A 55,278-nucleotide genomic window follows, 5' to 3' on the forward strand; every position below is an offset into this window, starting at 1 on the left:
AATGTTTTCCCCGGTGTGGGAATTCCCACAGCCGAGCCTGGTCCGACTGGCATATCCTTGTTTGCAACATCCAGGCCCGCCGGCTCGTGTTCAAGCAGGCGAAGGGAAAGGGAACGGTCATGAAATTCTTGGCTCCCTTCACAAAACTTGCTGCGGCGTTTCGCAAATTCGCCGCGCGGCGCTACCGGCCGGAGCTTTATTATATGCGTGGCCCGGGGCCAGCCACCGCCCGCCGTGCGGGCACGCACGCCGAGCGAAAGGCTCTGTTATCGGCAACGGACCAGTTGAGCCGTTTACCCGATGGCGTCCTTGGCGACATCGGCATCTCTCGTGACGAAATCATGTGCGCTTTGCGAAGCCGCGCCACCCGCCCTGCGGAGGCCTTTGCCCACGCCCGCTCTCCCCGAAGAGAGAATGACGCCATTCCGGGCGAGAGTCCAGAAGCTGCGGTAGTGGGTCATTTTGAAATTGCGGAGCAGGGCGTAAGGGGTGACAGCCTGGCTCTGTGATTGTGGCCCCGTGCGTAAACCAGTGTGTGCCGGACTCGGCCGGCTTGAGTTCATTCCGCCAATGATGCCTACCTTGGTCGCCAAGCCGCCCCAAGGCGATGACTGGATGCATGAATCGGTAATTCCGCTGTGTAGAAGCCCAAAGGTGCCCCGCAATGAGTCAATAAGTCTGGCACCGTACTTGCCTGGTCAGGTATGGGGTGGGGTGGAGGCCCGTCGCTTCGCAAATGTAGCGGCGGGTCTTCTGCATACGGGTCGCGCCCCGCCTACGCGCTGCCGTCCGTCTCGCTTTCCTCGTCGATCGCCCGGACCGGCAGATAGGCGTTGGTTTCCAGCCATTCGCGCGGGCGACATTGTTGACGAACTAAATCAGATTACCGTGGCCGTGGGGCACGCGGCCATCGCCGCCACCGCCATCCACAACAAGAATCGCAGAGCGGCGGCGAGAACATTTGTAGGCGCAACGCCGGACTACAGTTCCTCCGGGGTCTCCCAAGCGTGTGTCCGCAACCACTGCGGTGCGTCGGCCCATCGGCTTCTCGGCGATCGGCAGCGCCTGGTCACATGTTGCGGAAGCCGCTCATAGATCATGTTCAGCTATGCGAAGCTAAAAGCAATCGATCTAGTGGTCGTGGCGAAAACTGCACTCACCATTACCGAGCCTCTCGTATCAAGTTCAAGTAAGTCGGGTCAAAATCCGCCAACTCGTGAAGGCGATCGATATCGAGAACGGTCACCATTTTGCGATCCCATCTGATCAGCCCAGATGCGCGCAACTCCTGGATCATCCGGTTAACGTGTACGACTGATAAACCAACGATATCGGCAATGTCGGACTGCGTAACGGGTAGTTGGAAGCTTTGGCCACGGACAAGCCCCACAGTTTCCAGACGTGCGTAGAGCTCGCAGATCAAGTGAGCAAGGTGAGTATTGGACGGCCGGCGGCCAAGGCAGGTGACCCAGTTCCGCTCTATGGCGGCATCTATCACAGTAGAGAGCCACAGCAGACGACCGAGATGTGGCGACGCAGCGATTATGGCTTGGAGACTGGTATGGGGCACGAACGCAGCGATGCAATCCCCAAGCGACACGACGCTGTGGTCCATGACCTTTAGCAGCATCGAGTGCAGGTCAACGAAGTCGCCCGCTATATGAACTGCCGTAAGTTGGCGCTTGCCCTCGGAGACGTATTGCTGGCGGGCCGCAAAGCCGTTCAGGACAAGACAGCTTTCGGTTGGACGGGAGCTCTCCACCACAAGTTTCTCGCCAGCAGCAAACGTCCGGATTCGGAACGGCAGCTGCTCCAATAACCTCTTCTCTTCCTCGCTGATGTGGTCTCGGCGCTCGAGAGCCAGGATCAGCGCTGTGAAAGTGCCAGTCATAATATGCCGGGGGCACCGACGCCCCAGGGAGGTGGTTGGTCGCGTTGTGGCACAGCCTTCTCCTTCTGGTGCTTATGGTCGCTCATCGGGCGAGGAAACACCGATGATCAGACCAACCCCTATTTTAAGCGATTGCGGTTTGCTGGCCAATCCCCTTTGTCGGTCCGGGGCTCCGTTTCGTCCCACGCGCCGCGCCCATCAGGTCCGAATGTGCGGAACGGAGGTAACCCTCACGGACAGCTAAATGCTTGATGAGGGCGTGTCGTCTCGCTCGCGAAGACGACCGCCAATAAGATTCGAAGCTGTCGTCCCGACCCGCACGATGCCGGAAAATTAGCATTTGTTAGTCTGCACGTAAGTAATTCCAAAACCGCGACGCCAATGTGGAACCGACCTTCTTTCGACGGGTTAGCGTGGGCTTATCAGACCGACCAAGCTTATTCGAACTCGGAGATAAACATGCCAACAGAGCGGAGCGAGTTTGTGACCCTCATCCCTGCCTTGCGGGCCTTCGCCCGCACGCTCTCTAGGGATGCCTACGATGCCGACGACCTGGTCCAGGAGACGCTGATGAAAGGTATCGCAAACATCAACCGCTTCCAGCCCGGGACCAATATGAAATCCTGGCTTTTCACCATAATGCGCAACACTTTCTATACGCGCATCAAAATGGCGAATCGCGAGGGACCCGGTCTGCTCGATTGCGCTTCGAGCCGGCCCGCGATCGCGGCGAGCCAGGAATGGTCGCTACGCAGCCAGGAGATGGCGCGGGCCATCGAAGCTTTGCCCGACGATCAGCGCCAGGTTGTTGTTTTGATAGGCGTTCTCGGGACCAGTTACGACGATGCGGCAAGCATATGCGGCTGCGCCATCGGAACGATCAAGAGCCGCTTGAGCCGCGCGCGCCACCGGCTCCTAGGAACGTTTGGCGAAAAGGGTTCGGGCGGTGCCGTAACCACCTCGGCCATCTCCGCCGCCGCCCTCCAGTTCGACGAGGCGCGCGTTTAGGAGTGACCCTTTCGATGCAGTCACCAGCAAGCCGAGGCAAATCATTCGCAGCGCTGGTCCCCCAGTAACTCGCCGCAATAATTTCCCCCAGTAACTCGCCGTAATAATTAAGGATAAAACTGATGAGCGACGCATTTCCCCACTCCCGCCAGGACGAAAACTTGGCTTACACGACCGCCAGTGATGACGCTCACACGATCTTGCTGAACAAAGTTAGCTGGGGCGCCATTTTCGCCGGGGTGGTCGTCGCTCTCGTGGTCCAAGTCCTGCTGACTTTGCTGGGTGCGGGTATCGGCATCGCCACGCTCGATCCCGGGACCGGTGACAATCCCGAAGCGTCGACCTTCTCGATTGTAGCCGGTATCTGGTATGTCCTGTCCGGCATTGTTGCTGCGTTTGTTGGCGGCTACATCGCTGCTCGGATGTCCGGCAAGACGCTCCCGACCACGGGCGCCTTCCATGGTCTGACAACGTGGGCACTCACAACCTTGCTGGTCTTATATTTCCTCACCAGCACCGTCGGCATGATTGTTGGCGGAGCTTTCAATGGCATCGCACGTGCCGTCGGCGGCTTGAGCGAGACTGTTGCGCAGACTGCGGCCCCGATCGTCGCAGAGGCCAATCCTCTCGAAGCTATTGAAGCTCAGGTGCGCTCGACCGGAACAGATCCAGAAGCCCTTAACAATGCGGCCATTAACGCGATGCGCGCTCTCATCATGGGCAACGAGGCGGATGCGAACGCAGCGCGTCAAAACGCGGCACAAGCACTGGCGACGGCGCGCGGCATCCCTCTCGAACAAGCCACGCAGCAGGTGACGCAGATGGAACAACAATATCACCAAGCCGTCGAGCAGGCGAAGCAACAAGCGGCGGAAGCCGCAGATATCGCTGCTTCGGTCGTATCGTCCGGCGCACTCCTGGCATTCGCTTCCCTTGTGCTTGGCGCGATTGCGGGCTGGTTTGGTGGCCGTTCCGGGGTGGTTCACCCAGTCTTTGCAGACCGCCTCATACCCACGCGGCACGGTTTGACATGACTCTCACCGCCCCGGACAAAGTCCCTTTCGGCAGGCGAACTGCGGCAAGGGTTACGCCGACTTACCTCGACCAGCAATAGTGCTCCAGAACCTACGGTGCCGGCGCGCGTCGGGCCGGCCCGGGCCTTATCAGAACAGGGAGCATGTTGGCCTCCCATGGTTGGCCCCGGCCCAAAAACGGACGCTTTTCTGCTTTACGGCTGCTCCGTCCCAATTTAGCGGTCGCTGATTATACGCCGGACACCGCCGGGCAATTCTTCGCCGTCATCGCCCCATTGTAGAAATCGGGATGGTGCGCCGACGGGGATCATGCCTTCCCAACGGGCCGAAAGGCTCAGCCCACGTTATCCGTGCTGTTCGGATCGATCTTCGTCAGTCGCTCTCTGGCATCGATCACGCGCCTTTGCTCGGCCCTTATTCGGCCGCACAACGCGAGATTCAGGGCGACGCCACCGTCCTCGTCCAGCAACTCATTCGCGCGCTTCAGAGAGTTCTCGGCTCGTTTTACACCCTGTCTGGCCTTGGCCACTTCGAGGCGATAAAATTCAAACATTTTTCCCGCGTCCTCTGCGGTTGCGGTCCCTTCGATAGTATTTAACCGGCGTCGATCCCGTTTGTTCCGGCCGCGCCGGTGGGTATTTCCCGCTTATAAAAGAGTAGGGGCTTGCCGCGCGAGAACGTTGCGCACGTTCGACACCTGCCATTGGCCATTGCGCGCTGTGCGAACGCCGCGGTTGTTTAGAGCGATTGCCAGTCCACGTAGGCTAGTGATGCCGGACTGCTGGATGGAGGCGATGATCGGCAGCACGGTTTGGGCAAATCTGTCAGCCTCCCGGATCGAGATCTTCCGACCTCTCGCTGCAGCTTCCGCTGTGTTGGTCGGATTGCCGAGCTTCATTCCAGTGGTCTTGCGAGAGGCGAGGGCGGCCTTGGTCCGTTCCGAGATCAACCGCCGTTCTTTCTCTGCCAACGCGGCGTAAAGGTGCAGCATGAATGGATCGGCGTCGGCGCCAAGTTCGGCGACGATAAACGGGACCCGCTGAACCATCAGGCCGGCAATGAAGGCAACATCGCGCGACAGGCGGTCAAGCTTCGCCACAACGACTGGGCATTTAACCTGCCGGGCAAGGGCGAGGGCAGCGGTCAGTTGCGGACGTCGATCAAGTGCATCCGCGCCCTTTCCGGTTTCGATCTCGGTGAACTCCTGGAGGATGATCATTCCCTCGGCCTCGGCAAAGCGGGCGACCGCGACGCGCTGGGCCTCGATGCCCAACCCAGAACGTCCTTGCCGCTGTGTCGAGACTCGATAGTAGGCGACCGCGCGCGGCATGTTGCTAATCCCCGGGGTGTTCAAACTGCAAACCACCGTTTGCAGTGTGCTCGCCGGCCTTGGATAGCAAGCTAACCGTCGGATCTGGCTCGTTATTTATTCACTATCGCGGGGTGTGTCACAGGATTCTCAAGCAAAACCCGCTGGCGTGAGCTGACCGGTTCCCATTGGACCGGCTCAGGTTCGATTGCGATGGCGCGTCTTGCTCGAAGAGTTTGCGAATCCGGCGGAGAGATGATGATGCGAGTGATCTTACGCACTGGCTCACCGCTGTGTTCGTTCACGATCGTTTCCTTCCAGCCCATGCGGGTCTTGGCCCAGAAGATTGCCGCGGTAACGGATTGAGGGCCTTCGCCTGTGGCTTTGCGAAAGAGGCTTTGCGCCACAGCCGAATTGGCCTTGGTGTGGCCGATCTTCAACTCATGGCGGTAATGCTTGCGCAGGGTCTTGGGATCAACCCCGATCATGGCTGCAATCCCGGACGATACGGTGACTTCAACGGCCGCCAATTCACAGGCTCCAGTCCCAACCAGATTTATGTGGCTCGAGCAGCAAGGAACGCCAGCTGATATGATTTCATCCGTTTCGGATCAGTCGACCCCTCGGTCATCTTTTATGCTAGCGTTCCGGTGCGTTCGAAGGGCCGAGGCGGATTAACCGGCGAAGCGCAGCGCCTCATGAAGGACTGACGACATTGGAGTGAGGGTATGGTCGAGACGCGCGATTTCGACATCTTATCGCCGGGCTTCCACGCAAACCCCTTCCCCACGGTTGACCGCATGCGCACCGAAGGACCAGTGGTTTCCATGAGGCTGCCGATTATCGGCCGCACCTGGCTCGCCGTGACACACGACGCCTGCGCAACCTTGTTGAAGGATCACGAGAGCTTCGCGCGCGACCCTGCCAACGCGGGGAGCAGGACACAGGCGCGGATACTGAGAATTCTGCCGAGGTCGCTCGGTCTTCTGGCGCTGAATATGCTCGGCCATGACGACCCGGAGCACCGGCGCCTGCGTGGCCTCGTCGACCAGGCGTTCCAGCGCCGAACCGTTGAGGCCATGAAGCCGATGATCACGCAAATAGCCGATCGGCTTCTCGACAAGCTGGAGGGAAGGCCGGAGGTCGATCTGATGGCCGAGTTCTGTCGCGATCTTCCGCTTTCGGTCATCTGTGCGCTGCTCGGCCTGCCGGAGCAGGAACACGATCGATTCAAGAACTGGCTGGGTGGGCTGAAGGACACGGCCAATATCGGCGCCGTGCTCCGCGCCATTCCCGGTGTGATCCGTGCAGTCCGCTATCTTCGCCGCGTGTCACGGCAGGGAGGCGGAGCGCTGCCCGATGGATTGATCGTGGCGCTGCGCGATGCTGAAACCGATGGGCAGAAGCTCAGCGAGGATGAACTCGTCTCGATGATCTTTCTGCTTTTCGGCGCGGGGCAGGAAACCACGACCCATTTGATCTCCGGCGGGCTCTTTTCATTGTTGTCTCACGAGGACCAACGCCGCAGGCTGCAGAGCGACCCTAGCCTGATGCCCACCTGCGTCGAGGAGTGCCTGCGCTATGTATCGCCAGTGCAAATGACCAAGCCGCGCTTCGCGACCCGCGACATGGTTTGGCAGGGACGGCAATTCCGCCGCGGCGAGATGTTCGCCGGTTTCCTGACGGCGGCAAACAGCGATCCCGCCAAGTTTGAGGATCCGCACCGTTTCGACATCACGCGCCACCCAAACGCGCACCTCTCCTTCGGCACAGGCGTGCATTTCTGCCTCGGTTTCCAACTCGCTCGGGCGGAGGCCGCGATCGCGTTCGAACGTATCATCGCGCGCTTTCCGGCTATGCGCCTCGGCAGCGAAGGAGAGAAGATCGAGTGGCGCAAGCGCCTTGGCATTCGCGCCTTAGCGCAGTTGCGTGTACAACTGGTGACGTGAATAGGGTGCCGGGCGCAGAGTTTCTTGCACCTCGCTGATGCACTCCAAACACAAAGTCAGGAGGAGCTCTCGTTTTCAGTTGATTGTGACCTGGAGCTGGGTTTTGCTTGGCTTCGAAAGCCCGATCGGAGTCATGACGGCATCTTCGATATACGAGAATCCGTCGGTGTATCCCGATAGAACTGCAGTTGCGACTCGCAGCGCGGCATGAATGGCTGCATACGGTCGGCAGTGAAAAGGAACGCCGTCCACTCCTCGCCTGGGTCCAATCTAGAGGGCGGGTTATTTCATGCGAACCTGTGCCACGCTGTCCCTGTAGTCCGCTTTCGGGTCGCCCATCCCGAGGAAAAGTTTCACCCCGGCGACGATGCTGGAAGCATCTTTCCAGATTTCGGCGTCCGCAGGATCAAACCTGAGCAAGCACAGCTTCGGATCTTCCTTGCCTTCTTCGAACCATGCGGCGACGAAGCGATTCCACAACCGGTCGATGACTGCCCGATCATCGTCGATCCTCAGTGTGCCTTCAACGGTGGCGAACAAGTCGTGTCCCTTGGCGGAGTAGACCAGTGTCGCTTCCTTTGCAGATGCAACGGCCTCGGCCAAGTCGGTGTCCTTCGCTGTGAAGAAGTAGATTACGTTGCGGTCACCATCGAACTGCGCTGTCATCGGTCGAGGGTGGACGCTCGGGACGCCGATCATTGCCGTCATGTCGGAACGGATCGAATCCCAAAACTTGCTTTTGAATTCCTGATCGTTGTCGGGCATGGCTTGTCTCCTGTGAGAACGCCAAACGCCGCGTGTCTGCCGTGGTTCCAAGCGCTCGCGGGCAACAGGCAGAACCTGGCCAGCCACAGATCAGGTCGGCGTGACGACGAACATGGCCATTAACACGGTGCCCTTGACGAGCACCCGAAATGCAGCCCCAATCGGATCACATCGTTCATACGGGGATTCGCATGAACCGATTTCTCTTTGTGATGGCCGACTTTCTATCCCGACCGCCCGGCTTCTATGTGCTAATCGCTGCAATGATCGCCTGCACTGCGATGGTTCCGTTTGGGCTCACAAACGTAATCACTTATGCGCTCTCAGTGGCTGCGATAGTGATTACCGGCGTCGTGCTGATTCAGGGCTATCGCGACACTGCTGCCATCCATGCGAAGCTCGACGAGATCATTGTCGCATTGAAGGAAACGAGGAACAATGTCGTCGGGCTCGAGCACGCCCAGCCCGAGGAGATCAAAGCCCATTTGGCGCGGCTTGAACTGGAAGCGGCGGCGGCTGATCAAGAAGCTAAGCACGAGGGAGTCTCTGGCGCCTAATTACGCCAGCGGCTTGGCGAGATCGCGTCCAGCGGCTCGCCTGCGTTTCAAAATTCAACCCCAGGCGCTTGCCAAAACGGCCAGCTTCCGGCCACGGCCCGCCTAAGAACGACATGGCAGGGAACCGATTTAACAAGCTCTGAGTTTCAATTGTTAACCCAAGGTGAAAGTCTTAGGGAGCAACACAATGAAAACCATCCATCATCTCCTCGCCGGCACCGGTATGGTGCTGTTTTTCGGCTCAGCGGCGACCGTTCCAGCATTTGCGCAGGCGATTGAGCGCCAGATCTCGGCGGGGCAGCAATGTCGCTTGTGCCCGCCGCTCACCACTGGCGAGGGCCATCCGACAGGCACAGCTAGTAGGGACACCATCGCCGGCAGCGGCAGCGTCGGCGACCACGCCACCGGCAGCGGCAGCGGCACCGGCAGCATCGGCGGCAGCGGCAGCATTGACGGCAGCGCCACCGGCAGCGGCAGCGGCACCGGCAGCATCGGCGGCAGCGGCAGCATTGACGGCAGCGGCAGCGGCAGCATTGACGGCAGCGCCACCGGCAGCATCGGTGGCAGCGGCAGCATTGACGGCAGCGCCACCGGCAGCATTGACGGCAGCGGCAGCATTGACGGCAGCGCCACCGGCAGCATTGACGGCAGCGGCAGCGTCATCGGCAGCGTCGGAGGCAGCGGCAGCGTCGCGCGCTGACAACGGCGGGCAATAGCGGCAATGTTAACGCCGGATTCGGCAACGGTGGCGAAGGTCCTGCCGGCGAGATCGAGATTGCCTTAATCATGACCTGACCGCGATCAGCGCCGCGAACGCATTGCGGGCAGCCTGTCGATGCGGAGCCAGCCGCGCTTCGTGCTCAGCGGGCCAGCTTGCCGGGATGAAGAGGTTGATCGCCGCCTCGACCAACGCACGCGAACCATGCAGATCGCGAACCAGCGCATTGGCCTCAACCTTTCGCCGACCTTGACTGGCGATGTAGTTCTGGACGTAGGGCTTGCGGTGATCGGGGTGACCCGGGTCGCCGAGGTCCTTGCCGCTGCCGGTCTCCAAGTTCTCGATCCAAGGCAGGCCGAGGTCGCCGATCTGCTCGCGTGTCAGACCGATGCGTTCGACGCGGATCGGCGACGGATCGAAGTCGACGCCCTTGACGTTGGCGCAGTCCGTCAGGTTCGACTTGGCATCATGCGCCGTGTCACCACCGTGACACGCTCGATCTGGTAAAGCTGCGCGATCGGTTCGGCCCTGATGCGCCATCGCGAGGCAAATGACGGCCGCTAGAATGAAGGCCCAAGCACTTGGAACATACGGCGGCAGAAAACATTGTTGGCGCAATGGACAAGAACGATGGCGACAATCTTCCTGAATGGTTTGCGAGTGGCTTGCCCGAGGATCCGGTGATCCGTACAGATATTCGGACTAGGATTTCGAGAGAGACGGATGGGAAAAATGGGCTCTCCGGTATGGTGCTCACTAAAGGCGGGCGGGACGACAATCTGGTCGAAAAAAAAGGAAGAAGCCAGCGCCGCCCTCGACAACCAACCGTCCGGGGTTCCGTGGCTCCTAGTCCTGTGTGTGCTCTCAATGTTGGCCAAGCTGGTCAGCCGTCATCACCATGAGCGGATCAGACCATATTCGGCGACAGCCCGCGACAGCGGAATCCGACCTAATTCACTTGGTCGCGGGTCACCCCGCCTGATCTGGCAAAGAGCCGCTAGGCGGTACCCAGCCGGCCTGACCTATACGCCCGACACTGGCCCGAACGCTTACGGCAATGCCAGGGACGGGCGATAACCAAATTTTATGCGCCTGTCTCTGAGCGCTTCGGCACCAAGTCGGCAGCCGTTGCCGATTTGCAGCCTCTGTCCTCAATACACTCTCGCGGCTCAGGCCCATGGAACCTAACGCCTGATTTGAGATTAGGGCCGGATGAGCACACGCGGAAACAGATTCTTGCAACATTGGCTTACCGACAACGTGCCTAGCGCGAGGGCCGACGAACCGCGGAGACGCAGCCTGGAATCAGTCACGGGGATGCTTGATCGCATCGGCTGCGGCTATCTCGTACTGAACCGCGAAAGAAAAGTCATCGAATGGAATGCCGCCGCTCAAACCACGCTGGAGCGCCAGGGCGAGCCGGCTGATACAGCCAGCGAGCTTTCGGTAGCCCTAAAACGGCTGATCGCGAATGTTCCGGCCCATTTTCCTGCCGGGCTCCCTCTCTTGGGTGGTGATCCGCAGCATAGGCGACCGGCCGGTGATACTGAACGAGCAGGGAGTTATCGCTCCTGACGGAACGAGCATTGTGGCACTGCTGGACCGTGAGAACAGATCAGGGCCAAATCCTGAGACACTGCAAAGGATGTTTGGCTTGACGAGCGCGGAAACGCACCTCGCGTTGCGCCTGGCACAGGGCGAGGCGCCTTTAGAGATTGCCCGCAGCTGGCGCTTGAGCCGCACCACAATCCGGTCCCAGCTCGCCTCGCTTTTCGCCAAGACCGAAACAAAACGTCAGGCGGAATTGGTGGCTCTTCTGGGGCGCATTTCGGTCTTGCCATAAGGCCGCCGTTTATAACCGAGCGCCAGGTGTCAGTATCCGACCTGGGTTTAAGGCGACCGACATTTGGGGCGGTTCAATATAGCTTGGCACGTCGCGCGTCGCGCCGGCGGAGACCGCTTCGGGTCCATGAATATCGATCCCGTTTGTTCCGGCCGCGCCGGTGGCTATTTCCCGCTTATAAAAGAGTAGGGGATTGCCGCGCGAGAACGTTGCGCACGTTCGACACCTGCCATTGTCCATTGCGCGCTGTGCGCACGCCTCGATTGTTAAGGGCGATTGCCAGGCCACGTAGGCTGGTGATGCCGGACTGCTGGATGGAGGCGATGATCGGCAGCACGGTTTGGGCAAATCTGTCAGCCTCCCGGATCGATATCTTCCGACCTTTCGCCGCAGCTTCGGCTGTGTTGGTCGGATTGCGGAGCTTCATTCCAGTGGTCTTGCGAGAGGCGAGGGCGGCTTTGGTGCGCTCCGAGATCAGTCGCCGCTCTTTCTCTGCCAAAGCGGCGTAAAGGTGCAACATGAACGGATCGGCATCGGCCAAGTTCGGCGACGATAAACGGGACGCGCTGGACCATCAGGCCGGCTATGAAGGCGACATCTCGCGACAGGCGGTCGAGCTTGGCCACGACGACCGGGCATTTTGTCTGGCGGGCAAGGGCGAGGGCGGCATTCAATTGCGGCCGTCGATCAAGAGCATCCGCGCCCTTTCCGGTTTCGATCTCGGTGAACTCCTGGAGGATGATCATTCCCTCGGCCTCGGCAAAGCGGGCGACGGCGGCACGCTGGGCCTCGATGCCCAAGCCTGAACGTCCTTGCCGCTGTGTCGAGACCCGATAGTAGGCGACCGCGCTCGGCATGTTGCTCTTCCCAGGGTGTGCAAACTGCAAACCACCGTTTGCAGTGTGCTCACACGGCCTTGGATAGCAAGCTAACCGTCTGTTCTGGCTCGTATTTATCCATCATCGCGGGGGCGTGTCACAGGACTCTCAAGCAAAACCCTCTGGCCTGAGCTGACCGGTTCCCACTGGACCGGCTGAGGTTCGATTGCGATGGCGCGTCTTGCTCGAAGAGTTTGCGAATCCGGCGGAGAGATGATGATGCGGGTGATCTTACGCACTGGCTCACCGCTGTGTTCGTTCACGATCGTTTCCTTCCAGCCCATGCGGGTCTTGGCCCAGAAGATCGCCGCGGTAACGGATTGAGGGCCTTCGCCTGTGGCTTTGCGGAACAGACTCCGGGCAACAGCTGAGTTGGCCTTGGTGTGGCCGATCTTCAACTCATGGCGGTAATGCTTGCGCAGGGTCTTGGGATCAACCGCGATCATGGCTGCAATGCCGGGCTCAGGCACGCCATAGCCGGCCAGCGCTTCGACCTGGCGGCGCGAGGCCTCGTCCGGCTTGTGACCGGGCCTAGGCATCTCAGCCTGCCTCCTGGCCGCGCTCCGTGGCAACAGCGGCATAGCTGCGGCCATCGCCCTCCAGGATCGCCATGCTGCCTGTAAACGCCTGCCAGCGCAGCACTGCGACGTCGACATAGGCCGGGTTCAGTTCAATCGCATGACAGGAGCGGCCAATCATCTCGGCTGCGATGATGGTGGTGCCAGAGCCGCAGAAGGGCTCGTACACAGCCTGGCCTGGCGAGGAATTGTTCTCGATGGGTCGCCGCATGCATTCGACGGGCTTTTGCGTGCCGTGGCCCGTGTCGGACTTCCTATGCGGGATGGCCCAGACGGTGGTCTGCTTGCGATCTCCCGCCCAGTGGCCCTTCCTGCCCTTCCTGACCGCATACCAGGCCGGCTCGTGCTGCCAGTGATAATCGCCGCGGCCAATGACCAGACGGGTCTTGTCCCAGATGATCTGGGCCCGGACGGCAAAGCCGCTGGCTTCCAGGCTAGTCACCACCGAAGCCGAGTGAAGGGCCGCGTGCCAGACGTACATCACGTCTCCGGGGAACAGCGCCCATGCCTCGCGCCATTCAGACCGGTCGTCATTCAGGACTGTCCCTTTCGCCAGGCCCTCCGAAGGAATGCCAAGCCGCATGCGCCATGCAGGATCGTAGTTGACCCCGAATGGTGGATCCGACACCAACAGGTGTGGTTTGATGCCGGCGAGCACCTTCTCAACGTCTGCCGCATTAGTGCTGTCGCCGCAAATCAGCCGATGCTTGCCGAGCGTCAGACATCGCCGGGGAGGGTGGTTGGCTGCTCCGGCGGGTCAGGGGTCTCTTCCGGATCGGTCATGCCAGAAGTGCCGGCGCTGGTCAGCGCGGCAATCTCCAGCTCGTCCAAGCCGGTGAGCGACAGATCGAAGCCGAGTTCGCCGAGATCGGCCAGTTCGAGACCCAGCAGTTCAGTGTCCCAGCCGGCATTCAGCGCCAGCTTGTTGTCGGCGATCACCAGGGCCCGCTTCTGCGCTTCGCTCAAGCCAGCGAGCTCGATAACAGGTACCTCATGCAAGCCGAGCTTTCTCGCTGCCAGGAGGCGGCCGTGGCCAGCTATGATACCGTTCTCGCCATCCACCAGGATTGGGTTCGTCCAGCCGAACTCGCGGATCGATGCCGCAATCTGCGCCACCTGGCTATCGGAGTGCGTGCGAGCATTTTTGGCGAAGGGGATCAGAGCCGCGGCATGGCGGTATTCAACGGCGATGGGTGCTTCGTTTCTCATGCCGCAAATATACAAGATCAGCTAACATGCTGTAAGTACGACTTTTTCCGACAATCGAACGCGCAACTTCGCAGCACTACGCCAGTCGTTACGGTTGTTACGCTTGTTACGTTTCCCTAGGCATGGGCAGGGAGATATCTGGCCCAGGCGTCGACGAAATCTGATCTCTGATATCCCCGCGCAGTCGCCGAAGCACCAATTCTCAATACCTTTGGCCGGATATCATATTTGATGAGCCTGGAAGCCAAGTTGCGGTCCGTTAGAGGCTTACCATTGATCTCCATCCACGGAGCTTCAACCATCGAAAGCAGGGCGCTCAGGATGGACTCCGTTGTCAGATGTTGCTCTTGACCGAACACTTCGCGGAGATCTGCGAGAAGACGAACTCCCAAACTGGGAGTGCTCTCCTTTGAGAGCGTAACAAGCGTAACAGCCGTAACGCGCGCACGTTGGGGCCAGCTGCCCCCGGCCTGATCGGCAATGGCAATGAGAGCTTCCCAGACGTCAGCGTCTCGATCCTGAATCTCGCTCGGCATCTTTGGCCAAGCATCGGCGAGCTCATCCACGACCGAGGTTGCCCAGTCCGCCAGCCGATCTCGCAAAAGGTTGCCTTCGCCGCTGTGAACGCGCCGCCTAAAGGGCTCGATCTTCTCATCAGGAGATCGACGGCGCATACGCACGATGACAGAGCGGGATAGGATGGTGTCTGGCAATTCTCCGAGCCCGGCGAGAGCGACGGCGCAGTAGGCCGGGATCTCCTCCGTTTCGACTATCTTGCCCCGCACTACGCACCGGCCGGCAACGGCGCCACGGCGATGACCGGCATTGAGTAAACCGCGGATTTCTTCATTGTCCTTGGCCTTCGGACCAAACACGGTGTCGATCTCGTCGAACAGGATCGTCGGGCGCCCCGCCGGATCGCCTACCTTGCGGAATATATAGGCCGGCGTCACGTTGACTGCTTCAACCGGCCGCGGAACCAGCAGCTCAGAAATCTCTAGCGCTCTCGTTTTGCCGGACCCTGGCTCTGGCGACAGGAACGCGATCCGAGGCGTCGAGTCCCATGCTTCCATCAGATGCGTGTGCGCAATCCACAACACGTGCGCTAGCAATGCTGACTGAGAGGGATAGGCGACGAACCTGCTGAGAAACGCAGCAACATCATCCAGTACGACTGCACCGTCGTCGGAGGCGACGACCTTGAATCCGTTTGGGATGTTTTGCTGATTCATCAGGCGACCCTTCGATTCTCGAATGGGGCAATCACCTTGTTGTCGATGGCCGCGGCGCTGCGCAGCAGCTTTACGATCTCGCGGCCGTGCGCCTGATCTTCCGCCGCGACCCGCCCTGGCGTGACAAGCAATTCCTGCCCAGCCAGATGTGGGTCAACCACCGCAGCACCATCGCAACGTGCCTGCAGCCATTTGAGAGGCGTCCGGTGAAGGCGAAGGCTGCCTCCCATGAAATAGGTGCCGGGCGCCATTGCCTGCCATAGGCCAAGCAGTCCGCAACGTCTGAACATGGTAAGGGGAGTATCGGGCTCATTGAGCAGCCAAGCCACCAGATCGACAATGCTCTCGCCGTCGGCCGCATAGGCCTCGCAAACGAACGCGAGATCGCCATCAGGGTCGAAATTAAAACGCTGACCACCCAACTTACCGATCGGCAACACGGCCGTGGCGCCAGCAAACCCGCCCGCCGACGCCACGTCGATCTGATAGTGTCTGATGTACCTCAGGAAATCGGCAGAGCCGACGGCGGCATCAGCCAGTTCGTAATATTCGAGCCTCGCTCTCAGGAGCACATGCTTGATCATTCCGCGCTCCCCATCGAGAGTGCGAGTTCCGCAATTGCGCGGGCTAGCGCTTCAGAGATAGCGTAGCGGACCATCAGCCGGCGGGCGAGGACCGAGCCATGTGCAACTTCGGCAGGGCCGCGTCCTTCCCGTGGATTGACGATGGCATATTGGGGACACAAAGTATCCAGAACCATTGCCTCACTCCCACGAGCCGATGATCGACGAATGGGTCTCGGCGCGGCGGCGCCGTTCGTAGGCTTGAATGTCGTCGAGAGCGTAGGCGATCTTGCCGCCAAACTTGTGGTAGTGCGGGCCAGTTTTCAGCCAGCGCCAACGCTCAAGGGTCCGCGGACTGATGCGCCAGCGCCGGGCCAACTCCTGCTGGTTGAGGTAGGTGGGGGAAATATCTGCCATGTCGGGCTCCTAAGCCGGCTTTCGTAGGTGCGGCGATGCACCCATCGAGCGTTGTCGATGGCAGCAATTCTCGGTTTTGCGCGGGTTTACAGATATGCTCAGCTATGAAGAAAGGCGTGACAGAATCTGCACCAAGTTGTGTAGCATTTTCAAAGACATGGCAAAGTGTCACGACACTGTCACTTTAATTGCGTGACGCGTACGTTCTATCGCGTGAGAACTAGCAGGTCAGGATTGAGTCGGTAGCCAGTCCAGTTTTGACTTTGGAGGATCGTGTCGGCAGAGACCGAATACCCCGCGCAACTCATGAACTGCTTTTCGAGCGACCGCCTCATGCGCCTAACGCGCTGACGAAGGGTCTGGTCCGTGATAGCGAATTTGGCTGTGATGCTCTGTGTAGAGGTAAACCGGTACGCCGATTTCTCCAATCCGTCCTCGATATCCCTGAGAAATTGTTCAGCTAGGAGCATGAACAGCTCGCACCTTAGGCCCTGGAGAACCGGTCCATCAGCGAACAAGATTCGGTGGCTCTGCTCTTCGATTTCGAAGGCGATCGGTCCCGGCGTTGCCATGCTGGCCACCTGCGACAACGGCGGCCATAGGGTTAGGATCTCCGGCCTTGGAAGCTCTATCTCGGTATATGCCGGCCTAATTGGGTTATGCGTAAAGGAGAGATAGTCGCCGCCGGTTCGGCTTTCAGCAAGTCCTAAGGCGGCCCATTGATGCGGGGGCACAATTACATAGTTGCCGGCACGATCCACCGCTGCCGCGGAGATGGCATCTTCGCCAAGGTGCTGCCAGAGAGCCTCGCGTGCGCTTTTGATGAGCATGGGTTGGCCCCTCGCGTCGGCACTTACGGCTTCCAAACCGCCAAGGTGTGACAGGCTCAGCGGTGCGGGCGTTACCAGCTCTTCGCCAAATAGATCGTAGGGACCGTCTCCGTCCAAGAACCTTCGGCCGAACGAACTCCATTCCCAGCTTTTTGATCGATAGGAATTCATCGCCTCGCGTACGCGGTGGATGTCGCGCCAGACGATCCATGATGCCGCCATGGGCCAGTGTCCAATGGGACAAGTTCATGGGGTCGGAGGTTTCCTCCGCTGGTGTCGAAGCGAAAGGCTCGAGCCCCCATACTAAGGCTAGATTCTCGACTTCGCTGGACGTCACGACTCCATCAGCGGCAAGCCCGATAAGATTAGACCGCAGCGCTTGGACAGCAGGCGAGGGAGTCGCTTCGAAATCGCGTTTTCGATCAGTCTTTCCCCATAACCAAGGGTCGAACTCAGACCGCTTGACGAAGGGAGTGCGGCCAACCAGACCGTCCCAGTAACCGCCATGACGGCCCACGATCTCCTCGCTGAGGAAGGCGTGTTCGGGAAAAATGCGGAGTCCCACGTTTCTTCGGGAATTGCAAAATTCTCGGACGCACCAGAGGGTCTTACTAGGGCACTTAACGATCCGCTGGCGAAGGCAGATCTGAATTCGTCGAGCATCGAATCCGTTACGGCAGCCAACGATGCATGGCTGCGGCCAACGATTTGCTGTGGGATTTCGGCATACGTGAGTTTATCGCGAAGTTCTGTGACCGGTGAATGGCCTAGCCACAGCTCGGAGGCAAAGCGAGCGTACGCCGCGCAAAGCGAAATGCAGCCTTCAGGAATTAAGTCCGGCATCGGAATGGACGTGGTCAAAACTGCGACGTGATGCGCACAGTTACAACTCTTTGCGCGTCGTTCCACAGCAATTCGCCGTCGAGTGGTGTGGCCGGTTTGGACGGTTAAGGCTCCCTTACCAAGAGCCACCGGAATCAAAACAATGTTGTCGGGTCCGAACCCACTGGCAGCGGATAAACTTAGTAGCTTCGAACGGATGAGCGAACTCGCCACCATCCTCGCAGCCGGCCTCATGCGTCTTCGCGCGCGACAGTCAAGCAGACTATCTGCGCCGCGTGAATAGACTTCAGTCGACTTCAGGACCACGGAGAGCGTGTGTCGGGACCACTCGCAAGGGGAGTTCCGATGACAAAATTCTCTACCGAAGACAGCATCAGGGTCGCGGGCAGGGCGCTCGCACCTGATCGATACAAAGATCCGAACGTGCTCGCTCGTGTGGCAGCTTTGAAGACAATGCCTACTCCAGAGTTGAAGGCGCAGTGGCGCGACCTCTTCGACGGGGAGCCCCCGCCCTACAACCGGCGCTTCCTCGAAAGCCGGCTCGCCTATCGCATCCAGGAACTCGCCTTCGGTGGCCTGAAGCCGGAGACGGTCGAACGGCTGAAGGCATTGGGAGAAGCGTTCGACGGCGGCAATATCGCGGTGCGACGCGTCCGCGGTGAGGATCGTCCGATTGCCGGCACCCAGCTGCTTCGTGAATGGCAGGCGTGGAGCAGACGGTCACAGTCCTTGCCGAAGGCTACGAATGGCAGGGCAGGCCATATCAGTCATTGTCTTCGGTCGCTCGCGCAATCACCGGCACCCGCTGGAATGGCTGGCTGTTCTTCGGGCTGAAGAACCATCGCGGCAAGGCGAGGGGGCGGTCATGAACATTGCCGACACAAAGTCCATCGTCCGCAAGCTGCGCTGCGCGGTCTACACGCGCAAGTCCAGCGAGGAGGGGCTCGATATGGAGTTCAACTCGCTCGATGCCCAGCGTGAGGCCTGTGAGGCCTTTGTGGCCAGCCAGAAGGCTCTTGGGTGGGTTCTCGTGCCTGATCGCTACGACGATGGCGGGATCTCCGGAGCCACGCTGGAACGCCCAGCTTTGAAGCGGCTGCTCACCGACATGGATGTCGGCCTGGTTGACGTGGTCGTGGTCTATAAGATCGACCGACTGTCACGCTCGCTCATGGATTTCTCGCGGCTGATCGAGGCCTTCGACGCGAATGACGTCACCTTTGTCTCGGTGACCCAGAGTTTTAACACTACCACCTCGATGGGCAGGCTGACCCTCAACATCCTATTGTCGTTCGCCCAGTTTGAACGCGAGGTCATTGGTGAGCGTATCCGCGACAAGTTCGCCGCGTCGCGCAAGCGCGGCATGTGGATGGGTGGCTGGGCACCGCTCGGCTATGAAATCAAGGACCGCAAGCTGGTCATCAACGAAGCGGAGGCTGCAAACGTCCGCATGGTGTTCGAGCGGTTTATCTCGACCGGCTCGGCAACAACCCTTTCCAGGATTTTGACTGCCGAAGGGATTTTGACCCGCCGCGGCCGGCCATTGGACAAGGGCGTGATCTACAAGCTGCTCAACAACCCGGTCTATGTCGGCGAAGCCGTGCACAAGGGTACCTCCTACGCTGGTGAACACCAGGCCATCATCAGCCGCGGCCTCTGGGACAAGGTGCAGACAATCCTGTCGGAAGGTTCGAGGAAACGCGCAGCCAAGACTCGCGCGCAGACACCGGCGCTGCTGAAGGGTCTGCTGTTCGGGCCGACGGGATGTGCGATGTCGCCGACACATACGCGCAAGGCAGGCAAGCTCTACCGCTACTATGTTAGCCAATCGGTACTGAAGCAGGGTACTGGCGCATGCCCCGTTGGGCGCCTGCCAGCGGCCGAGGTCGAGGCAGCCGTCATTGATCAGTTGCGCATCCTCATCCGTGCTCCCGAGATCATCATCGCCACCTGGAAGGCAGGCCGCGAACACGATGCCAAGATCAGTGAGGGCGAGGTGAGGGCGGCGCTGCTCGAACTCGAACCGCTCTGGAATGAACTTTTCCCCGCCGAACAGGCGCGCATCGTCCAGCTGCTGGTCGAACGCGTGGACGTGACAATGGACAGCCTTTCAATCCGCCTGCGCACCGAGGGATTGGCCGGTGTTGCGGCCGATCTCAACCAGCGTCAGGATGTCAGGAGCGCCGCGTGATGTCCGATGCAGAGGTCACCGGCAACGGAAGCATCATCACCATTGAGGTTCCGCTGACGCTTCGCAAGCGGGGAGGGCGCAAGCTGATCGTCGCGCCGCTTGGCCAGGAGCAATGGGCTTCTGGTCGGCCTCGCGTCGACAACACCCTCGTCAAATCTATCGCCCGCGCCTATCGCTGGCAGCAGATGCTGAAGCAGGGCGCCTACGCAAGCGCCGAGGATATCGCCAAGGCAGAGAAAATCAGTCCCTCCTACATCAATCGTCTCTTGCAACTGACGCTGCTTTCTCCGGCAATCGTCGAGACGGTCCTCGACGGGTACCAACCCGCCACGATGACCACTGCTGATCTACTTCAGCCGGTAGCGGCGCAATGGCACGCACAAAGGGCGCTGCTATGTTAGGTCCGCTTTGCGCCCAATCTCGGCCATTTAGAGTTCAACAACGCTTGCCGAGAGCTGCCGTGGATTTATGCGCTCGCTTTGGCCATCAGCAACCGCACCCGTCATTGACAGCATGAAAATGTCACCAGCGACCGCCAATTTTGTTCGAGGCTACTGCGAGACTGGACGTCATCCGCTAGGTCGGCGGCCATTTGCGCAACGGCGCGCTCGCCGAACCTGGCTGGCCTCTGCGGCGTCGCAGGACCGAGAGCGACCACATTCAGGCTCCCAGACCGTTGTCCGCTGGTGCTGCAACGTCAGGCAGGCAACTTCGCGGCCTCGAGCAGACCTTGAGTGTAGCCGACCGCATGGAGCCGAGCCTGATGCGAGTACCCTGTGATTACCTCTGTTTCGTCACCAGTTAGCCGCGGCACGTGGTCAGTGCGGAGAAAGCCGTCATATCCAATGCGGCGATACGCACGCACGCACTCGGCCATGTCATTTTGGCCAGCGTCGTGAAACGCCTCAGTAAAGTCCGTTGCTGTGCCGATTATGTCCCGGAAGTGGACAAAATAGATCCTCTTGGTGCTGCCCACTTGTTCGATCGCCTTCACGACTTCCTTTTCCATCAAGGCAAAGTTGCCTTGGCAAAAGGTAATGCCGTTTGCTTCGCTCGGATGAAGCTCTAGAAGGCGGAAGAAGCTATCGACGGAATTCATGATGCGGTCGATGCCGCGGACCTGGGGCAGCGGCGGATCGTCAGGATGCATCGCCAACTTTACGCCGGCCGCCTCCGCGACGGGAATGACCCGATCTAAGAAGTACTTCAAAGCCTCCCACAGGCGGTCGCCTGAGACGCGGCCGTAGGGCGTCAGCATCGTCTGATCCTGTTCGGTGAAGTTATAGGCGCTAACGCGCGCGCCCCCTCGGCTCGCCGCGACATGGCGGGTGCGCTGCCAACCCAAACCACACCACCAATCATAGACCAGCACACCCACCCGAAGTCGGCCGAGATTTGTAATGAACTTCTTGAATTCATCGATTTCTTCATCGCGTCCCGGCAGCCCTAGGCGAATCTTGGTCATCGGAGGAACATCCTCCATCACGGCCAGGTTCAGACCAAAGCTCTCCAGCGTGTCACGGTATTTAACGAGCGGACCATAGTCCCATGGATTTTCGCACGTGCTATCCCAGTCGACGGTGGAGCGGCTGGGCAGAATACCCGTGGCATGGTTGACGTTGATCTGCTTCAGCTGGGACCAAAAGTCGGACGGCCGACCTTCAAGGATAATCTCTGCGATCCGCATTTTTAGGCTCCTGGTTGTGTGACCACGTAAGGTATCTGTTGGAGGGATGTCGTGCCGTCCGAATGATGACAGGCGACTTGGAGCGCCGCCGTGTACTTTCCGATCAGTCTTGATGGTTGTCTCTTTGGGCGAGATAGCGGGCAACAGGTTCAACACCATCGAGAATGTCTTCTCTGATGGCAGCGGCTATCGCTGACGCGTCTCCGGCCCTGAACGCGTTGAGAATTTGGGCATGACTAGCGCGAAACTGTGAAGCGCGCGACTGGCCGGCCACAAATAGAATTGGACCGATTCGCAACCACAATCGTTCCAACATCGAGAGTAGTTCAGGCATGTCCGCGGCCGCATATATCGAGAAATGAAACTTTCGGTGCAGACGCATATACTGCAAAGTCGAGCTGTGATCGGTGACGTCCATCCGATCTTCCTCGCTCGCCATTGCTTTGTAGGTTGCCGCGGCGCGATCTACCTGGTCGTAGTTGGCACGAACGGCCGCCGCTTCTCCCGCCATGGTTTCCAGCCGGATGCGGATCTGCAGCAATTCTCGAAACGTACCTTCCGAGATGTGCGGGATGCGATAGCCTCTATTGGGTAGCGTCTCGAGAGCGCCCTCGGTGCAAAGTCGGGAAAGTGCCTCTCGGACCGGCATCGGACTGACGCCCAAGTCCTTCGCGAGTGGCCGCATGCTTACTATCGCGCCCGGCAGGAACTCGCCGGACAACAGTGAGCCGCGAAGTATCCGGTAAGCGCGAAGACTCATCGTGTCGTCGCTGCCATTTACGTCGATCTGGTCCTCGTAAACCGATGCAGCATCTGGCTCGTCGCTCAACTCTCTTAGCTTCTGGCGTTCAGACAATTTCCTGGCTCCTTAGGCGTCATCAGTGTTTGGATTACTACCACGCTGAGATCACACCTGCAATCCCTTTGAGTGATAGCGCGCAAATCGCCTGTGCGATCACACGCTCGAATGCCCTGTAATTCAAGCCGCATTCTTCGGAATTCCGTTGTGTTCCGCCTGTTAAAAGCCGAGAATGGTGTCGTCTCATTGAATCTTGAAGATTTCAGCCTTGACCAGCCGTCATATGACTGTTATCACAGTGACCATCAAGGAGCGCAGACATCATGTGTGCTGTCGGCGTTATAACAGCAAAGAGGAGGATGTGTCCATGAAAGTCGGTATTGCATCGGTTGTCGTCGGTTGTGCGCTCGGCCTGTCCGTCGTTGCGCCCGCGCAGGCAAAGGACGTGTGGCCTGTCTACAAGGTGGAGGGAGATACCCGCACGAAGGTGGATTTTGAGCCGGTGGCCGCGACCACCAAGAAGTGGCACGTGTGCGTGCTCCTGCCGCACGTGAAGGACAGCTACTGGGTGGGCGTTGACTATGGCGTCGTGGAGGAGGCCAAGCGCCTCGGCGCTGCGCTGAGGGTGTACGAAGCCGGCGGCTACGATCAGCTTGCCAAGCAGGTGTCGCAGTACGACGACTGTCTGGCTGCCAAATCGGATGCGATCATCATTGGCGCTATTTCCGAAGTCGGGCTTGCGCAGAAGCTCAAGGAGTCGATGTCGAAGGGAATTCCAACCGTTGCGTTCATCAACCCGGTTCGCGAGACCGAGGTTACCTCGAAGATCTTCGCCGACTACTTCAGCCAGGGCGAGGCCCAGGGCAAGTACATGCTCGAGCTGCTCGGCCCTGCAGGCGGAAAGGTGGCGACATTCCCCGGGGCGCAGGGTTCTGGTTGGGCCGAGACGTTCCAGGCCGGGTTTGAGGCTGGGGTGAAGGACAGTGCGGTCACGATCGTGGGGCCGAAGTTCGGCGACACTGGCGCCGTGACCCAGTTGCGCCTGGTCGAGGACACCCTGCAAGCCGAACCGGATCTTGCGGGTATTTGGGGGCATCCCACCGCGCTGCAGGGTGCCGTGGGCGCTCTGCAAGAGGCGGGCCTCGAAAACGTCAAGACCGTTACCATGGCCGAGAACACCGAAGTCATCCAGTTGGTGAAGGAAGGCTCGCTCGACGGCGTTGCCGTGGAGTCGGCGGTTTTGATGGCGCGGGTTGCCTTTAATAGCGCCATTCGCGCACTGGAAGGCGGCGAGGTCGAGCCGTTCTACCAGCCGGTCCCGGACGTGGTAACGCCGCAGAACGCGGCAACCTATGACTTCTCGATGATCATGGCCCCGGAAGGGTTCCTTCCGGTCTTTACGCTCGAGTAACTGACTGTAGCCGTTCTCAAATTCGAGTCCAGGAGGGTCAAATGGTGTTGCAGGCAAAGCAGATTTGCAAGGCTTACCCCGGCGTTGTTGCCCTACACGAAGTAGACTTCGACCTGGTTCCCGGAGAGGTTCACGTCCTGTTCGGAGAGAATGGTGCAGGGAAGTCGTCTCTGACCGGCATTCTCTCCGGCCTGCGGCCACCAGACGACGGCGTCGTAGTGATTGCGGGTGAAACCATCACGCAGTTTCACCCGCACATCGCGCGACAGCATGGCATCGCTACAGTTTTTCAGGAGTTTAGCCTGGTCCCGTCCCTTAGCGTCCTCGACAACCTTTTTCTCGGGCGTGAGATCACACGCTGGGGGCGTCTCGATCGCAGCGCAATGAAGGCGCGGGCCAGGGAGATATTCCACGACCTCGGCTTCCAGATACCTCTGTCCGAGAAAGTCAGCGCGCTATCGCGCGCGCGCTCCCAAATGGTGGAAATCGCCAAGGCTCTGTTGTTCAAAGCCCGGATACTTATCCTCGATGAACCCACGGCGTCGCTGACCGACAAGGAGGCCGACCACCTTCTGGATGCTGTTCGCCGTCTGCGGGAAGCTGGCGTCGGGATCATTTATGTTTCGCATCGCATTCGAGAAATTCAGTCGATCGCCGACCGCATCACGGTGCTGCGGGCCGGCCGTGTCGTCGCAACGATCAACGCCTCCGAGGCCAGCGAGACGCGACTCGTCGAACTTATGACCGGTCGTCGCATCGACGCGCTGTTCCCGGAACTAGCCCACTCACCTAGAGACGTTCGGCTGGAATTCCGCGATCTCACGTTGGCCAACCAGCTAGTGCGTGGCGCGAACATCGTCGCTCGCGCCGGCGAAGTGGTCGGCATTGCCGGGCTCGTCGGGTGCGGCAAGAGCGAGCTCGGACGGGCCGCGTTCGGCCTGGAACGGGTCGCCAAGGGCACTCTGGTTGTCGACGGAAGGACCGTAAGGCCTCGATCGCCGCGCGCAATGCTCAAGCGTCGGCTGTGCTACTTCCCTTCCGATCGCAACGGTGAGGGCCTGGCGATTGATCAGGACATCGTCGCAAATTGCTCAATGGCAGCTCTCGACCAGCGCCACATCACCAGGTTCGGCTTTTTGAAGCGGGAGGCCGAGGAAGACTCGGTAACGGCCTCGATGCGTCGGCTCGAGTTGCGGCCGTTGGAAATTCGCAAGCCGGTAAGTACGCTGTCTGGCGGCAACCGCCAGAAGGTGCTGCTCGGCCGCGGTCTCATGAGAGACATCGGGATCTTCATTTTCGACGAGCCGACGATCGGGATCGATGTGGGCGCTAAGGTCGAAGTCTACCGATTCATTGCGGATCTCGTCGCCCAAGGGGCTGCGGTCATTGTTATCTCGTCTGAACTCTCGGAGGTCCTCGCGATGTCGAACCGCATCTATGTGATGCACGAAGGACGCGTTGTGAGTGACTTACAGGGCGAAGATTGCACTGAAGAAAATGTCCTGACCGGCTTCTTCGGTAACAGGGTCCAACCAATCACTGCAGAAGCCAGGTGACCATTATGTCAACCCTACCGTTTCCCGTCAGCCCCCGCCGAGGATCTACCGCGCTAGCCATACTTGCGCGTGGAGGCATGGTGCCATGCCTGGTTGTACTCGTTGCGGTATGTATGGTGATCCTCGAGCCGAATTATTTCTCAAGGCTGAATCTTTTCAACATCCTGCGAAACTGCTCGCTGCTGCTGATTACATCAATCGGCCAGATGCTGGTGATGGTTGTGGGTGGTTTCGACATGTCCGTTGGCGCCGTTATGGCGCTTGCGTCGATCGTCTCGGCACTGACCATGAGCTACCTGTCCGCGGCCTTCCCGGAGTTGGGCGTTGTCTATGTCTGCCTGGGCGGAGTGATAGCAGCCCTCGCGGCGGGCATCGTGACAGGAACAATTAACGGCTTGATCGTGGTCAAGCTGCGGGTCAACCCATTCATGGTCACTCTCGCGATGATGTCCATCCTCACCGGCCTCGCGCTTTTCGTAACGCGAGGAGTCCCTGTTGGCGGGCTGCCCAAGGACTTTGTGTCCGTAGTCGGACGAGGAACGTTCGCTGGAGTGCCGCTGATCTTCTGTATCGCCGTCGTGGTTCTCGGGCTGAGCTGGGTCTGGACCCAGCACACTGCCGCCGGACGGCATGTCTACGCAGTTGGCGGCAACCCGGTAGCGGCCAAGGCCTCAGGAATCGTTGGAGGCAAAGTTCAAATCGGCGTCTACGCGGTTTGTGGCCTGCTTGCTGCGCTGACCGGCGTCCTGATGACTGCACGCGTAGGGTGGGGGCAGCCAACGCTCGGCGCTACCGGTGCGATCGAGTCCATCGCAGCAGCGGTCCTTGGGGGCGTCTCACTGCGGGGTGGCATTGGGCATGTGGAGCGTGTTGCAGGGGCCGCGCTGCTGCTTGCGATGCTGTCCAACGCACTCAATCTCGCGAACATCGACAGCAAGTGGCAGACCTTGATCCTGGGTGTGACGGTCATCGTCGGGGTCCTGATCGAGGTCAAGACACGAAACGAAAGGGATGGGGATGCCTGAAGTGCGCTCACTCAACATCACCACGGGACAGCTATTGTTCCGCAGCGGAACGCTGAAGGAAAGGGCGATCTTTGCTTCGATTACACTCCTACTATTCGCAGGGTTCGGACTGTATCAGCCGGCAGTCTATTCCGCCGACAATATCGGCAACATCCTCGTGCAGGCGAGCTACCTTTGCATCTTCGCGGCTGCCCAATCGCTTGTGATCACCACGCGGGGATTTGACATTTCGCTCGGAGCGACGATTTCGACCGTCTCTGTGCTTACTGCACTCGCGATGACTGGCAGCGCTGGGCCCGGAACGGTCGCAGTCGGACTTGGCGCGGCACTGATCGCCGGCGCGGGTATCGGCAGCTTGAACGGCATACTTGTTTCCTACGGCGGCATCAATCCATTCATTGCCACGCTAGGGGTTATGTACATTCTGCTGACGGTCGCCTCGACGATCAGCAATGGCTTCCCCGTCACAGGGCTGCCTGACGAGTTTCTGTCATTGGCATACGTGCGCGTCGCCGGCCTTCCACTTTCATTCATCTGCGCGATTGTTGTCCTCGTCCTTCTGCAGCTCGCACTGTCGAAGACAGTTTTCGGTCGCACGCTGATGATCATCGGGAGCAATCCGCGAGCCGCGAGAGCGGCCGGCATGGCGCATCGGTTTCATCTGTTCGGTGCCTACCTTATCTGCTCGGTACTCGTCGGCTTGGGTGCCTTCCTTCTAACGGCACGAACCAGCTCCGGCGAACCCAATCTCGGGGGCAACATGACCCTGGAGGCCATTGCCGCGGCAGTTCTGGGCGGGATGCGTCTGCGCGGCGGATCCGGCGACATGTTAGCACCGCTTCTTGGAGCCCTGTTTGTCACCATTCTCTCGAATGGGACCAACCTGGCGGGTGCTGGGGGTTACACCCAGCAAATCCTGCTCGGAGCCATCATTATCGCAGCGCTGTCGATCGACAGTCTGCGAAGCCGCCAACTGGATGGGTCCTGAATGAATACATCAAAAGCGCAGTCCGATTGACCGTCGTTCATTTCGAACTAACAGCCATCTGCCGTCTCACATCGCCACGGGGCGCGGCCGCGCACGCGGATGGACTGGCACTCTCTGCAGACACAACAGACCAATAGGAACTTGAAATGCAGACCAAGATCTTTTCCGGCGTAATTCCGGCGCTGATGACCCCCTGTAAGGAGGACCGCAGCCCCGACTTCGACAATCTTGTCCGCAAGGGCAGCGACTTAATCGCAGCGGGGATGTCTGCGGTCGTCTACTGCGGGTCCATGGGTGACTGGCCGCTATTGACTGACACCCAGCGCATGGAGGGTGTTGAGCGCCTTGTGAAGGCAGGCGTACCGTTAATCGTTGGAACGGGAGCGATCAACACCGCGTCGGCAGTAGCGCATGCTGCACATGCCCAAAAGGTCGGCGCACAAGGCCTCATGGTGATTCCGCGGGTCCTGTCGCGCGGCTCTTCGCTGATTGCACAGAAGGCTCACTTCAAAGCTGTCCTGTCGGCCGCGCCGAATTTGCCGGCGGTGATCTACAACAGCCCCTACTACGGCTTCGCCACACGCGCCGACCTGTTCTTCGAGCTGCAGGCCGCGCATCCAAATCTCGTCGGCTTCAAGGAGTTCGGCGGAAGCGAAGACCTGCGCTATGCGGCTGAGAACATTACCAGCCGTGACCGCGGCGTTACGCTGATGGTCGGCGTCGATACTGCAGTCTTCCACGGTTTCGTCAATTGCGGCGCGACCGGTGCCATTACAGGCCTCGGCAATGTGTTGCCGACGGAAGTCATCCATCTATGCAGCCTGTCCCGGGCGGCAGCAGCAGGCGACGTTGACGCGCGCCAGCGCGCGCAGGAACTGGAGCAGGCAATGGCCGTCCTTTCATCGTTCGACGAGGGGTCCGACCTGGTCCTCTACTTCAAGCACATGTTGGTGATGAACGGGGACAAGGAATACACGCTACACTTTAATGCGACTGACGCCCTTACCGACAGCCAGCGCGGTTATGTGGAGGCGCAATTCAAGCTCTTCAACACCTGGTACGCCGAGTGGAGCAAACTCCTCGGCGCGGTGCAGAAATACAAGAGCTGGCGCGATCTGGTGACAAGTTAATCGATGTTCGCGGGAACGATGGACAATTCAATGGATGTCTACGGTCTGTCAAACTCAGGCAGAGTATCGGGACAAGTAGAAAGGGGAGAGAGGTAATGACCGGGAACTACATAGAGGTAAATATCCCGTGGTACGAGACTCGTATCCTGAATTGCTCGTTCTGCGGCAATATGATCGCCGGGGAGTACTGGCACGACGACGAGTTCGCGGAGGATAAATTTTGCGAGCCATCATGCGTCAGTTTGAAACGTCGACTGAAGTACACGACATCAAAGGGGACTGAAAATGCTTCGAATCGGGATTGACGCGGGAGGCACTCACACGGATCTCGTCGCACTGGACGCCAAAACGGGCGAGATATCCATCGTCAAGGTCCCCTCGACACCAGCCCAACCAGCTGATGCACCCATTACGGCGATACGCCAGGTCGACGTAAAGCCACACGAAGTCGAGCGCGTGGTCATCGGCACGACGATTGCGCTCAACGCACGACTGCAAAAGCACGGTTCGACGGTGCTTTATGTCGGCACACAGGGGGTGGAGGATTCGCCAATTATTGCGCGCATCGACCGCAAGGAGGGGTACAACCCAGCTTGGCCCAAGCCTGACTCGGGCGTCAAGCGCCGCCACACCTTTGGCATCGCCGAACGGATTGACCATAAGGGGAACGTGCTGGTTTCCCTTGCGCCGAACGAGTTGCAGCGACTTCGAAAATGGATCGCGAACTGGGTCAAGACCGACCCTGCGCGGGATTGGGCAGTCGCTGTCAATTTGCTGTTCTCATACGTGGATCCCTCGCACGAGAGGGCGATTGGCGACTATCTCGCCCAGCATTTCCCGGAAATGACGGTTTCCCTGTCGCACGAGGTCGCTCCCGTTTGGCGCGAATACGAGCGTGGCACGACCGTCATCACTGATGCCTTCATCAAGAAGTCCATCCGTGAATTTAGCCGGCGCGTGTCGCACGACGTAAAGGCGCTGGGGATCGAGGCTCCCCTCTCGCTGATGAAATCCAACGGTGGACATGTGGAAGCGAAGTCGGCCGAGGCTGCTCCGGTTCAACTGCTCCTGTCGGGCCTAGCGGGAGGTGTGATCGCCGGCCGTCGCTTCGCACGCGATCATGCACAGGGCAACGGTGTGACGCTGGATATGGGCGGCACAAGCACCGACGTCGGTTTGATCGTCGGGGGGGAATTCGGTTCCACTACCGAATATGAGATCGAATGGGGCGTTCCGGTCAGCGCGTTGTTTATCGACTACACGTCGATCGGCGCCGGCGGTGGGTCTATCGCATATATCGATACCGGTGGCCTGCTACGGGTTGGTCCACGCAGCGCGGGCGCCGAGCCTGGCCCGGCCTGCTATGGGCTGGGCGGTACCGAGCCCACCGTGACTGACGCCAATGTCGTACTCGGCCGCCTCGACCCGAACTTCTTCCTTGGCGGCAAGAAGAAACTGAACGCCGATCTTGCCCGTCAAGCCGTGGCGGGGCTCGCGGCGGGGCTCAAGCTGTCAATCGAAGAAACTGGGCTCGCGATCCTCGACACCGCGGCCGCCAATATGGCCGACGCTACGCGGCTTCTTACAGTCGACCGAGGCTTGGACGCCCGGGACTTTTCCCTTGTCGCGTTTGGTGGGGCGGGTCCGCTTCACGCCGTCGACGTTGCTCGCCATCTCGGTATGGCACAAGTCGTTGTGCCGCCGCATCCGGGGTTGGTATCGGCCCTTGGAACGCTGCTGGCTAGCCTCAGGGTCGACCGGGCCCGCACCGTTGCCCACCGAACTGATCGTATAGATATCGACGACCTAGCAACGGAACTGAGAACTGTTGCAAGCGAAGCCCTGGCCGAAATCAAGCGCGATGGGCACACAGGAGAGGCGCTGCTGGCCGGATATCTCGGCATGCGATACCTCGGTCAGAACTTCGGTGAGTTGATCAAGCTGTCGTCCTCCGAGATTAATCAAGCCGTACTCGACCAAGCCGTTCAGGATATGCATCGCCGGCACGAGGAGCTGTTCGGGTACGCGATGCACGATCGTGCGATTGAAATCACGGAAGTGCGCGTCGTGGCGCTGGGCGAGGAGGACGTGTCGGCCAAGCTGGTCGCGCCAACAGGAGGCGATGGGAAGTCGTACGCCACCCGCAAGATCTATTTCGGCGGTATTGGATATTCCGATACGGCGACTTACCGGCGTGACGTTCTCTCTGAGGGAACAAGGATAATCGGGCCGGCGCTAATAGAGGAAATGGACTCGACGACCCTGCTGCACCCTGGCGACGTCGGGGTGGTGCGAGGTGACGGCACTCTGGTCGTGCAGCTGAGTGAAGCTTCGGAAATCTCGTCCTCGCACGCGGCCGGGAAAGGCAGGCTCGCGCCTGAACAGGATCCCACCACCCTGACCGTCGTCAGTAATGCGCTACGAAACATCAGCGATGAGATGGGCAGCACCATGGTGCGCACGGCCTATTCGCCCATTTTCAGCGAGTCGCATGACTTCTCGTGCCTGCTGTTTGACCGGCACCTACGGATGATCGGTCAGGCCGAAATGAACCCGGCGATTATCTGCGCCGGCTTGCTTACCATCCCGCACTGCGTCCGGGAGGTTGGTGCCGAGAATTTCCATCCGGGCGACATTGTCCTGCACAACGACCCATATCGTGGTCAGTGCCACATGCCAGAGCACCTTCTTCTCAAACCGATTTTCCTCGATAAGACCCTGATTGGGTACGCCGGAAACATTGCCCACATCGGCGAGATCGGCGGCATGGCGGTTGGCTCGTTCGCATCGACTGCGACAGAGGTCTTCCAGGAGGGCCTAAGACTGCCTCCCGTCAAGTTGATGAGTGAGGGCGAGTACTGCAAAGACGTCTGGCGGATCATCATGGCGAACCACAGAACGCCCAATGCAACGTGGGGCGACTTCCACGCCATGATGGGGTCACTTACCACTGCCGAACGTCGAATGCAGGCACTCGTCACGCGTCATGGGCTCGACACCTTCGAACGCATCTGCGACTCGCTGATCGAGCACGCAGAGAAGTGGATGCGGTCCGAAATCAGGAAGATACCCAACGGCGTCTATTCATCGAGCGACTACTTCGAGGATGATGGGGTCTCCACGACGCCATACTATTTCCGTGCCGACGTGCACGTTTACGACGAAGATATCGTCGTTGACCTCTCGGCATCGGACAAGCAGGCAGCCGGGCCAATCAACGTCACCTACGTCGCGACGTCGGCGGCTTGCTCTACGGCCATTCTGCAAAGTGTTTGCGCCAAAGACGTTCCGCTCAACACCGGCACGTTCCGCCCAATCAAGGTCGTCTCTCCCCCTGGTACTGTCGCCAATCCGACGTTCCCGGCGCCGAGTGTCGCGGGGAATACCGAGGGGCAACCTCGAATTATCTCCTGCATTCTTGGTGCTTTGGCGAAGGCAATGCCCGGGCGCGTCGGCGCGAACGAAGTCGGCACTTGCTGCAATATGCTGATGGGCGGCGTCCACCCCGATACGGGAGAATTTTGGACACACTATCAGTTGGAAGGAGGTGGCTGGGGCGGGAGGGCTGACCGTGATGGCAACAGCGCTCAAACCACAGCACACGCTAGCACGATCCGGACCACTCCCATTGAGGTCTTCGAAAGCAGATTTCCTCTGCGGGTTCTCGAGTATTCGCTGCTGCCGGATTCCGGCGGTGCGGGACAGTTCCGCGGCGGCCTTGGAGTGCGTCGCGTGTTCGAGGTCACTGCCCCTTCCGTCACGCTCAGCGCATTGCTCGATCGGGTGAAGGAAGGGCCCTGGGGCTTGAATGGCGGCGAGCGCGGAAGCCCTGCGGGCATATTCATCAAGCACCGAGGACATGAAAAGTTCCGCACGTTCGTCGAAGCTTACGGGACTATCAGCCCGACAAAATTCGTGAACATCCAGCTCGAATGTGGAGATCAGTTCATGGTGCTTTCCCCCGGGGGGGGCGGTTATGGCGATCCTTCCCGCCGCGAGGATGCCGCGTTGCTCGACGACCTTGCAGATCGCTTTGTAACTCACACCGGAATGCAGGCCTATGGCCGGACCCCGAGGTTTGGGGAGCAGGTCGAGGCTACTGTTGATCTGTCCAGGAAGGTCGCGACGCCTAAGGGGCGGGGCTGATGGCGAAGAACCACGGCGCCGAACCCAGTGCCGCATCGGTGGAACAGCGTCAGCCCGGCCTACCTTCTTACGGTCAAAAGGTCGGCAGAAGAACTTGGTGGGTTGCGGATGGCGTGAGGCCAAAACCACGTCCAGCGGCGATGGGTTAAATGACTGCGGAGGAGCGGACTGACGCCTGGCTATCAAGCGATCCACCGCACAGCAGCGGACGTTTCCAACGGAGTTTTTAGGACAAGTTGCGGTTATCGAACCGGATGAGATCGAATGTCCAATAAATAGGACGATGAGGAATGGCTGCTTTCCGAGCCATGTTGCCAAAAGCCGACCGTCTGCAGTCGGCCCCATTTCGGTCTTTTAATGCCACTCGCTCTGACCGCCGCTACTGGCGGTCAGTTCGCGTCATGCGACGCTTTCGACATACAGGTTGGAACTCAATTGCATTCGCCTAGGGAGCGATCCGCCCAACTTCGCACGATCACGAAACCGGTAACCTGTTGAGACTATTGGTATCGAAATCTGTGAACCAAAAGAGCGAGGTTGCCAGGTTCGGAGAATATCGGCCGAGAGAGCGCTCATTCAACGGGGAATAGTCGGCGGTGCGGCTGCCAGCCTTTCTTTGAAACCCCGCAGTTCTGCGGGATCCGTGCACCGGCAAATGTAAGCAGAGAATGTTGGGGCAGGGTGCATTGGCGGAGGGAGTGGGATTCGAACCCACGGTGGGCTTGCACCCACGCCGGTTTTCAAGACCGGTGCCTTAAACCGCTCGGCCATCCCTCCAAGTAGCTGTTTTCTTTGAGCTATCTCGAATTATCAGCGGTTCTGAAAATGCCCTTTGCTACGCGCTTTGCAACTATTTGCCTTTTCGCTCGCTGCTTATAGCCGCCTGCAACGCCGCGTCAACTTGCTCTGCCGCGTCGGCCTGCATGCCGGGCATAACATGCGAATAAAGGTCGAGCGTGATTCCGATTGTTGAGTGCCCAAGGCGTTCGCTGGCGACCTTTGGATGAACCCCGGCCGATAGCAACTGTGTGGCGTGGGTGTGCCGAAGGTCATGAAAGCGGATGCGGGGCAGGGCGGTCTTTCCCAAGACGCGCACCCACTCATGCGTAAGCGACCTTGGCTGCAATGGCGAGCCGTCGACCTGGGCAACCACGAAGCTGTCACCGTCCGGCCGCAGCCCCAACCGGAGCTGTTCCTCGGCTTGCCGAATGCAATGCGCCTTCAGCTCGGCAACGACGCTGGCCGACAGCGCCACGGTCCGCGCCCTGCCGGACTTCGGCTCCTTGTAGCGGACACCCTCTGTAGTCTGTTCGGCGCTCTCCACGACGGATACCTGCCGGCGGTTATCGCCTAGTTCGAGATGGTCCCAGCGCAACGCCAGGATCTCGCCGCGTCGCAATCCGCACGTCACAGCGAGCAGAACCGAGATGAACATGCGCGTCGGTCGGAGCATTTCAAGCAAGATGGCCGTCTGGCCCACGTCATAGGCAAGCATTTTCTTCCGCTCGACCTTCGGCGGTGTCGTCGCCTGCGCCGGATTGCGCGACAGCCTTTCCCAAGTCACCGCCTGGCCCAACGCCTTAATAAGCACGCGGCGGTAGTGGTGGACGGTACGGGACGACAGCGGCGGAAGGGGCGCAGTCGGTTCCCCATCCTTCTTCTTGCGATGGTCGACGCGCGGCGTCGTCAGCGCTGTGGTGAAGGCCGCGTCTATCCGGTCGGTCTTCAGCTTGGACAGAACCACATTGCCGATGAGCGGCGCCAGTCCCTTCCGGCAAATCTCGGCGTACCTCTCATGCGTTTTCGGAGCGACCGATGGTTTGATGAAACCTAGCCATTCGTCAAGAAACTCGGCGACTGTCTGCTTGGTGGGTTCGACATAGAGCCCTTGGTCAAGAATCGTGATTAGGCGAGAGCATTCCTTCTGCGCCTCGCGCTTCGTCCCGCTGAAGCTATGCCATTTGCGTTTCTTCTTGCCGGTCTTCGGGTCGATCTCGCCGACATCGAGTACGATTGCCCAATGGCCGGGGCTGCGCTCGCGGATATGGCCTTTCATTCCGATCCTTCTCCGTATTTGGTCTTATAGAGCCGGCGCAACCGGGTTGCCCATCCCGACTGGTCCCAGAAGGGCGGCGGGATACCATACTGCTCGGCGAAGGCTTGCGGGTCCGCCGCCTCTTCTTCAGCCAATTGCTGGATCTGGGCAGCCAGATAGTTTTCCTGCTCGTCGTCCGAGAGTGCTTCGTAGCGTGCAACTTCCTCTGGCGTGTCCTCGCGGTGGTAGAGGATCCCGAGGAATCGATTTTGGCGTCGTATCTCGTTCCGTCGCTCGATCTCCTCCACGTGTTTACGGGCCGCTTCCACATGCTTTTCAGACTTTCGCAAGCCGCCCTTCAGCGTCCGCGACTGCACGATGTCGCCGATCATGTTGTACAGCGTCACAACCAAGTGTTGGATGGCGAGAACACCCTCCGAGGCGACTTCTGCGTGGTCGCTCGCCAACGTGAAGATGTCCTTTATTTCGTCTTGGCCGAACAGCAGGTCTTTGTTCTCGGGGCTTACGAGCCGCCGGTAAACAGCGTGCAGTTCGACCGACTGGTCTGCTAGGATCTTTATACCGTCGCTCGAAATATCGACGACTTGCTCAAGCTCGATGTCGACTAACAGCCCGAGCTGACAGAGACGCCGGATCGCTTCCGACTTGCTTTGGATGCGGTTCTGATGTTGCCACTCCTCGATGGCCTCCAGCTCTTCGCTGCTGATTACCATCTGCAAACGCTCGCTATCGCCCTTGCCGAGCTTAGGTCTTGCCATGCCATTTTCTCACGGTTTTGTGAGAAAAATACACACAAAACGGTTGCAAGCAAGACGGGGCGGGATTAAAAACGTTTATTACACACATTTGGTATCTTTACAGTGAATGGAAGAGGAACAAATGACACTGGACGAAGCGCTCACCCATGCCACCGTGTCCGTGCAGACGGCCGGCAAGGTCTTCTACCGGCTCGGCCGAAACGCAGCTTACGACGCTGCGAAACGGGGAGACTTCGGAACCATCAGGATCGGCGGCAAGATTGTCGTCCCGGTGGCGCCGATAGCTGCTCAACTCGGGCTTCGAATGCGGGTAGCCGAACGCGGCAAGGAAACCGCGGCATGAAGAAATTTTCCCTGCTTGTGAGAATCGAGCCCGATGGTCAGACGATGCGCCTTGATGGCCGCGTAGCCTGGGCGATGAAACAGTTGATCGACGCCGGCCAACGAGGCTGCACGCCTATTACGCACCCTGGGCTACGCTGGTCAGATTACGTCTTCAAAGCGAGGGCTCTCGGCTTCGGCATTGAGACTGTCCACGAAGGACATGGGGGCCAGTTCCCAGGCCATCATGCGCGATATGTGCTCCACTCCAAAGTGTCTATCCTCCAAGACGTGGCGGCAGCCGCATGAGCGCCGCCGCTGAAAAGCTCGCAAACCCCGTCGATCTCGCGGCCAAGTGGCTGGCAACCGGATCGGCGGATCGCGCGAAAGCGATAATTCCGCAGTTGCAGGAACGGTTCGCCTTACCGCTCAAGGATGCTGTCGAGGTCTGTCGGCAAGCGGCCCTGATCCGGGCGAGGGCGCAGTGATGGCCTTGCTCCGCTCTACGTCCAAAGCCCAGGGGCGCGACTACCCGCCTGAGCATGTTTCCGATGAGGGAGAAGTAATCGAGTTCCGGAATGGAAAGCCGGAAACCCTCTATGCGAAGGCGACGCGCGAACTCGCCGCCTTCAAGTTTGAGCTATACGAAACAGCCGCGGCCGACCCAAAACTAACAGATGCCGCCGTACGAGCCATCGTTGCGATGGCTCGCTATGTCACGGTGGATGAGAGGACGCTTAAGCCTACGGTCGCCTATTTATCGAACATTTCGATGATGGCTGAGGCGGGCATTCGCTCGAAGACCACAGTCGGCAACATTCGTCGGTTGATGATCGAACTCAAATACTGGGTCGACGTGGGCCAGACCGCAGACGGTTGCCGGTTGTACCGCATTGAGAATCCCCGCCGGGATGCTGTTCAAATGCACATACGCGAAGCCCGCGAAAAACTTCGTGAGGATGACACGATCCGGAAAGAGAACGAAAGGAGACGTAATGCGGACCGGAAAGCTGGAAGGGTACCAAAAACTGTTACCCCCCAAGCGCTAGAGGGTGCCAAAATTTGGGACGACAGGATACCAATTTCTGACCCCAATTATCTTAGAGCATACCTTGGAGATTTTAGCTCTGAAGGGAAGACTAACCCGATATCTGAGGTCTTTTCTGATTTGGGTCGCGAATGCCCGTTCCCGGTTCCGCGGACTGAAGAGGAAGCGGTCAACCTTTTGGTGTCGCTGTTCGACGGCAAGGAAAACCGCCCAGGTCTGATCAACTATTTCCGAACCAAGCTGATGAGCGGGAATTTGACACCGGCCGACATCGAAAAGCATCGGGAGGCAGTAGCATGAACCGCGAACCGCAGCAGCTAGCGGTTATCGTAGAGCCCGAAACCTCGGCGGCGCCGACCGCCGTTGTGATCAGCGCTCTTCCCTATATCGCTAGGCGCATGTGGCGGGAGCGAATGCTCGCCCTGCCAAACAATCCCGGCGACGTGGTGGCTCTGCAAACCGTGCGGAGGCAGGCATGAAGAAAGGCAACGAAGCCTTAGCAATGACCGGGCGCTGGCAAGATGGCGAACAAGGCTGGGTCATTCTCGATGGTCGGCGGAACGAGCAGGGCGTCCATGCCGATCACCTGAACAAGGAACCGCAAATGCTGTTCCACGGCAAAGTTCCTGTCCTGCAAGGGCAAGATGCCGCTCATTGCATCCGTGAAATATTGGCGGCCTAATCCATGACGGCAAAAACAAAAATCCTTCCCACGCCCGACAACGCGCACCAATCGAGGCCGTCGCGCCTCTTAAAGATCGACGGCAGCAGCGTCACTATCGACCATACGGCAGCCCAGAAAGCCTTCGGATCATCGGATGAGGATTTCATCAATGGCTTCCTGCACCAGCTGGTTAATGTCGGCAGCCACGGTAAAACGCCAGACGATAAGGGCACGGCCTTCGTTGCCTCGATCGTGAGAGGCATTGAACCGCAGGATCAGATCGAAGCTATGTTGGCATCGCAGATGGCTGCTGTGCACATGGCGACAATGACGTTCGCCCGCCGCCTTGCTCACTGCGAAACTATCCCGCAGCAAGACAGCGCCGAACGTGCTTTCAACAAGCTCACCAGGACATTCGCGGCCCAGGTCGAAGCCCTAAAGAAATACCGCACGGGCGGCCAGCAGCACGTCACCGTGAAGCACGTCACGGTGAACGAAGGCGGCCAAGCTATTGTCGGCAACGTCGCCCATGGGGGGCAGGGTGACCGAAAAAAATAACGTCAACCTCATGAACCTAGCGCCTCGGTGTCATGCTCGGTCGAAGCGGACGGGTTGCCAGTGTCGATCGCCAGCGGTGAGGGGCAGCGCAGTCTGTCGCATGCACGGTGCGGGCGGTGGCGCACCTGAAGGCAAGCGGAACGGCAACTATCGCAACGGAGGCAGGACGAAACGCACAATGGCAGCCTTGGCGATTGTTCAGGCAATGGCGCGAATATGTCGGCAGACGATCGATGATCTGTCTGAGAAATAGGAGGGCGGCGGTGCCCGCCTGCACCCCGCGCCATGGACAGAAAGCCGATCCGCACCACCTTGAACGGCGGTTAATCAGCCGTTAAAGGCGGGCCCCTCCTCCAGCGCGATCAGGAATTTGCCCGGCCGCCACGGTTCGTTGTCGGCGGACGTCCCGTGATAGTGCTTGGCCCGCCCAGCGCCAAAGACCAAGCCTTCTTTCTTCGCCTGCTGAACCACTGCCCGTCCCCACCCCTTGAGGCTCTTGGCCGAGGAGTACAGAGGATTCAGGTAATTCAGGTGGTTGCCCACCGAGGACTCGGCGCCGGCAGCACGGTCCGCCAGCCAGCGATCAACCTCGCGGGCGACCGTCGCCTTGATGTGGCGGCCCGGCATTTTCTCGAGCGAGCCGTAGGCCGTCCGCAGGTTCGAGTTGATGCCCGAGAACTGCCAGCGGGCGTTGCCCACCTTGGCGACGGTGTCGCCCCACTTCCCGGAGGCGAGGCGGTTGAGAACCGTATCTATCACGGCATGGGTCTGGCCGGTGAAAGCCTCGCCCTTCAGAGACGCGACGACTTCGGTCGAGGCGATTTTCTTCAGGTTGAGGACGTCCGTCGGGGTGAGAACGATCATATTCCCCGCCGCCACGGGAGCCGGATATGTTGAGCCGGGGCGGCAGACGAGCGCTTGGCGCTCGATCGAAGGAATACTCCCGGCTGCGTTGCCAGCGGGAGATGCCGAGGCGATGATGAAGAGCAAGGTAACAAGGCAGGCAACGAGGGATTTGATAGTCATCAGCGAACCCGTCCTTTTTGTTCGGCGGTGCCCACGATCGCGGGACCTATGACGGGGTCGTCGGCTAGATGCTGCGCCGGGAATTGGGCGAGCGTCCGTAAAAGTCTTTTAAAATCAATAGTTTAATTGAGATGGACCGCGTTGCCGGACTGGGAACTGGGAAGAAAATCGCTCTCTCGGCTACATGCTGCGCCGGGAATATTGGGCGGGGAGCGCCCGTAAAGTCTTTTAAAATCAATAGCTTAAATTGAGATGGGCCGCGTTGCCGGACTGGAGGCCTCTTCGGCTACATGCTGCGCCGGGAATTGGGCGGGGAGCGCCCGTAAAGTCTTTTAAGTCAATATCTTAAATTGAGATGGGCCGGACTGGGAGGCCTCTTCGGCTACACATGCTTGCGCCGGGAACTGGGTTAACTTGACGAGCGGGGCGCGGTGCCCAACTGGGAAGAGATAACCTTCAGCTAGTAACTTGTAAGTTTTCTAAACAGACGTATAGTGTCCTTACATAACAGAAAGGGACACAGGTAATGAAACGGGCCGTCGCTTATATCCGCGTTTCGACAGCACAGCAGGGCAAGTCGGGTCTTGGCCTCGAAGCGCAGCGGGTTGCGATTGCAAAATTTGCTGAAGCCGAAGACTTAGAGCTGATCGCCGAATTTCAGGAAGTCGAGACGGGCAAAGGCGCGGATGCTTTGAATAAGCGCCCCCAACTCGCAGCTGCCTTGTCTGATGCCAAGCGCAACGATTGCGCGGTTGTCGTCGCCAAGCTCGATCGGCTGTCCCGTGATGTGGCCTTTATCTCGGCTCTTATGGCGAAGCGGACGCCGTTCATCGTCGCAGAGCTGGGCGCGGACGTATCGCCTTTCATGCTGCACATCTATGCAGCCGTTGCGGAACAGGAACGCGCCATGATTTCACAGCGCACGAAAGACGCGCTCGCAGCCGTCAAGGCCCGTGGCGTAAAGCTCGGCAATCCGCAGATCCGCAAGGCCCAGGAAGCCGCTGCAGAGCGCCGTACGGCCATTGCCAACGGCTTCGCATCCAACGTCCTGCCCATTATCAGAGAAATTCAAGCAACGGGCGCATCCATGCGGAATACGGCCGCCGCCCTCAACGCGCGGGGTATCCCGACGGCTCGCGGTGGCACATGGGCGGCAACGCAGATCAGCGATATTTTAAAGCGTAATGTGGTCTGAAGGCGCTGGCCAGGTTCATGCCGCCAGAACATGTAATATCATCAACCATAAGACTGCGAAGCTCTTGCAAGTATGAAGTACTTGGCGCCTGATGGATTCAGGCAAGAGGGGCGCTAATGTGGTACTACGCGAGAGATTTGGATCACATTGGCCCCTTGTCGCATGATGAGATGGCGGCGTTGATTGCAGACGCAAAGATTAGCGTGGGAACGCTGGTCTGGAATTCAGAAATGGACAATTGGGCACGACTTTCGGACGTGCCTTCGCTGCTAGCACTTATTCTCAAGAAACCGCCGCCATTGCCGGGGTCTTCCCCTGTTCCGCCGGTCATCGCGAACTCCGAAAGCGCGAGCCGTCCGATACTGCAAGAGCAGCCGTTGGCCGGGCCTTGGTTGCGATTTTTTGCCAGAACCCTTGATGTTTGGCTCGCCACGATAGTGGTAATGCTTTCTGCCGGCTTAATGCTTGGTCTCTATTTTCCCGCCGCCTTCATCGCCTTGATCAGTGCTAACGACAGCGTCGTTGGGCTGATTTCCCTACCTGTTGCAATGTTCCTTCTTGCGCTTTGTACGGCCACCCTTGGCAACACGATAGGCAAAGCCATATTCGGCATCAAGGTCCGAAACCTTACTCAGCAAGGGTCGTTCAGGTTCTTCCTGAAAAGAGAATTTCAAGTTTGGGCCCAAGGCTTCGCTTTAGGCATTCCCTTCATCGCGCTGTTTACGCAAGTTTCCCAATACAAGAAGGTAGCTGCCGGCCAACCAACTAGCTACGACTTAGGACGAGGCAGGGTTGAAGGGCGGCATATTTCCATCTTCCGCAAATTGCTAGGTGTGCTGGTGCTGCTCGGTCTGGTCGGGGGCACGCTTGCGCTTGTGGCATACTCGGACCAACAGGACCGGGCAGAGCTTGCATCATTCACTTGGCGGAATCCGATAACCCTCCGATCGACGCAACTCTCTGGCAGGTGGAAACCCACCAACATCAAAGCCGAGAGTGGTGAGATTTACTACTTTGTGTCGGACAGCTTGCTTGCAGAAGCGCTATTTGGCCACGAGAACCTAAGCTCTGGCGACATGTCGCCGCTGGTTTACGCGATGGCCATCCAGCAAGCTATCTCGGAAAACTTTACGGTCGCCACAGAGTGGAAACCTGTCACTGTTGGTGGTCGTCCAGCGCTCCGGGCCAACGGGTCGTCAAAGGTGGATACCAACGTTAGCCTCCAAATCACAATCACCATCGACGGGGATGATGCTTGGCGGACGTTGGTTTTCTCACGCGGCAGAAAGGTCGATGATGCGACTTTTGGCAGGGACTTCGTCGAGGCCGCGTTTTCCTCCATTTAAAATGCCGGGCCAGCATGAGGCTTGCCCGTGCCGGCCGGCGTCGACAGCATGTTTTTTAGCAAATCACCCTCCAAGCCCGTGTCGGTGACCTGCCACCGGATTTTCATCCAGCCGCAATTAGAGCCTCGGCCTGATTGAAGGACGGACTCTAATCAAAGCCGGAGGAAATTACCGTGGCAGGTCATCGGCACCAAAGCACCATCGCGCCATCGTCGAGCGGTGCGAAACACGCGACGCGCGGGCGGTTAGCCGGGCGCGGAGCGGCTTCTTTGGCAGGCTGTTCGGTTAGGGCTTGATCGCGACCCGGCCAGTGTAGTCGGAAGGGATGAGGAACGGCATCTCCTTGCCGAAATAATGCTCAACGGCCCTCTTCGCACCTTCCCAATGACCGAAGTCGTCAAGGATCAGGATGCCGCCACTGACGAGCCGTGGATAAAGAATCTCAAGCTCGACAAGCGTCGAATCATAGAAATCGGTATCCAGGCGAAGCACGGAGATCTTCTGGGGTAGGTTACCTTCATCCAATAACGTCTGGCGGACGTCGCCCGGCACGAACTTCACGCCAAGCATATCGCATCCTGCGAGCCTGAAATTGCGCTGCACCTCGGCGAGCGACGCGTCGCACTTGCCCGCGTTCTCCGCGCCGACATCGTTCTCACCGGGCTCGGTCATTCCCTCGAACGTGTCGAAGACGAATGTGCGCTTGTCAGATCCCAAATTTTCGAACGTTCGTTTTGCAGCGATGGCCTGCCCGCCGCGCCACGTTCCACATTCCACGAAATCGCCTTGAAGCCTAACGGCATATCGGCACGCGAGCATCGTTGCCGCCAAGCGCTCCTTACTGCACATGGTGAGCTTATGTTCGCGGACGTGTTCAAAAACCCGCTCGTCTTCTTCGGAGAACTCAACGGGTGGGGGAGTGGCCTTCGGCGTTCGGCGCAGCTCTAACCCAAGCTTGCCGAGCGCAGTCTTTACAACGGCTTTCAACCTTCGCCCCTGCTTTCGACCCAATCGATCAGAACGTTACCAAGCCAGAGCACGCCTGCTCCCAGCGCCGCGATGGCGCCGCCAATGAGCATGATTGCCGCGCCGATTCCGAAAGGAACCCAGAGCAGAGGGTTGGGCCTGCGCTTCGGCGGCTGCGGTGCCGGCACGGCATCCGTTGACATAATACGTCCATGCGAACCGTTCGGCAGTTCCCTAGGGCACTCGGGGCTTCCACGCGACGCAGGACGTCGGCGCGGCCGATCCAGCCGATCTGCGGCCGGTCGCCCCGGTGATCGCGGCTGTGGCCATAATGCGCCAGCGGACAGCAGCGGCCCTCCAAATAGGATGAACTGACGTCATAGAGCATCAGCACCCCGTCCTCCAGATGCCGCCGCGCCAGGCCATTTTCGATCCGCGTCTGACGCGCGAGCAGCCAGTCCAGCGCCTCGTAGGCCGCGCGCTCCTTCACCTCGCCCAAGCCCAGAACCGCGCCCAGACTGGAGGCCGCCGTCTCCTCATCCACCGCCCGCACAAACCCAAGCTTGGAGCGCGGCGCAATCAGCCGGTCGACCATCATCGCAACCACCAGATCGCAATGGCGCCGCGATGCCGCATCCTTCGTCGTGCTCAAAATCAGCCGGTCCAGCGCGATCTTGCGGATCGTCCCAAGCGCCGCCGCAACATGGCCGTGGGGCAGCGAACGCTCGATCTCCAGCGCGTCCGGTCCGGTGCCGATCACCATCCCGCCCTTCAGCAACGCCTTCAGAGCGTCGATCACATCCCCAGGCAGCTTGCTCAGATTGGCCAAGGTCCGCTTCTGCGCGCGGCCCTGCTCGTCGCGATTCCGCTGTGTAGAAGCCATAAAGTGCCCTGGACTGGGTCAATGCGTTGGCTTCTTCCTTTTTTTCGACCAGATTGTCGTCCCGCCCGCCTTTAGTGAGCACCAAACCGCGAAGATATGGCGTTTGCGCATGATGAATTCCCCCTGCGCAGACTGAACTTCAAAAGCTTCGCCCCCGCAAGAGGCGCCCCTGACGTCTCAACGCGAAATTCCCAGTTAGCCCGCTGCCTCATGGTGGCGGGCTTCATCGTTTGGGGAACAGGCTAAGAACGTGCTGCTACGCTTTTTGCAACGCAACGCTACGGTATCGGACGGGACGACGTGGCACAAACGGCGCTGGCGAGTCTTCAAACCCTTGCTAGAGTAGGCTTTGCAGGGACGCTGCGATATGGCTTGGGATGGCTGGCACCGAATTTCAAGACCGGTGCCTTAAACCGCTCGGCCATCCTCCATCGTGATTTTTCAAGCACCTGGATGCTCGTCCTGATCTCAACGCGTACCCTGTGGGCACGCCTCGGAGATCGTTCGCGCTTCATTGCTCTAGTGCGCCCAACGAAGTCCTGTCAACCGGCTGTTGCCGGTTCCTGCCAAGCGCAGGGCACGGGTGCTTGGCGGCGGGCTTGAGCAGGACGAGCAGCGCTGCGCCGAAGCTCGAAACGCCGTGATTTCTCACAGCGATCGCCGGGACGGCTTGTGCCCAATCTCGCCCGGTTCCGACCATAATCGGTTAATACGGTGATAAACAATTCCTGTGCACAAGGGATTGGGAATCAAGGCGGCGCTGGCATTGTCGGGTAGGTTTTGGCCCGGCCGACGGTCAAGTCGCGGCGCCTTTGTTGAGAGGGGACAATCGAAAAATGCCAAGCACGACGCGCCCGCGTCTTCGTCGCGCTTCCGCTTTCGCGTTGTGTGCCTTGTCGGCTGCCTTGCTGGCGGCTTGCGCGGCGCCGCCACAGCCGAAGACAATGGTCAACAAGAAGCCTCGCTCCAAGGAATATTTTTCGGAATCCGAATATGGCGTAAAAGCCAGCCCGCGCGTTACCTTCAAGATGTCGGGCCTGCAGCGTGGCGGCGGACGCGATCAGCTCGGCAAGCCCTATCAAGTGCGCGGCAAGTGGTATTATCCGAAGGAAGACAAGCGCTACGCCAAGAAGGGTCTTGCCTCCTGGTATGGCGAAGCCTTCCACGGCAGGCTGACCGCCAACGGCGAAGTCTACGACATGACACATCTGACCGGCGCGCATCCGACAATGCCGCTGCCGAGCTATGCGCGCGTCACCAATCTGAAGACCGGCAGCTCGGTCGTCGTGCGCGTCAACGATCGCGGTCCTTACCATGACGGGCGCATCATCGATGTGTCGAAGCGGGCCGCCGAAATGCTCGACTACGCCAATATCGGCACGGCCAAGGTGAAGGTCGAATATGTCGGACGGGCGCCGCTTCACGGCAATGACGAACAGTATCTGATGGCCTCCTATAATCCAGGCAACAGAGTGCCGGATCCGTCGGACGGCCTGCCCACCGGCGTCATGATCGCCATGAACGGACCATCGCCGAGCACGGCGTTGGCCGCCGCCGCTGCCTTTCCCGGCCAGTTGACGAATTCCGCATCGGCACAGCCTGTCGTGGCAGCGCAGACGTCGGCCGCTGGCAGTGTGACGCTGCCCGATTTCGGGCCGATCGTACCGGAACGGCCGCAGATCAATCTGCCGCCGCAATCGCCGTTCAGGGTAGCGACGCTGTCTTACGCCAACGAACGCGTGCAGCGCGCCTCCACTGTCTTTGCCGCGATGGATGGCGCCGGGCCCGCCGAAATCCTGCAATCGTGGAAGCGGCAAGTTCCTACGGCCGCTTTGCCCACGGACTATATCGCGGCGGGCTCGTTCGAGGATGCCGCCGAGGCGCAGCAGGTGGCAACCCAACTTTCCGGCTTTGGCAAGACCGAAATCCAGCGCTCCGAGTTCGAGGGCAAGGACTGGTATTCGGTCAATCTCTACCCGGACGGCCATGGCAGCCTGGACGAGATGCTGCAGGCGGCATGGTCGCATGGCGCGCCGGACGCGCTCGTGGTTCGGAATTGACCGGCAAAATCTGAAGTTTTGGCCAGTTCTCCATCGCGCGGTTGCTCGGCCGGGACAAAGCCTGATAGAGCTTGCCCGGAACTACCGGCTGACAGGTCGAACTTCTCATGAAATTTCGCTTCGCCGCGCCTCTCGCCGGGCTTCTGGGTTTTGGCCTCCTGCTGCTTTCGCTGGCTCCGGCCACGGCGCAGCTTTTCGAAACCAAGGCCGCGCAGGCCTTCATGATCGATGCCGAAACCGGAACGGTGCTGCTTTCCAAGGATGCCGACAGGCCGATTCAGCCGGCGTCGCTGGCCAAGCTGATGACGATGGAAGTGGTGTTCAACGCCATCAAATCGGGGCGCGTGACGCTCGACGATACATACGTGGTGAGTGAGAACGCATGGCGCACCGGCGGCGCGCCATCCGGAACGTCGACGATGTTTGCCCAACTCAAGTCGACGATCCGGCTTCAAGACCTGATCCAGGGCGTGACGGTCCAGGCAGCCAATGACGGCTGCATCATCATCGCAGAAGGGTTTGCCGGGTCGGAGGCGAATTTCGCGACTGAGATGACGGAGCGTGCAAGGCAGATTGGCCTCGAGAAATCGGCATTCGTCAATGCAACCGGTCTGCCGGCCGATGGTCAGCAGACGACGGTTCGAGAGCTTGCGCTCCTGGCCCTGCATATCTGGCGCGAGTACCCGGACCTTTATCGCTACTACGGCCAGAAGGACTTCACTTGGAACAAGATCACCCAGAGGAACCGCAACCCGCTGCTGGCGATGGATATCGGCGCCGACGGCCTGGCTATCGGCAGGAGCGAGGCATCCGGCTTCGGCATCGTCGGCTCGGTCAGCCAAGGTGGCAGGCGGGTCATTGCGGCGATGAGCGGCCTGGCAAGCGACCGCGAGCGCGCCGAAGAAGCGCGAAAGCTGCTCGACTGGGGCCTTCGTTCCTTTGAGAAAACCGAGATTTTCGCCAAGGACGAGGTGGTCGGCGAGGCCCAGGTTTTCGGCGGCGCGAAATCCGGCGTGGCGCTGAAGGCAAAAGCGCCCGTGGTCATCTTCCTGCCGATCGCCAACCGCGACAAGCTGACCGCCAGAATCGTCTATGAGGGACCGGTTGCAGCCCCCGTGGAGGAGGGGCAACCGGTGGGTGCGCTGCGGGTCTGGATCGGGGACACGCTGAGCCAGGAAACGCCGCTTTTCGCCGCCGAAACGGTTGGCGTCGGCTCGCTGCCGCAACGCGCGCTCGATGCCGCCAAGGAACTGGCGGTCGGCTGGCTGCGTTAGCGGCCGCGGCGTGGACCTTTTCTCAAGTCAGGACTATTACGGTCCCGCAGCATGGACAAAGGCTTTGGTGAGCGGATTCTTCATCACCTTCGAAGGCGGAGAAGGGGCAGGCAAGTCGACGCAGATCGAGCGCCTGGCCGGCAAGATGCGCGCCAAGGAATACGATGTCCTTGTCACGCGCGAGCCGGGCGGCTCGCCAGGCGCAGAGGCGGTCCGGCATGTACTGCTTTCCGGCGCTGCCGAGCCATTCGGCCCCAGGATGGAGGCGCTGCTGTTCGCCGCCGCGCGTTCCGACCATGTCGAGCAGGTCATCCGGCCGGCGGTCGAGCGGGGCTCGATCGTGCTTTGTGATCGCTTCATGGACTCCTCGCGCGTCTACCAGGGCGTCACCGGCGGCCTCGATCCAGCCTTCATGGACGCGCTGGAAAAGGTCGCCATCAACGGCATGGTGCCCGACATGACGCTGATCTTCGATGTCGACCCGGCCGAAGGACTGCGGCGCGCCACTGCACGGCGGGGCACCGATGCCGGCGCCGACCGCTTCGAAAAGGAAACGCTCGATATCCACCAGCGCCGCCGCGAAGCCTTTCTGGCGATCGCCGCGGCAGAACCCGAGCGCTGCATCGTCATCGACGCGTCCGCCGACCCCGACACGGTGGAGAATGTCGTCACCGGCGCCGTGTTCGCGGCGCTGGAGACGATGACGCCGAGGCACAGGAAGCAGGCGCCGGGATGATTTTCCAACGGATCGCACCAGAACAGCACGACACGCTTGACGGGGTACCGGAGCCATCCGAGACGCCGCGTCTGGTCGGACATGACCAGGCAGCGAACATGCTGGCGTCAGCCTATCGCTCCGGGAAGCTGCCGCATGCGCTGATCTTTGTCGGGCCGGTCGGCATCGGCAAGGCGACGCTCGCCTTTCATCTGGCGCATCATCTGTTGAAGCATCCGGCGTTCGAACAGGCGCCGGAGGTCCTTGCCGTTCCCGATCCGGCGTCATCGCTGTTTCGCCAGATCGCCACCGGCGCGCATCCCTCGGTGCTGCATCTGACCCGCCCGCCGAACGACAAGACCAAGAGTTTCAAGACGGTCGTCACCGTCGACGAGATCCGCAAGGTTAGCCGTTTCCTGTCGCTGACCTCGCATGACGGCAGCTACCGGGTGGTGATCGTCGACCCGGCCGACGACATGAATACCAATGCGGCCAACGCCTTGCTGAAGAATCTTGAAGAACCGCCGGCACGCACCTTGTTCATCCTCATCGTCCATGCGCCGGGCAGCCTGCTGCCGACCATCCGCTCACGCTGCCAGATGGTGCGGCTGACGCCGCTCGATGCCGAGAGCCTGATGACGGTTTTGGAAAGCGTCGAACCACCGCCTCCGGACGATCCCGCGGCGCGCGCGGCACTGGCCAAGCGGGCAGGGGGCAGCGCCCGCACCGCAATCCTGTTGACGCAGTATGGCGGGCTGGAAATCGCCGAGACGCTCGACGCCCTGGCGACAGCGGCAAAGAGCGATGTTGCCGGCGCCTATCGCCTCGCCGAGGCGGTCGCCGGGCGCGACCGGGCGATCCAGTTCGATATTTTCAATCGCCGTGCGCTCGACCTGCTCTCGACCGGCGCAAGCCAGGCCGCGCTGGCGGGCGATCTGGCGCGGGCCAAAACGCTGTCAGACACTTGGCACGAGGCTTTGAACGCTATATCTGAAACCGACACCTACAATCTCGACAAGAAGCAGCATGCCTTGACCATGATCGACCGCCTGAATTCTGCAATGCGAATGTGACGGCCCATCGGGATGGCAATCGCCGTTTCGATGCGATATCCACCGACATCTTTCATTCAGACATTCATGACGGTTCATTCATGTCACGCGAAAAATACTACCTCACGACGCCGATTTTCTATCCGAACGGCAAGCCACATATCGGTCATGCCTACAATGTCATCGCCAGCGACACGCTGGCCCGTTTTCAGCGGCTCGACGGTAAGGACGTCTTCTTCGTCTCGGGAACCGACGAGCACGGTTTGAAGATGCAGCAGACGGCGGACGCCGAAGGCCTGACGCCGAAAGCGCTTGCCGATCGCAATTCGGCGATCTTCCGCTCGATGCTTGAAGCGACCGGCTGTTCGAACGATATTTTCATCCGCACCACCGAGGAGCGCCACTACAAGGCCTGCCAGGCGATCTGGACACGCATGGCGGAAAATGGCGACATTTATCTCGACCGCTATAGCGGTTGGTATTCGGTGCGGCAGGAAGCCTATTTCGACGAGGCCGAAACCAAGGTCGGCGACGACGGCGTCCGTCGCGAACCGCTCGGCTCGCCCGTCGAATGGACCGAGGAAGAGAGCTATTTCTTCCGCCTTTCCGCCTATCAGGATAGGTTGCTCGCGCTCTATGAGAACAGCCCCGAATTTGTCGGACCGGCGGAGCGGCGCAATGAAATCGTCAGCTTCGTCAAATCCGGGCTGAAGGACCTGTCGATCTCGCGCACCACGTTCAAATGGGGCGTGCCGGTGCCGGGCGACGACAAGCATGTGATGTATGTCTGGGTCGATGCACTGACCAACTACATCACGGCTGCCGGTTATCCGGATGCGGCCGATGACAGATGGTCCTTCTGGCCGGCGAACGTCCACGTCATCGGCAAGGACATCGTCCGCTTCCATGCCGTCTACTGGCCGGCCTTCCTGCTGTCGGCAGGGATCGAACTGCCGAAGCGCGTATTCGCGCATGGCTTTCTGTTCAACCGCGGCGAGAAGATGTCGAAGTCGGTCGGCAATGTCGTCGACCCGTTTGCGATGATCGAGCATTACGGCCTCGATCAGGTACGCTATTTCTTCATGCGCGAGGTGCCGTTCGGCCAGGACGGCAGCTACAGCCACGAGGCCATCGTCAACCGCACCAATGCCGACCTCGCCAACGGCCTTGGTAATCTGGCGCAGCGCTCGCTGTCGATGATCGCCAAGAATTGCGGCGGCGTGGTGCCGAAACGCAGCGATCTGGCGGAGGCCGACAGGGCGATCCTCGACCAGACGGTGGAGGCGGTTGCTGCTGCACGCAAGATGATGGCGGAGCAGGCCATCCATCTGGCGCTGGCGGCGATTTTTGGCGTCGTGGCGGAGGCCGATCGCTACTTCGCCTCGCAGGAACCCTGGGCGCTCAGAAAGACCGATCCGGCGCGCATGGAAACGGTGCTGTGGACGACCGCGGAAGTCGTCCGACGCGTGGCGCTGCTGTGCCAGCCCTTCATTCCGGGGTCGGCCGCCAAGCTGCTCGACCTGCTGGCTGTGCCACAGGACCGTCGCGATTTCGCGCATGTCCACGCGGACTATGCGCTGGTATCGGGGGTTGCCTTGCCCGCGCCGGAGGGCGTGTTTCCGCGTTACGTCGAGCAGCCGGACGCGAACATCTGATGTTGGTCGACAGTCACTGCCATCTCGACTTTCCGGATTTCGCTGAGGAGCGGACGGCCATCGTCGCCCGCGCCTTGGCCGCTGGAATCGGTCGCATGGTGACGATCTCGACGCGTGTGAAAAAATTTCAGCAAGTACTTGAGATCGCAGAATCTTTCGACGAAGTCTATTGCTCGGTCGGCACCCATCCGCACAACGCCGCCGAGGAACTGGACGTGACTGTCGAGGCGCTTGCCCGGCTGTCCGCGCATCGCAAAGTGGTGGCGATCGGCGAGGCCGGGCTCGACTATTTCTACGATCATGCGCCGCGCGACGCGCAGGCTCAGGGCTTTCGCACGCACATCGCGGCAGCGCGGGAGACGGGCCTGCCTCTGGTCATCCATGCGCGTGATGCCGACAGCGACATGGCTGATATCCTCGAGGACGAAACAGGGAAGGGCGCCTTCCCCTTCGTCCTGCACTGCTTTTCGTCCGGGCGCAGGCTGGCCGAGATCGGCGTGGCGCTCGGCGGCTATGTTTCCTTTTCCGGCATCGTGACTTTCAAGAATTCGGCCGAGCTGCGCGCCATCGCCGCCGATGTGCCACACGACCGCCTGCTGGTCGAAACCGACGCGCCGTACCTGGCGCCGATCCCGTTTCGCGGCAAGCGCAACGAGCCTGCCTATGTCGCGCATACGGCCAAGGTGCTGGCCGAAACGATCGGCGTCAGCGAGGCCGACATTGCTGCCATTACCACCGACAATTTCTTCCGGCTGTTCAGCAAGATGCCGCGCCCGACCGCGCTGAGCGCCTGACGCATGAGCGACCGGCTGCGCCTCACCATTCTCGGCTGCGGCTCGTCGCCGGGCACGCCGCGCATCACCGGCGACTGGGGCAATTGCGATCCGGCCAATCCGAGGAACCGGCGCATGCGCACCGCAGCGCTCATCGAGCGGATCGCGGCAAACGGCGACAGGACCACAGTCGTCATCGACACCGGGCCGGATTTCCGCGCGCAGATGCTGCTGGCTTCAGTCAGGCGCATAGATGCGGTCGTCTATACGCATCCGCATGCCGACCACATCCACGGCATCGACGATTTGCGCGGCTTCGTGCTCGAGCAGCGTCATCGGATCGATATCCACGCCGACCAGCCGACCATGCTGCGGTTACGGGAAGCATTCGGCTATTGTTTCGAAACACCGTTAGGCAGTTCCTATCCGCCCATTGTCGAGCCCCATATCATAGACCATGCCAGGCCGGTGGTGATCGAAGGCGAGGGGGGTGCCCTGACCCTCGAGCCGCTGCCGCAGATCCATGGCGACATCATATCGCTTGGGTTTCGCATCGGCGGCCTCGCCTATTGCCCCGATGTCAGTGATTTCCCCGACGCCACCGCCGAACGGCTGCGCGATCTCGACGTGCTGGTCATCGATGCGCTGCAATACAGGCCGCATCCGAGCCATCTGTCGCTCGGCCAGGCACTCGGCTGGATCGAAAAACTGGCGCCGAAAAAGGCCGTTCTGACGCATATGCATGTGCCGCTCGACTACGCTGCGGTGATGGTCGAGACGCCGGCCGACGTCGACCCGGCCTATGACGGCATGACGATCGAAATCCCTTATGAATCTGCATGATAGGTTCGGTTCTTCATGGCTGGAAGCATTGATCGTGTGACCAGGGCAGCGGCCGATGCCGGCCTCGACATCGAAATCAGGCGCATGGGCGCCTCGACACGCACCGCCGAGGAAGCCGCCGCGCAATGCGGCTGCACAGTCGCCCAGATCGTCAAATCCCTGGTGTTCCAGGGAGAAACCAGCGGAAAGCTGTTTCTCTTCCTGGTTTCCGGCTCCAACCAGCTCGATCTAGCCAAGGCTGCAGCACTGGCCGGCGAGCTGCTGAAGCGCGCCGACCCGCGGCAGATCCGCGACGAGACTGGATTTGCCATCGGCGGCGTGGCGCCGATCGGCCATCTGATTGCAATCCCGGCGTTCGCCGACGAAACGCTGCTCGGTTTCGATCGTGTTTGGGCAGCGGCCGGCGCGCACGATGCGGTGTTCGCCGCCGAGCCACAGGCAATGATCAGGGCAGCGCAGGCTGTCGTGGCGAAGCTGGCAGTCTGAATCGGACGCGCCTGATACGCAGCCTCGGGGGCTGAAGCGAGCGCCGCCCGGCGCACTCTATTCGGCGGCGATGGCGGTGGGCGGCTGCATGATTTCGGGCGCCGCCGGCGCGAACAACATCTTTACGACGTTGCGGAAGGCGAGGATCTGGCGTTCGAGGACACGCGGGTCGCCGAGCCCGCGCGACATGATGATGCCGCCATCGATCACACAGGAGAACATGATGGCGACGTCGTCGAGGTCCATGCCCTTGCGGGCAGGATAGACGGCCGCGATCTCGTTCAGCGCATCGCGAAACCGCCCGTTCCAGGAGCGGACGGCGGCGGCGGCGATGTCGCGAACGGTGCGGTCAAAGAGGCGCTCCTGATAGGTGAACGTCGCGATCAGGCAGCCGGGGTGGCCGTTCGGCAAGTCACCCATCAGCTCGGCAAGCAGCTTGAGCGTGATCAGGAACGACTGCAACAGATCATCGGACAATTGCCGGCCGCGGTGAAACACATCGTCGAAGATGCGGTCGTTCTCCTCGACGTAGCGCAGCATCAAGGCGCGGGCGAGTTCGTTCTTGTCCTTGAAATGATAGAAGAAGCCGCTCTTGGTGATGCCGGCTTCGGCGATCACCTCCTCGATGGACGTCGCGCCGAACCCCTTGGCGAGCACCGAGGCCTCGGCGATCTCCAGAATGCGTTCGCGCGTTTCCGCACCTTTGCGCATGACCGAATGCCCTCAAATCTACTGTACCGGCGGTATGGTTTTCACACCCGCCACCATCGGCACCGATAGCAATATGACCGGCCCAGCGCGGCTATCCACTGTAATTGCTGCGGTTTCCACTTCGGTGGAGTACCGGACCACAAGCCTTCTACCGCACCGGCGGCACGTGCTGCTAAAACCTGGCTATTGCGAGCCGGCCGCCATCAGGGCGGCACGGCGTCACCTTACCACTGGAGACAAACATGGCCAAGTACCGCCAGAATCTGCCGCAACTCGCCAACCGAACATTCCTGAGCGATGGCGGCATGGAAACGACGTTCATCTTTCACGATGGCCTCGATCTTCCGCACTTCGCTTCATTCACGCTGATGGCAACGCCTGAGGGCCGGCAGAAGCTGCGGGAATATTACGTCCGTTATCTGACCATTGCGCGCAGAAATGGGACCGGCTTCATCCTCGACACGCCGACGTGGCGGGCCAACCCGGATTGGGGAAGCTTGCTCGGCTACGGGCCGGAAGCATTGCGGGCCGTCAACGAGAGCTCGATAGAGCTTCTTCTCGACCTGCGCAACGAGTTCGAAACCGCCGAGACGCCTTGCGTCATCAGCGGCGCAATCGGGCCGCGCGGCGACGGCTACAAAGCCGGCAAGATGGACGCCAACGAGGCGGAAGCCTATCACGCGGCGCAGATCGAGAGCTTTGCGCGGACCGAGGCCGACATGGTTGCGGCCTATACGCTCACCAATTTCCACGAGGCAATCGGCGTGGCGCGGGCTGCCAAGGCGCATGCCATGCCGTGCATGATCTCGTTCACCGTGGAGACGGACGGGAAGCTGGTCACCGGCATGGCGCTCGGCGAGGCAATCGACAGGGTCGACGAGGCGACAGACGGTGCGCCGGCCTACTATATGATCAACTGCGCCCATCCGACGCATTTCATGCAGGCGCTGAACAAGGGCGAGCGCTGGCTCGATCGCGTCTATGGCGTGAAGGCGAATGCTTCGGCCAAAAGCCATGCCGAACTGGACGAATCCGCAACGCTCGACGCAGGCGACCCGGACGATCTCGGGCGGCGCTACAGCAGGCTGACAGCTTCGTTTCCGACGATGCGCATCCTCGGCGGCTGCTGCGGCACCGACCACCGGCACATTGCGGCGATCTGCGAGGCCTGCGTGCCGCAGGCGGCGTAGGAACTATGTGCGTCCAGGGAGACGCAACGCTACCAACCGCAGTTCCGCTGGTTCCAAAGGAAACAAGGAACTGCGGTTGGGCCGAAAAGCAACGCAATCACAACGCACATCAGTTCCATAATCTATGTTATGCGACTTTCTGATGGGTGGAATTCTCAGCGTGAACCGACGGAAAGCCTCTCTGATTTTTGCGTCGATCGGCTTATTTCGTCCCCTACAGCACCGAAATCCTCAAGACCATCAAAATGACCGCCTCCCTTTCTCGGCTTCCCCGATCGTCTCGCCAATGGCCACACGCCCGTGCGGTGATCTTCGGAGCCGGTCACGGCAGCACCTATCCCGGCAACGGCAAGCCGGTCTGCTGCATCGACGCCGGCGACATCCCGACCACCATGCATGCGGCGACTGAGGCCGAGCACAAGGCCCCCAGCCGAACAGGCCGGTGCCTTCCGCTCTGTCGGCAAAACCCGAAACTTCCGCCGAAGCGATCTTCGGGATTACCGCAGCGGCCTTGCATCCGCGTTGATTGGTTGGGTCCCTCGCCCCGCAAGCGCCTGATGTATATGCATGAGGGCGCTCGACAGCACTGGCCGTGGGCATGCGATGTTGAGGCGAACATGGCAGCCACCGTTCGACACGAACATCTCACCGCCTTCCAGTACGACGCCTGCTTTTTCCAGGAAGAAGCGCGTCAGGTTGATCGGCCGTGGGAAATAGGCCGACAAGTCGACCCAGGCGAAATAGGTCGCATCGGGGATCTTGAATCGGGCTTGTTGCAGATGTTGGCCAAGGAAGGCCGCAACCATCCGAAAGTTTTCGTCGAGATAGGTGCGTAGCGCGTCCAGCCACGCACCTCCATCGGTGTAAACCGCGACCGCCGCGGCAAAGGCTGATCGGATTGACGAACGGATAGTGCCGCTCGCGCCACTGCGCGCGAAGCGACGGATCCGGGATGATGACGGTCGCGAGCATCAGTCCAGCGAGGTTGAACGTCTTGCTGACCGCCATACAGGTGACGATGTCCTTGCTGTCCGGAAACAGCTTCGCCAGCGGGAGGTGCCGTTTGCCCCGACGCAACAAATCGGCGTGAATTTCGTCCGACACCACACGAACGCCATTGGCGAAGCAGAATTCGCCCACA

Annotated in this window: 56 protein-coding genes, 1 tRNA gene and 3 pseudogenes (1 of these 60 only partly in view); 35 read left to right on the top strand and 25 right to left on the bottom strand. The window is 60.0% G+C overall.

The annotated features are described in order from the left end of the window. A partial coding sequence (locus tag AC0L3O_RS27810; RefSeq protein WP_473617281.1) for a hypothetical protein occupies positions 1-509 on the top strand: 509 nt, incomplete at its 5' end. A gap of 653 nt (positions 510-1,162) precedes the next feature. Here the strand turns inward: AC0L3O_RS27810 and AC0L3O_RS27815 are convergent. Beyond that, positions 1,163-1,891: a Crp/Fnr family transcriptional regulator gene (locus tag AC0L3O_RS27815; RefSeq protein WP_128170961.1), complete on the bottom strand. Its 729-nt coding sequence runs from the start codon at positions 1,889-1,891 to the stop codon at positions 1,163-1,165. Positions 1,892-2,350: 459 nt separating this feature from the next. Between AC0L3O_RS27815 and AC0L3O_RS27820 the strand changes: the two genes are divergently transcribed. Together AC0L3O_RS27820 and AC0L3O_RS27825 are read left to right on the top strand one after the other, a co-directional pair. Further along, positions 2,351-2,899, top strand: coding sequence for a sigma-70 family RNA polymerase sigma factor (locus AC0L3O_RS27820; RefSeq protein WP_128174637.1), 549 nt, complete (start codon positions 2,351-2,353; stop codon positions 2,897-2,899). Between the two features lie 122 nt (positions 2,900-3,021). Further along, on the top strand, positions 3,022-3,933 hold the full coding sequence (locus tag AC0L3O_RS27825; protein ID WP_128170963.1) for a PhnA-like protein: 912 nt from the start codon (positions 3,022-3,024) through the stop codon (positions 3,931-3,933). A gap of 334 nt (positions 3,934-4,267) precedes the next feature. On the opposite strand, the gene AC0L3O_RS27830 is transcribed toward AC0L3O_RS27825, so the two are convergent. The 3 genes from AC0L3O_RS27830 to AC0L3O_RS27840 all read right to left on the bottom strand — a co-directional run bounded on the left by AC0L3O_RS27830 (position 4,268) and on the right by AC0L3O_RS27840 (position 5,772). Then, positions 4,268-4,486, bottom strand: a complete 219-nt coding sequence (locus AC0L3O_RS27830; RefSeq protein ID WP_128170964.1) for a hypothetical protein — start codon at positions 4,484-4,486, stop codon at positions 4,268-4,270. 93 nt (positions 4,487-4,579) lie between these two features. Next, positions 4,580-5,263: a recombinase family protein gene (locus AC0L3O_RS27835; RefSeq protein ID WP_023798974.1), complete on the bottom strand. Its 684-nt coding sequence runs from the start codon at positions 5,261-5,263 to the stop codon at positions 4,580-4,582. A gap of 92 nt (positions 5,264-5,355) precedes the next feature. Continuing rightward, the gene (locus AC0L3O_RS27840; RefSeq protein WP_473617233.1) at positions 5,356-5,772 is read right to left on the bottom strand and encodes a hypothetical protein; all 417 of its coding nucleotides are present in this window, start codon (positions 5,770-5,772) and stop codon (positions 5,356-5,358) included. 198 nt (positions 5,773-5,970) lie between these two features. On the opposite strand from AC0L3O_RS27840, the gene AC0L3O_RS27845 reads away from it, so the two are divergent. Continuing rightward, positions 5,971-7,191 carry a cytochrome P450 family protein gene (locus tag AC0L3O_RS27845; RefSeq protein ID WP_287173772.1) on the top strand — a complete coding sequence of 407 codons (1,221 nt, stop codon included), beginning with the start codon at positions 5,971-5,973 and terminating at the stop codon, positions 7,189-7,191. 282 nt (positions 7,192-7,473) lie between these two features. On the opposite strand, the gene AC0L3O_RS27850 is transcribed toward AC0L3O_RS27845, so the two are convergent. Beyond that, positions 7,474-7,956: a pyridoxamine 5'-phosphate oxidase family protein gene (locus AC0L3O_RS27850; RefSeq protein WP_473536516.1), complete on the bottom strand. Its 483-nt coding sequence runs from the start codon at positions 7,954-7,956 to the stop codon at positions 7,474-7,476. A gap of 191 nt (positions 7,957-8,147) precedes the next feature. Between AC0L3O_RS27850 and AC0L3O_RS27855 the strand changes: the two genes are divergently transcribed. Both AC0L3O_RS27855 and AC0L3O_RS27860 read left to right on the top strand, forming a co-directional pair. Then, positions 8,148-8,513 carry a low affinity iron permease family protein gene (locus tag AC0L3O_RS27855; protein WP_128187400.1) on the top strand — a complete coding sequence of 122 codons (366 nt, stop codon included), beginning with the start codon at positions 8,148-8,150 and terminating at the stop codon, positions 8,511-8,513. A gap of 187 nt (positions 8,514-8,700) precedes the next feature. Next, the gene (locus tag AC0L3O_RS27860; RefSeq protein WP_473617234.1) at positions 8,701-9,213 is read left to right on the top strand and encodes a hypothetical protein; all 513 of its coding nucleotides are present in this window, start codon (positions 8,701-8,703) and stop codon (positions 9,211-9,213) included. An 84-nt stretch (positions 9,214-9,297) separates the two neighbouring features. Here AC0L3O_RS27860 and AC0L3O_RS27865 read toward each other — a convergent pair whose 3' ends face one another. Further along, a complete protein-coding gene (locus AC0L3O_RS27865; protein ID WP_473617236.1) occupies positions 9,298-9,771 on the bottom strand; it encodes a hypothetical protein in 474 nt (157 codons plus the stop codon). Positions 9,772-10,548: 777 nt separating this feature from the next. On the opposite strand from AC0L3O_RS27865, the gene AC0L3O_RS27870 reads away from it, so the two are divergent. Continuing rightward, the gene (locus tag AC0L3O_RS27870; RefSeq protein WP_473617237.1) at positions 10,549-10,806 is read left to right on the top strand and encodes a hypothetical protein; all 258 of its coding nucleotides are present in this window, start codon (positions 10,549-10,551) and stop codon (positions 10,804-10,806) included. Positions 10,807-10,885: 79 nt separating this feature from the next. Further along, positions 10,886-11,074, top strand: a complete 189-nt coding sequence (locus AC0L3O_RS27875; protein WP_473617239.1) for a hypothetical protein — start codon at positions 10,886-10,888, stop codon at positions 11,072-11,074. Between the two features lie 175 nt (positions 11,075-11,249). Here AC0L3O_RS27875 and AC0L3O_RS27880 read toward each other — a convergent pair whose 3' ends face one another. From AC0L3O_RS27880 to AC0L3O_RS27920, 9 genes and pseudogenes are all read right to left on the bottom strand, one after another. Further along, positions 11,250-11,615: a recombinase family protein gene (locus AC0L3O_RS27880; protein WP_473536153.1), complete on the bottom strand. Its 366-nt coding sequence runs from the start codon at positions 11,613-11,615 to the stop codon at positions 11,250-11,252. Between the two features lie 94 nt (positions 11,616-11,709). Continuing rightward, positions 11,710-11,931, bottom strand: a pseudogene (locus AC0L3O_RS27885) (recombinase family protein); the annotation flags it as partial. A 95-nt stretch (positions 11,932-12,026) separates the two neighbouring features. Beyond that, complete coding sequence (locus AC0L3O_RS27890; protein ID WP_473617240.1) at positions 12,027-12,545, bottom strand: hypothetical protein; 519 nt, start codon at positions 12,543-12,545, stop codon at positions 12,027-12,029. After that, positions 12,493-13,188 (bottom strand): DNA-methyltransferase, encoded by a 696-nt coding sequence (locus AC0L3O_RS27895; RefSeq protein ID WP_473617242.1) that lies wholly within the window; start codon positions 13,186-13,188, stop codon positions 12,493-12,495. The genes AC0L3O_RS27890 and AC0L3O_RS27895 overlap by 53 nt, the downstream gene beginning before the upstream one ends. Before the next feature lie 59 nt (positions 13,189-13,247). Next, complete coding sequence (locus AC0L3O_RS27900) at positions 13,248-13,739, bottom strand: ParB/Srx family N-terminal domain-containing protein (protein WP_473617243.1); 492 nt, start codon at positions 13,737-13,739, stop codon at positions 13,248-13,250. Between the two features lie 116 nt (positions 13,740-13,855). Continuing rightward, positions 13,856-14,971 (bottom strand): DUF3631 domain-containing protein, encoded by a 1,116-nt coding sequence (locus tag AC0L3O_RS27905; RefSeq protein ID WP_473617244.1) that lies wholly within the window; start codon positions 14,969-14,971, stop codon positions 13,856-13,858. Further along, positions 14,971-15,555 carry a hypothetical protein gene (locus AC0L3O_RS27910; protein ID WP_473617246.1) on the bottom strand — a complete coding sequence of 195 codons (585 nt, stop codon included), beginning with the start codon at positions 15,553-15,555 and terminating at the stop codon, positions 14,971-14,973. Before AC0L3O_RS27910 ends, AC0L3O_RS27905 begins: the two co-directional genes overlap by 1 nt. Before the next feature lie 180 nt (positions 15,556-15,735). Next, positions 15,736-15,951, bottom strand: a complete 216-nt coding sequence (locus AC0L3O_RS27915; RefSeq protein ID WP_473536147.1) for a helix-turn-helix transcriptional regulator — start codon at positions 15,949-15,951, stop codon at positions 15,736-15,738. Positions 15,952-16,157: 206 nt separating this feature from the next. Then, complete coding sequence (locus AC0L3O_RS27920) at positions 16,158-16,781, bottom strand: hypothetical protein (RefSeq protein ID WP_473617247.1); 624 nt, start codon at positions 16,779-16,781, stop codon at positions 16,158-16,160. A 1,296-nt stretch (positions 16,782-18,077) separates the two neighbouring features. On the opposite strand from AC0L3O_RS27920, the pseudogene AC0L3O_RS27925 reads away from it, so the two are divergent. The 3 genes and pseudogenes from AC0L3O_RS27925 to AC0L3O_RS27935 all read left to right on the top strand — a co-directional run bounded on the left by AC0L3O_RS27925 (position 18,078) and on the right by AC0L3O_RS27935 (position 20,216). Continuing rightward, positions 18,078-18,493, top strand: a pseudogene (locus tag AC0L3O_RS27925) (DUF2924 domain-containing protein). Then, positions 18,490-19,815: a recombinase family protein gene (locus AC0L3O_RS27930; protein WP_473536144.1), complete on the top strand. Its 1,326-nt coding sequence runs from the start codon at positions 18,490-18,492 to the stop codon at positions 19,813-19,815. Before AC0L3O_RS27925 ends, AC0L3O_RS27930 begins: the two are co-directional and overlap by 4 nt. Further along, positions 19,815-20,216, top strand: a complete 402-nt coding sequence (locus AC0L3O_RS27935) for a hypothetical protein (RefSeq protein ID WP_473536143.1) — start codon at positions 19,815-19,817, stop codon at positions 20,214-20,216. Before AC0L3O_RS27930 ends, AC0L3O_RS27935 begins: the two co-directional genes overlap by 1 nt. 296 nt (positions 20,217-20,512) lie before the next feature. On the opposite strand, the gene AC0L3O_RS27940 is transcribed toward AC0L3O_RS27935, so the two are convergent. Next, complete coding sequence (locus tag AC0L3O_RS27940) at positions 20,513-21,502, bottom strand: mannonate dehydratase (RefSeq protein ID WP_473536142.1); 990 nt, start codon at positions 21,500-21,502, stop codon at positions 20,513-20,515. A 103-nt stretch (positions 21,503-21,605) separates the two neighbouring features. Beyond that, positions 21,606-22,358 (bottom strand): GntR family transcriptional regulator, encoded by a 753-nt coding sequence (locus AC0L3O_RS27945; protein ID WP_473536141.1) that lies wholly within the window; start codon positions 22,356-22,358, stop codon positions 21,606-21,608. A gap of 310 nt (positions 22,359-22,668) precedes the next feature. On the opposite strand from AC0L3O_RS27945, the gene torT reads away from it, so the two are divergent. The 6 genes from torT (at position 22,669) to AC0L3O_RS27975 (ending at position 32,557) form a co-directional block, all read left to right on the top strand. Next, complete coding sequence (torT, locus tag AC0L3O_RS27950; protein WP_473617248.1) at positions 22,669-23,712, top strand: TMAO reductase system periplasmic protein TorT; 1,044 nt, start codon at positions 22,669-22,671, stop codon at positions 23,710-23,712. A 41-nt stretch (positions 23,713-23,753) separates the two neighbouring features. Further along, on the top strand, positions 23,754-25,268 hold the full coding sequence (locus tag AC0L3O_RS27955) for a sugar ABC transporter ATP-binding protein (protein ID WP_473536139.1): 1,515 nt from the start codon (positions 23,754-23,756) through the stop codon (positions 25,266-25,268). 113 nt (positions 25,269-25,381) lie between these two features. Continuing rightward, positions 25,382-26,293 (top strand): ABC transporter permease, encoded by a 912-nt coding sequence (locus AC0L3O_RS27960; protein ID WP_473617250.1) that lies wholly within the window; start codon positions 25,382-25,384, stop codon positions 26,291-26,293. Then, entirely contained in the window at positions 26,286-27,281 is a 996-nt protein-coding gene (locus AC0L3O_RS27965) for an ABC transporter permease (RefSeq protein ID WP_473536137.1), read from the top strand. The genes AC0L3O_RS27960 and AC0L3O_RS27965 overlap by 8 nt, the downstream gene beginning before the upstream one ends. Before the next feature lie 146 nt (positions 27,282-27,427). Beyond that, the gene (locus AC0L3O_RS27970; protein ID WP_473536136.1) at positions 27,428-28,411 is read left to right on the top strand and encodes a dihydrodipicolinate synthase family protein; all 984 of its coding nucleotides are present in this window, start codon (positions 27,428-27,430) and stop codon (positions 28,409-28,411) included. Positions 28,412-28,696: 285 nt separating this feature from the next. After that, positions 28,697-32,557 (top strand): hydantoinase B/oxoprolinase family protein, encoded by a 3,861-nt coding sequence (locus AC0L3O_RS27975; RefSeq protein WP_473617251.1) that lies wholly within the window; start codon positions 28,697-28,699, stop codon positions 32,555-32,557. A 687-nt stretch (positions 32,558-33,244) separates the two neighbouring features. Here AC0L3O_RS27975 and AC0L3O_RS27980 read toward each other — a convergent pair. From AC0L3O_RS27980 to AC0L3O_RS27990, 3 genes are all read right to left on the bottom strand, one after another. Further along, positions 33,245-33,334: transfer RNA gene (locus AC0L3O_RS27980), tRNA-Ser, on the bottom strand. Between the two features lie 73 nt (positions 33,335-33,407). Next, positions 33,408-34,613 (bottom strand): tyrosine-type recombinase/integrase, encoded by a 1,206-nt coding sequence (locus AC0L3O_RS27985; protein WP_473536134.1) that lies wholly within the window; start codon positions 34,611-34,613, stop codon positions 33,408-33,410. After that, the gene (locus AC0L3O_RS27990) at positions 34,610-35,371 is read right to left on the bottom strand and encodes a hypothetical protein (protein WP_473617252.1); all 762 of its coding nucleotides are present in this window, start codon (positions 35,369-35,371) and stop codon (positions 34,610-34,612) included. The genes AC0L3O_RS27985 and AC0L3O_RS27990 overlap by 4 nt, the downstream gene beginning before the upstream one ends. Positions 35,372-35,492: 121 nt before the next feature. Between AC0L3O_RS27990 and AC0L3O_RS27995 the strand changes: the two genes are divergently transcribed. From AC0L3O_RS27995 to AC0L3O_RS28025, 7 genes are read left to right on the top strand one after another with little or no spacing between them, the layout of a single operon-like run. After that, positions 35,493-35,714, top strand: coding sequence for a hypothetical protein (locus AC0L3O_RS27995; protein ID WP_473617254.1), 222 nt, complete (start codon positions 35,493-35,495; stop codon positions 35,712-35,714). Next, positions 35,711-36,001: a winged helix domain-containing protein gene (locus tag AC0L3O_RS28000; RefSeq protein WP_473617255.1), complete on the top strand. Its 291-nt coding sequence runs from the start codon at positions 35,711-35,713 to the stop codon at positions 35,999-36,001. The genes AC0L3O_RS27995 and AC0L3O_RS28000 overlap by 4 nt, the downstream gene beginning before the upstream one ends. Next, positions 35,998-36,180: a hypothetical protein gene (locus tag AC0L3O_RS28005; protein WP_473536132.1), complete on the top strand. Its 183-nt coding sequence runs from the start codon at positions 35,998-36,000 to the stop codon at positions 36,178-36,180. Before AC0L3O_RS28000 ends, AC0L3O_RS28005 begins: the two co-directional genes overlap by 4 nt. After that, positions 36,180-37,040 carry a hypothetical protein gene (locus AC0L3O_RS28010; protein WP_473536131.1) on the top strand — a complete coding sequence of 287 codons (861 nt, stop codon included), beginning with the start codon at positions 36,180-36,182 and terminating at the stop codon, positions 37,038-37,040. The genes AC0L3O_RS28005 and AC0L3O_RS28010 overlap by 1 nt, the downstream gene beginning before the upstream one ends. Further along, positions 37,037-37,219 carry a hypothetical protein gene (locus AC0L3O_RS28015; protein ID WP_473536130.1) on the top strand — a complete coding sequence of 61 codons (183 nt, stop codon included), beginning with the start codon at positions 37,037-37,039 and terminating at the stop codon, positions 37,217-37,219. The genes AC0L3O_RS28010 and AC0L3O_RS28015 overlap by 4 nt, the downstream gene beginning before the upstream one ends. Further along, positions 37,216-37,422 carry a hypothetical protein gene (locus AC0L3O_RS28020; protein WP_473536129.1) on the top strand — a complete coding sequence of 69 codons (207 nt, stop codon included), beginning with the start codon at positions 37,216-37,218 and terminating at the stop codon, positions 37,420-37,422. Before AC0L3O_RS28015 ends, AC0L3O_RS28020 begins: the two co-directional genes overlap by 4 nt. 3 nt (positions 37,423-37,425) lie before the next feature. Further along, positions 37,426-37,962, top strand: coding sequence for a hypothetical protein (locus AC0L3O_RS28025; RefSeq protein WP_473617256.1), 537 nt, complete (start codon positions 37,426-37,428; stop codon positions 37,960-37,962). Between the two features lie 327 nt (positions 37,963-38,289). Here AC0L3O_RS28025 and AC0L3O_RS28030 read toward each other — a convergent pair whose 3' ends face one another. After that, a complete protein-coding gene (locus tag AC0L3O_RS28030; RefSeq protein ID WP_473617258.1) occupies positions 38,290-38,988 on the bottom strand; it encodes a cell wall hydrolase in 699 nt (232 codons plus the stop codon). A 526-nt stretch (positions 38,989-39,514) separates the two neighbouring features. Between AC0L3O_RS28030 and AC0L3O_RS28035 the strand changes: the two genes are divergently transcribed. Next, positions 39,515-40,183: a recombinase family protein gene (locus tag AC0L3O_RS28035; RefSeq protein ID WP_473536126.1), complete on the top strand. Its 669-nt coding sequence runs from the start codon at positions 39,515-39,517 to the stop codon at positions 40,181-40,183. A gap of 116 nt (positions 40,184-40,299) precedes the next feature. Continuing rightward, positions 40,300-41,529 carry an RDD family protein gene (locus tag AC0L3O_RS28040; protein ID WP_473536125.1) on the top strand — a complete coding sequence of 410 codons (1,230 nt, stop codon included), beginning with the start codon at positions 40,300-40,302 and terminating at the stop codon, positions 41,527-41,529. Positions 41,530-41,814: 285 nt separating this feature from the next. Here the strand turns inward: AC0L3O_RS28040 and AC0L3O_RS28045 are convergent, their stop codons facing one another. Both AC0L3O_RS28045 and AC0L3O_RS28050 read right to left on the bottom strand, forming a co-directional pair. Then, positions 41,815-42,516, bottom strand: a complete 702-nt coding sequence (locus tag AC0L3O_RS28045; RefSeq protein WP_473536124.1) for a TylF/MycF/NovP-related O-methyltransferase — start codon at positions 42,514-42,516, stop codon at positions 41,815-41,817. A gap of 268 nt (positions 42,517-42,784) precedes the next feature. Then, positions 42,785-43,357 (bottom strand): annotated as a pseudogene (locus AC0L3O_RS28050) (IS1634 family transposase); the annotation flags it as partial. An 857-nt stretch (positions 43,358-44,214) separates the two neighbouring features. Between AC0L3O_RS28050 and AC0L3O_RS28055 the strand changes: the two are divergent. From AC0L3O_RS28055 to AC0L3O_RS28090, 8 genes are all read left to right on the top strand, one after another. Further along, positions 44,215-45,438, top strand: a complete 1,224-nt coding sequence (locus AC0L3O_RS28055; RefSeq protein WP_473536123.1) for a septal ring lytic transglycosylase RlpA family protein — start codon at positions 44,215-44,217, stop codon at positions 45,436-45,438. A gap of 107 nt (positions 45,439-45,545) precedes the next feature. After that, positions 45,546-46,712: a D-alanyl-D-alanine carboxypeptidase family protein gene (locus AC0L3O_RS28060; RefSeq protein ID WP_287173825.1), complete on the top strand. Its 1,167-nt coding sequence runs from the start codon at positions 45,546-45,548 to the stop codon at positions 46,710-46,712. Positions 46,713-46,776: 64 nt separating this feature from the next. Next, positions 46,777-47,448: a dTMP kinase gene (gene tmk, locus AC0L3O_RS28065; protein WP_473617259.1), complete on the top strand. Its 672-nt coding sequence runs from the start codon at positions 46,777-46,779 to the stop codon at positions 47,446-47,448. Beyond that, positions 47,445-48,500, top strand: coding sequence for a DNA polymerase III subunit delta' (locus tag AC0L3O_RS28070; protein ID WP_128169058.1), 1,056 nt, complete (start codon positions 47,445-47,447; stop codon positions 48,498-48,500). The genes tmk and AC0L3O_RS28070 overlap by 4 nt, the downstream gene beginning before the upstream one ends. A gap of 80 nt (positions 48,501-48,580) precedes the next feature. Further along, entirely contained in the window at positions 48,581-50,134 is a 1,554-nt protein-coding gene (metG, locus tag AC0L3O_RS28075; RefSeq protein ID WP_023799204.1) for a methionine--tRNA ligase, read from the top strand. Beyond that, positions 50,134-50,928: a TatD family hydrolase gene (locus AC0L3O_RS28080; RefSeq protein WP_023799205.1), complete on the top strand. Its 795-nt coding sequence runs from the start codon at positions 50,134-50,136 to the stop codon at positions 50,926-50,928. The genes metG and AC0L3O_RS28080 overlap by 1 nt, the downstream gene beginning before the upstream one ends. A gap of 3 nt (positions 50,929-50,931) precedes the next feature. Next, positions 50,932-51,750 carry an MBL fold metallo-hydrolase gene (locus tag AC0L3O_RS28085; protein ID WP_473617261.1) on the top strand — a complete coding sequence of 273 codons (819 nt, stop codon included), beginning with the start codon at positions 50,932-50,934 and terminating at the stop codon, positions 51,748-51,750. 15 nt (positions 51,751-51,765) lie between these two features. Then, a complete protein-coding gene (locus tag AC0L3O_RS28090; RefSeq protein ID WP_023799207.1) occupies positions 51,766-52,236 on the top strand; it encodes a YbaK/EbsC family protein in 471 nt (156 codons plus the stop codon). Between the two features lie 57 nt (positions 52,237-52,293). Here the strand turns inward: AC0L3O_RS28090 and AC0L3O_RS28095 are convergent, their stop codons facing one another. Beyond that, entirely contained in the window at positions 52,294-52,947 is a 654-nt protein-coding gene (locus AC0L3O_RS28095; RefSeq protein WP_473617262.1) for a TetR/AcrR family transcriptional regulator, read from the bottom strand. A gap of 242 nt (positions 52,948-53,189) precedes the next feature. On the opposite strand from AC0L3O_RS28095, the gene AC0L3O_RS28100 reads away from it, so the two are divergent. Further along, the gene (locus tag AC0L3O_RS28100) at positions 53,190-54,137 is read left to right on the top strand and encodes a homocysteine S-methyltransferase family protein (protein WP_473617263.1); all 948 of its coding nucleotides are present in this window, start codon (positions 53,190-53,192) and stop codon (positions 54,135-54,137) included. Positions 54,138-54,782: 645 nt separating this feature from the next. Here AC0L3O_RS28100 and AC0L3O_RS28105 read toward each other — a convergent pair. Beyond that, positions 54,783-55,278, bottom strand: the 3' portion of a protein-coding gene (locus tag AC0L3O_RS28105; protein ID WP_473617265.1) for an aminotransferase class I/II-fold pyridoxal phosphate-dependent enzyme. The gene runs 152 nt beyond the window's last position; 496 of the gene's 648 nt are visible here — the last part of the coding sequence; its start codon lies off the right edge, out of view; the stop codon is at positions 54,783-54,785.

The organism is Mesorhizobium sp. WSM4810 (assembly GCF_055811235.1).

Excerpts from the sequence above, each read along its gene's own strand:
- AC0L3O_RS27990 (WP_473617252.1), bottom strand. The coding sequence starts at position 35,371 with ATGGCAAGACCTAAGCTCGGCAAGGGCGATAGCGAGCGTTTGCAGATG.
- AC0L3O_RS28015 (WP_473536130.1), top strand. The coding sequence starts at position 37,037 with ATGAACCGCGAACCGCAGCAGCTAGCGGTTATCGTAGAGCCCGAAACC.
- AC0L3O_RS28080 (WP_023799205.1), top strand. The coding sequence starts at position 50,134 with ATGTTGGTCGACAGTCACTGCCATCTCGACTTTCCGGATTTCGCTGAG.
- AC0L3O_RS27850 (WP_473536516.1), bottom strand. The coding sequence starts at position 7,956 with ATGCCCGACAACGATCAGGAATTCAAAAGCAAGTTTTGGGATTCGATC.
- AC0L3O_RS27820 (WP_128174637.1), top strand. The coding sequence starts at position 2,351 with ATGCCAACAGAGCGGAGCGAGTTTGTGACCCTCATCCCTGCCTTGCGG.
- AC0L3O_RS28100 (WP_473617263.1), top strand. The coding sequence starts at position 53,190 with ATGGCCAAGTACCGCCAGAATCTGCCGCAACTCGCCAACCGAACATTC.
- AC0L3O_RS28055 (WP_473536123.1), top strand. The coding sequence starts at position 44,215 with ATGCCAAGCACGACGCGCCCGCGTCTTCGTCGCGCTTCCGCTTTCGCG.
- AC0L3O_RS27960 (WP_473617250.1), top strand. The coding sequence starts at position 25,382 with ATGGTGATCCTCGAGCCGAATTATTTCTCAAGGCTGAATCTTTTCAAC.
- AC0L3O_RS28085 (WP_473617261.1), top strand. The coding sequence starts at position 50,932 with ATGAGCGACCGGCTGCGCCTCACCATTCTCGGCTGCGGCTCGTCGCCG.
- AC0L3O_RS28060 (WP_287173825.1), top strand. The coding sequence starts at position 45,546 with ATGAAATTTCGCTTCGCCGCGCCTCTCGCCGGGCTTCTGGGTTTTGGC.
- AC0L3O_RS28020 (WP_473536129.1), top strand. The coding sequence starts at position 37,216 with ATGAAGAAAGGCAACGAAGCCTTAGCAATGACCGGGCGCTGGCAAGAT.
- AC0L3O_RS27870 (WP_473617237.1), top strand. The coding sequence starts at position 10,549 with ATGCTTGATCGCATCGGCTGCGGCTATCTCGTACTGAACCGCGAAAGA.
- AC0L3O_RS27935 (WP_473536143.1), top strand. The coding sequence starts at position 19,815 with ATGTCCGATGCAGAGGTCACCGGCAACGGAAGCATCATCACCATTGAG.
- AC0L3O_RS27855 (WP_128187400.1), top strand. The coding sequence starts at position 8,148 with ATGAACCGATTTCTCTTTGTGATGGCCGACTTTCTATCCCGACCGCCC.
- AC0L3O_RS28010 (WP_473536131.1), top strand. The coding sequence starts at position 36,180 with ATGGCCTTGCTCCGCTCTACGTCCAAAGCCCAGGGGCGCGACTACCCG.
- AC0L3O_RS28030 (WP_473617258.1), bottom strand. The coding sequence starts at position 38,988 with ATGACTATCAAATCCCTCGTTGCCTGCCTTGTTACCTTGCTCTTCATC.
- AC0L3O_RS27910 (WP_473617246.1), bottom strand. The coding sequence starts at position 15,555 with ATGATCAAGCATGTGCTCCTGAGAGCGAGGCTCGAATATTACGAACTG.
- AC0L3O_RS28095 (WP_473617262.1), bottom strand. The coding sequence starts at position 52,947 with ATGCGCAAAGGTGCGGAAACGCGCGAACGCATTCTGGAGATCGCCGAG.
- AC0L3O_RS27845 (WP_287173772.1), top strand. The coding sequence starts at position 5,971 with ATGGTCGAGACGCGCGATTTCGACATCTTATCGCCGGGCTTCCACGCA.
- AC0L3O_RS28070 (WP_128169058.1), top strand. The coding sequence starts at position 47,445 with ATGATTTTCCAACGGATCGCACCAGAACAGCACGACACGCTTGACGGG.
- AC0L3O_RS27915 (WP_473536147.1), bottom strand. The coding sequence starts at position 15,951 with ATGGCAGATATTTCCCCCACCTACCTCAACCAGCAGGAGTTGGCCCGG.
- AC0L3O_RS28000 (WP_473617255.1), top strand. The coding sequence starts at position 35,711 with ATGAAGAAATTTTCCCTGCTTGTGAGAATCGAGCCCGATGGTCAGACG.
- AC0L3O_RS28005 (WP_473536132.1), top strand. The coding sequence starts at position 35,998 with ATGAGCGCCGCCGCTGAAAAGCTCGCAAACCCCGTCGATCTCGCGGCC.
- AC0L3O_RS27815 (WP_128170961.1), bottom strand. The coding sequence starts at position 1,891 with ATGACTGGCACTTTCACAGCGCTGATCCTGGCTCTCGAGCGCCGAGAC.
- AC0L3O_RS27860 (WP_473617234.1), top strand. The coding sequence starts at position 8,701 with ATGAAAACCATCCATCATCTCCTCGCCGGCACCGGTATGGTGCTGTTT.
- AC0L3O_RS27970 (WP_473536136.1), top strand. The coding sequence starts at position 27,428 with ATGCAGACCAAGATCTTTTCCGGCGTAATTCCGGCGCTGATGACCCCC.
- AC0L3O_RS27865 (WP_473617236.1), bottom strand. The coding sequence starts at position 9,771 with ATGGCGCATCAGGGCCGAACCGATCGCGCAGCTTTACCAGATCGAGCG.
- AC0L3O_RS28025 (WP_473617256.1), top strand. The coding sequence starts at position 37,426 with ATGACGGCAAAAACAAAAATCCTTCCCACGCCCGACAACGCGCACCAA.
- AC0L3O_RS27985 (WP_473536134.1), bottom strand. The coding sequence starts at position 34,613 with ATGAAAGGCCATATCCGCGAGCGCAGCCCCGGCCATTGGGCAATCGTA.
- AC0L3O_RS27975 (WP_473617251.1), top strand. The coding sequence starts at position 28,697 with ATGCTTCGAATCGGGATTGACGCGGGAGGCACTCACACGGATCTCGTC.
- AC0L3O_RS27940 (WP_473536142.1), bottom strand. The coding sequence starts at position 21,502 with ATGCGGATCGCAGAGATTATCCTTGAAGGTCGGCCGTCCGACTTTTGG.
- torT (WP_473617248.1), top strand. The coding sequence starts at position 22,669 with ATGAAAGTCGGTATTGCATCGGTTGTCGTCGGTTGTGCGCTCGGCCTG.
- AC0L3O_RS27920 (WP_473617247.1), bottom strand. The coding sequence starts at position 16,781 with ATGCTCATCAAAAGCGCACGCGAGGCTCTCTGGCAGCACCTTGGCGAA.
- AC0L3O_RS27965 (WP_473536137.1), top strand. The coding sequence starts at position 26,286 with ATGCCTGAAGTGCGCTCACTCAACATCACCACGGGACAGCTATTGTTC.
- AC0L3O_RS28040 (WP_473536125.1), top strand. The coding sequence starts at position 40,300 with ATGTGGTACTACGCGAGAGATTTGGATCACATTGGCCCCTTGTCGCAT.
- AC0L3O_RS28090 (WP_023799207.1), top strand. The coding sequence starts at position 51,766 with ATGGCTGGAAGCATTGATCGTGTGACCAGGGCAGCGGCCGATGCCGGC.
- AC0L3O_RS27835 (WP_023798974.1), bottom strand. The coding sequence starts at position 5,263 with ATGCCGCGCGCGGTCGCCTACTATCGAGTCTCGACACAGCGGCAAGGA.
- AC0L3O_RS27900 (WP_473617243.1), bottom strand. The coding sequence starts at position 13,739 with ATGAGAAACGAAGCACCCATCGCCGTTGAATACCGCCATGCCGCGGCT.
- AC0L3O_RS27905 (WP_473617244.1), bottom strand. The coding sequence starts at position 14,971 with ATGAATCAGCAAAACATCCCAAACGGATTCAAGGTCGTCGCCTCCGAC.
- AC0L3O_RS27930 (WP_473536144.1), top strand. The coding sequence starts at position 18,490 with ATGAACATTGCCGACACAAAGTCCATCGTCCGCAAGCTGCGCTGCGCG.
- metG (WP_023799204.1), top strand. The coding sequence starts at position 48,581 with ATGTCACGCGAAAAATACTACCTCACGACGCCGATTTTCTATCCGAAC.
- AC0L3O_RS27825 (WP_128170963.1), top strand. The coding sequence starts at position 3,022 with ATGAGCGACGCATTTCCCCACTCCCGCCAGGACGAAAACTTGGCTTAC.
- AC0L3O_RS27995 (WP_473617254.1), top strand. The coding sequence starts at position 35,493 with ATGACACTGGACGAAGCGCTCACCCATGCCACCGTGTCCGTGCAGACG.
- AC0L3O_RS28035 (WP_473536126.1), top strand. The coding sequence starts at position 39,515 with ATGAAACGGGCCGTCGCTTATATCCGCGTTTCGACAGCACAGCAGGGC.
- AC0L3O_RS27830 (WP_128170964.1), bottom strand. The coding sequence starts at position 4,486 with ATGTTTGAATTTTATCGCCTCGAAGTGGCCAAGGCCAGACAGGGTGTA.
- AC0L3O_RS27955 (WP_473536139.1), top strand. The coding sequence starts at position 23,754 with ATGGTGTTGCAGGCAAAGCAGATTTGCAAGGCTTACCCCGGCGTTGTT.
- AC0L3O_RS27890 (WP_473617240.1), bottom strand. The coding sequence starts at position 12,545 with ATGGCCGCAGCTATGCCGCTGTTGCCACGGAGCGCGGCCAGGAGGCAG.